The sequence below is a fragment of the Vibrio ponticus genome (genome assembly GCF_009938225.1).
Classification (GTDB): Bacteria; Pseudomonadota; Gammaproteobacteria; order Enterobacterales; family Vibrionaceae; genus Vibrio; species Vibrio ponticus.
Window position 1 is genome coordinate 403700 of record NZ_AP019658.1, and the last position, 57502, is coordinate 461201.

The 57502-nt window shown below is 43.3% G+C and carries 55 protein-coding genes and 2 pseudogenes (2 of these 57 cut by a window edge); 36 read left to right on the forward strand and 21 right to left on the reverse strand.

All coding sequences use genetic code 11. From position 1 onward, the window contains the following. Nucleotides 1-58 carry the end of a hypothetical protein gene (locus GZN30_RS16310; protein ID WP_139312200.1) on the forward strand. Its footprint begins 344 nt before the window's first position, so only the last 58 of its 402 coding nucleotides appear in the window; the start codon falls outside the window, past its left edge; it ends in the stop codon at nt 56-58. A 247-nt stretch (nt 59-305) separates the two neighbouring features. On the opposite strand, the pseudogene GZN30_RS16315 reads toward GZN30_RS16310, so the two are convergent. The 3 genes and pseudogenes from GZN30_RS16315 to GZN30_RS16325 all read right to left on the reverse strand — a co-directional run. Next, nucleotides 306-464, reverse strand: a pseudogene (locus GZN30_RS16315) (IS110 family transposase); the annotation flags it as partial. Beyond that, nucleotides 460-729 (reverse strand): annotated as a pseudogene (locus tag GZN30_RS16320) (type II toxin-antitoxin system RelE/ParE family toxin); the annotation flags it as partial. The pseudogenes GZN30_RS16315 and GZN30_RS16320, both read right to left, overlap by 5 nt. A gap of 5 nt (nt 730-734) precedes the next feature. Beyond that, nucleotides 735-1019, reverse strand: coding sequence for a type II toxin-antitoxin system TacA family antitoxin (locus GZN30_RS16325; RefSeq protein WP_075648300.1), 285 nt, complete (start codon nt 1017-1019; stop codon nt 735-737). 217 nt (nt 1020-1236) lie between these two features. Between GZN30_RS16325 and GZN30_RS16330 the strand changes: the two genes are divergently transcribed. Further along, nucleotides 1237-2013 (forward strand): aminoglycoside phosphotransferase family protein, encoded by a 777-nt coding sequence (locus tag GZN30_RS16330; protein WP_075648297.1) that lies wholly within the window; start codon nt 1237-1239, stop codon nt 2011-2013. An 89-nt stretch (nt 2014-2102) separates the two neighbouring features. Beyond that, a complete protein-coding gene (locus tag GZN30_RS16335) occupies nt 2103-2480 on the forward strand; it encodes a VOC family protein (protein ID WP_075648295.1) in 378 nt (125 codons plus the stop codon). Nucleotides 2481-2625: 145 nt separating this feature from the next. On the opposite strand, the gene GZN30_RS16340 is transcribed toward GZN30_RS16335, so the two are convergent. From GZN30_RS16340 to GZN30_RS16350, 3 genes are all read right to left on the reverse strand, one after another. Then, nucleotides 2626-3042: a hypothetical protein gene (locus GZN30_RS16340; protein ID WP_139312198.1), complete on the reverse strand. Its 417-nt coding sequence runs from the start codon at nt 3040-3042 to the stop codon at nt 2626-2628. Then, nucleotides 3002-3649 carry a winged helix-turn-helix domain-containing protein gene (locus GZN30_RS16345; protein WP_075648291.1) on the reverse strand — a complete coding sequence of 216 codons (648 nt, stop codon included), beginning with the start codon at nt 3647-3649 and terminating at the stop codon, nt 3002-3004. Before GZN30_RS16345 ends, GZN30_RS16340 begins: the two co-directional genes overlap by 41 nt. 266 nt (nt 3650-3915) lie before the next feature. Next, nucleotides 3916-4596 (reverse strand): tRNA (adenine(22)-N(1))-methyltransferase, encoded by a 681-nt coding sequence (locus GZN30_RS16350; RefSeq protein WP_075652530.1) that lies wholly within the window; start codon nt 4594-4596, stop codon nt 3916-3918. An 825-nt stretch (nt 4597-5421) separates the two neighbouring features. On the opposite strand from GZN30_RS16350, the gene GZN30_RS16355 reads away from it, so the two are divergent. Next, nucleotides 5422-6624, forward strand: a complete 1203-nt coding sequence (locus GZN30_RS16355; RefSeq protein ID WP_075652529.1) for an aromatic amino acid transport family protein — start codon at nt 5422-5424, stop codon at nt 6622-6624. Nucleotides 6625-6736: 112 nt separating this feature from the next. Here GZN30_RS16355 and GZN30_RS16360 read toward each other — a convergent pair whose 3' ends face one another. Next, nucleotides 6737-7984, reverse strand: a complete 1248-nt coding sequence (locus GZN30_RS16360) for an Nramp family divalent metal transporter (protein ID WP_075652528.1) — start codon at nt 7982-7984, stop codon at nt 6737-6739. Nucleotides 7985-8329: 345 nt separating this feature from the next. On the opposite strand from GZN30_RS16360, the gene GZN30_RS16365 reads away from it, so the two are divergent. Then, nucleotides 8330-9250, forward strand: coding sequence for an ROK family protein (locus tag GZN30_RS16365; protein ID WP_075652527.1), 921 nt, complete (start codon nt 8330-8332; stop codon nt 9248-9250). 114 nt (nt 9251-9364) lie between these two features. Here GZN30_RS16365 and GZN30_RS16370 read toward each other — a convergent pair whose 3' ends face one another. The 4 genes from GZN30_RS16370 to GZN30_RS16385 are packed head-to-tail and all read right to left on the reverse strand — an operon-like array spanning nt 9365 to nt 17848. Further along, a complete protein-coding gene (locus GZN30_RS16370; RefSeq protein WP_075652526.1) occupies nt 9365-12064 on the reverse strand; it encodes a hypothetical protein in 2700 nt (899 codons plus the stop codon). A gap of 2 nt (nt 12065-12066) precedes the next feature. Continuing rightward, on the reverse strand, nt 12067-14454 hold the full coding sequence (locus tag GZN30_RS16375; RefSeq protein WP_075652525.1) for a polysaccharide lyase 8 family protein: 2388 nt from the start codon (nt 14452-14454) through the stop codon (nt 12067-12069). Next, nucleotides 14454-16874: a polysaccharide lyase 8 family protein gene (locus tag GZN30_RS16380; RefSeq protein WP_075652524.1), complete on the reverse strand. Its 2421-nt coding sequence runs from the start codon at nt 16872-16874 to the stop codon at nt 14454-14456. Before GZN30_RS16380 ends, GZN30_RS16375 begins: the two co-directional genes overlap by 1 nt. 32 nt (nt 16875-16906) lie before the next feature. After that, nucleotides 16907-17848: a hypothetical protein gene (locus tag GZN30_RS16385; protein WP_075652523.1), complete on the reverse strand. Its 942-nt coding sequence runs from the start codon at nt 17846-17848 to the stop codon at nt 16907-16909. A 536-nt stretch (nt 17849-18384) separates the two neighbouring features. On the opposite strand from GZN30_RS16385, the gene GZN30_RS16390 reads away from it, so the two are divergent. The 9 genes from GZN30_RS16390 to GZN30_RS16430 all read left to right on the forward strand — a co-directional run bounded on the left by GZN30_RS16390 (nt 18385) and on the right by GZN30_RS16430 (nt 26076). Beyond that, the gene (locus GZN30_RS16390; RefSeq protein WP_232060517.1) at nt 18385-19170 is read left to right on the forward strand and encodes a DeoR/GlpR family DNA-binding transcription regulator; all 786 of its coding nucleotides are present in this window, start codon (nt 18385-18387) and stop codon (nt 19168-19170) included. 11 nt (nt 19171-19181) lie between these two features. Continuing rightward, complete coding sequence (locus GZN30_RS16395) at nt 19182-19670, forward strand: PTS system mannose/fructose/N-acetylgalactosamine-transporter subunit IIB (RefSeq protein WP_075648783.1); 489 nt, start codon at nt 19182-19184, stop codon at nt 19668-19670. An 18-nt stretch (nt 19671-19688) separates the two neighbouring features. Then, nucleotides 19689-20462 carry a PTS N-acetylgalactosamine transporter subunit IIC gene (gene agaW, locus GZN30_RS16400; RefSeq protein WP_011149451.1) on the forward strand — a complete coding sequence of 258 codons (774 nt, stop codon included), beginning with the start codon at nt 19689-19691 and terminating at the stop codon, nt 20460-20462. Continuing rightward, entirely contained in the window at nt 20452-21336 is an 885-nt protein-coding gene (locus tag GZN30_RS16405; protein ID WP_011149452.1) for a PTS system mannose/fructose/sorbose family transporter subunit IID, read from the forward strand. The genes agaW and GZN30_RS16405 overlap by 11 nt, the downstream gene beginning before the upstream one ends. A 12-nt stretch (nt 21337-21348) precedes the next feature. Beyond that, nucleotides 21349-21789 carry a PTS galactosamine/N-acetylgalactosamine transporter subunit IIA gene (agaF, locus tag GZN30_RS16410; RefSeq protein ID WP_011149453.1) on the forward strand — a complete coding sequence of 147 codons (441 nt, stop codon included), beginning with the start codon at nt 21349-21351 and terminating at the stop codon, nt 21787-21789. A gap of 178 nt (nt 21790-21967) precedes the next feature. After that, entirely contained in the window at nt 21968-23008 is a 1041-nt protein-coding gene (locus GZN30_RS16415; protein ID WP_075648784.1) for a glycoside hydrolase family 88/105 protein, read from the forward strand. 67 nt (nt 23009-23075) lie between these two features. Further along, nucleotides 23076-23798: a CBM9 family sugar-binding protein gene (locus GZN30_RS16420; RefSeq protein ID WP_011149455.1), complete on the forward strand. Its 723-nt coding sequence runs from the start codon at nt 23076-23078 to the stop codon at nt 23796-23798. A 52-nt stretch (nt 23799-23850) separates the two neighbouring features. Continuing rightward, nucleotides 23851-24492 carry an RpiB/LacA/LacB family sugar-phosphate isomerase gene (locus GZN30_RS16425; protein WP_075648785.1) on the forward strand — a complete coding sequence of 214 codons (642 nt, stop codon included), beginning with the start codon at nt 23851-23853 and terminating at the stop codon, nt 24490-24492. 96 nt (nt 24493-24588) lie between these two features. Continuing rightward, nucleotides 24589-26076, forward strand: a complete 1488-nt coding sequence (locus GZN30_RS16430) for a DUF2264 domain-containing protein (RefSeq protein WP_075648786.1) — start codon at nt 24589-24591, stop codon at nt 26074-26076. 92 nt (nt 26077-26168) lie between these two features. On the opposite strand, the gene kdgR is transcribed toward GZN30_RS16430, so the two are convergent. Continuing rightward, on the reverse strand, nt 26169-26951 hold the full coding sequence (gene kdgR / locus GZN30_RS16435; protein ID WP_075648787.1) for a DNA-binding transcriptional regulator KdgR: 783 nt from the start codon (nt 26949-26951) through the stop codon (nt 26169-26171). Nucleotides 26952-27217: 266 nt separating this feature from the next. Here kdgR and kduD point away from each other — a divergent pair, with 266 nt between their 5' ends. Then, nucleotides 27218-27979: a 2-dehydro-3-deoxy-D-gluconate 5-dehydrogenase KduD gene (kduD, locus tag GZN30_RS16440; RefSeq protein ID WP_075648788.1), complete on the forward strand. Its 762-nt coding sequence runs from the start codon at nt 27218-27220 to the stop codon at nt 27977-27979. Nucleotides 27980-28002: 23 nt separating this feature from the next. Continuing rightward, complete coding sequence (locus GZN30_RS16445) at nt 28003-28548, forward strand: YgjV family protein (RefSeq protein ID WP_075648789.1); 546 nt, start codon at nt 28003-28005, stop codon at nt 28546-28548. Between the two features lie 96 nt (nt 28549-28644). Here the strand turns inward: GZN30_RS16445 and GZN30_RS16450 are convergent, their stop codons facing one another. Then, nucleotides 28645-29877: a DEAD/DEAH box helicase gene (locus GZN30_RS16450; protein WP_075648790.1), complete on the reverse strand. Its 1233-nt coding sequence runs from the start codon at nt 29875-29877 to the stop codon at nt 28645-28647. Between the two features lie 670 nt (nt 29878-30547). Here GZN30_RS16450 and GZN30_RS16455 point away from each other — a divergent pair. Continuing rightward, on the forward strand, nt 30548-31633 hold the full coding sequence (locus tag GZN30_RS16455) for an anaerobic sulfatase maturase (RefSeq protein ID WP_075648791.1): 1086 nt from the start codon (nt 30548-30550) through the stop codon (nt 31631-31633). Between the two features lie 122 nt (nt 31634-31755). Next, nucleotides 31756-33255 (forward strand): sulfatase family protein, encoded by a 1500-nt coding sequence (locus GZN30_RS16460; RefSeq protein WP_075648792.1) that lies wholly within the window; start codon nt 31756-31758, stop codon nt 33253-33255. 129 nt (nt 33256-33384) lie between these two features. Here GZN30_RS16460 and GZN30_RS16465 read toward each other — a convergent pair whose 3' ends face one another. Beyond that, nucleotides 33385-34248, reverse strand: coding sequence for a GGDEF domain-containing protein (locus GZN30_RS16465; RefSeq protein ID WP_075648793.1), 864 nt, complete (start codon nt 34246-34248; stop codon nt 33385-33387). An 831-nt stretch (nt 34249-35079) separates the two neighbouring features. On the opposite strand from GZN30_RS16465, the gene GZN30_RS16470 reads away from it, so the two are divergent. The 7 genes from GZN30_RS16470 to GZN30_RS16500 all read left to right on the forward strand — a co-directional run bounded on the left by GZN30_RS16470 (nt 35080) and on the right by GZN30_RS16500 (nt 40505). Then, nucleotides 35080-35784: a DUF969 domain-containing protein gene (locus GZN30_RS16470; RefSeq protein ID WP_075648795.1), complete on the forward strand. Its 705-nt coding sequence runs from the start codon at nt 35080-35082 to the stop codon at nt 35782-35784. Nucleotides 35785-35787: 3 nt separating this feature from the next. Beyond that, complete coding sequence (locus GZN30_RS16475) at nt 35788-36693, forward strand: DUF979 domain-containing protein (protein WP_075648796.1); 906 nt, start codon at nt 35788-35790, stop codon at nt 36691-36693. An 8-nt stretch (nt 36694-36701) separates the two neighbouring features. Then, nucleotides 36702-37340 carry a pyroglutamyl-peptidase I gene (gene pcp / locus GZN30_RS16480; RefSeq protein ID WP_075648797.1) on the forward strand — a complete coding sequence of 213 codons (639 nt, stop codon included), beginning with the start codon at nt 36702-36704 and terminating at the stop codon, nt 37338-37340. Nucleotides 37341-37512: 172 nt separating this feature from the next. Beyond that, nucleotides 37513-38244 (forward strand): SDR family oxidoreductase, encoded by a 732-nt coding sequence (locus GZN30_RS16485; RefSeq protein ID WP_075648798.1) that lies wholly within the window; start codon nt 37513-37515, stop codon nt 38242-38244. Between the two features lie 19 nt (nt 38245-38263). Beyond that, a complete protein-coding gene (locus tag GZN30_RS16490; RefSeq protein ID WP_075648832.1) occupies nt 38264-38773 on the forward strand; it encodes a GNAT family N-acetyltransferase in 510 nt (169 codons plus the stop codon). 130 nt (nt 38774-38903) lie between these two features. Further along, nucleotides 38904-39773, forward strand: a complete 870-nt coding sequence (locus tag GZN30_RS16495; RefSeq protein WP_075648799.1) for a patatin-like phospholipase family protein — start codon at nt 38904-38906, stop codon at nt 39771-39773. 102 nt (nt 39774-39875) lie between these two features. Then, nucleotides 39876-40505, forward strand: coding sequence for a DsbA family protein (locus GZN30_RS16500; RefSeq protein WP_075648800.1), 630 nt, complete (start codon nt 39876-39878; stop codon nt 40503-40505). 37 nt (nt 40506-40542) lie between these two features. On the opposite strand, the gene pdxR is transcribed toward GZN30_RS16500, so the two are convergent. Then, the gene (gene pdxR / locus GZN30_RS16505) at nt 40543-41964 is read right to left on the reverse strand and encodes a MocR-like pyridoxine biosynthesis transcription factor PdxR (RefSeq protein WP_075648801.1); all 1422 of its coding nucleotides are present in this window, start codon (nt 41962-41964) and stop codon (nt 40543-40545) included. 118 nt (nt 41965-42082) lie between these two features. Here pdxR and GZN30_RS16510 point away from each other — a divergent pair, with 118 nt between their 5' ends. Then, entirely contained in the window at nt 42083-42760 is a 678-nt protein-coding gene (locus GZN30_RS16510; protein ID WP_075648802.1) for a pyridoxamine 5'-phosphate oxidase family protein, read from the forward strand. A 36-nt stretch (nt 42761-42796) separates the two neighbouring features. On the opposite strand, the gene GZN30_RS21465 is transcribed toward GZN30_RS16510, so the two are convergent. Next, nucleotides 42797-43330 (reverse strand): type II secretion system protein, encoded by a 534-nt coding sequence (locus GZN30_RS21465; protein ID WP_075648803.1) that lies wholly within the window; start codon nt 43328-43330, stop codon nt 42797-42799. Between the two features lie 575 nt (nt 43331-43905). On the opposite strand from GZN30_RS21465, the gene GZN30_RS16520 reads away from it, so the two are divergent. Further along, complete coding sequence (locus GZN30_RS16520) at nt 43906-44952, forward strand: porin (RefSeq protein ID WP_075648804.1); 1047 nt, start codon at nt 43906-43908, stop codon at nt 44950-44952. A 146-nt stretch (nt 44953-45098) separates the two neighbouring features. After that, nucleotides 45099-45713 (forward strand): fumarylacetoacetate hydrolase family protein, encoded by a 615-nt coding sequence (locus tag GZN30_RS16525; RefSeq protein WP_075648805.1) that lies wholly within the window; start codon nt 45099-45101, stop codon nt 45711-45713. Nucleotides 45714-45812: 99 nt separating this feature from the next. On the opposite strand, the gene GZN30_RS16530 is transcribed toward GZN30_RS16525, so the two are convergent. From GZN30_RS16530 to GZN30_RS16540, 3 genes are all read right to left on the reverse strand, one after another. Further along, nucleotides 45813-46127, reverse strand: a complete 315-nt coding sequence (locus GZN30_RS16530; RefSeq protein WP_075648806.1) for an AzlD domain-containing protein — start codon at nt 46125-46127, stop codon at nt 45813-45815. Nucleotides 46128-46140: 13 nt separating this feature from the next. After that, on the reverse strand, nt 46141-46851 hold the full coding sequence (locus GZN30_RS16535) for an AzlC family ABC transporter permease (protein WP_075648807.1): 711 nt from the start codon (nt 46849-46851) through the stop codon (nt 46141-46143). Between the two features lie 85 nt (nt 46852-46936). Next, the gene (locus GZN30_RS16540) at nt 46937-47770 is read right to left on the reverse strand and encodes an AraC family transcriptional regulator (protein WP_075648808.1); all 834 of its coding nucleotides are present in this window, start codon (nt 47768-47770) and stop codon (nt 46937-46939) included. A 245-nt stretch (nt 47771-48015) separates the two neighbouring features. Between GZN30_RS16540 and GZN30_RS16545 the strand changes: the two genes are divergently transcribed. The 3 genes from GZN30_RS16545 to GZN30_RS16555 all read left to right on the forward strand — a co-directional run bounded on the left by GZN30_RS16545 (nt 48016) and on the right by GZN30_RS16555 (nt 49944). After that, on the forward strand, nt 48016-48651 hold the full coding sequence (locus tag GZN30_RS16545) for a LysE family translocator (RefSeq protein WP_075648809.1): 636 nt from the start codon (nt 48016-48018) through the stop codon (nt 48649-48651). Nucleotides 48652-48756: 105 nt separating this feature from the next. After that, nucleotides 48757-49176 (forward strand): GNAT family N-acetyltransferase, encoded by a 420-nt coding sequence (locus tag GZN30_RS16550; protein ID WP_075648810.1) that lies wholly within the window; start codon nt 48757-48759, stop codon nt 49174-49176. Further along, nucleotides 49177-49944 carry a helix-turn-helix transcriptional regulator gene (locus GZN30_RS16555; RefSeq protein WP_075648811.1) on the forward strand — a complete coding sequence of 256 codons (768 nt, stop codon included), beginning with the start codon at nt 49177-49179 and terminating at the stop codon, nt 49942-49944. A 10-nt stretch (nt 49945-49954) separates the two neighbouring features. On the opposite strand, the gene GZN30_RS16560 is transcribed toward GZN30_RS16555, so the two are convergent. Continuing rightward, complete coding sequence (locus GZN30_RS16560) at nt 49955-50281, reverse strand: hypothetical protein (RefSeq protein WP_075648812.1); 327 nt, start codon at nt 50279-50281, stop codon at nt 49955-49957. A gap of 120 nt (nt 50282-50401) precedes the next feature. Between GZN30_RS16560 and GZN30_RS16565 the strand changes: the two genes are divergently transcribed. After that, nucleotides 50402-51154, forward strand: coding sequence for a transglutaminase-like domain-containing protein (locus GZN30_RS16565; protein WP_075648813.1), 753 nt, complete (start codon nt 50402-50404; stop codon nt 51152-51154). A gap of 59 nt (nt 51155-51213) precedes the next feature. Here GZN30_RS16565 and GZN30_RS16570 read toward each other — a convergent pair whose 3' ends face one another. Continuing rightward, nucleotides 51214-52917 carry a phospho-sugar mutase gene (locus GZN30_RS16570; RefSeq protein WP_075648814.1) on the reverse strand — a complete coding sequence of 568 codons (1704 nt, stop codon included), beginning with the start codon at nt 52915-52917 and terminating at the stop codon, nt 51214-51216. Nucleotides 52918-53303: 386 nt separating this feature from the next. Here GZN30_RS16570 and coxB point away from each other — a divergent pair, with 386 nt between their 5' ends. The 4 genes in view from coxB to GZN30_RS16590 are tightly spaced (at most 12 nt apart) and all read left to right on the forward strand, a layout consistent with a single transcriptional unit that may run on beyond the window. Further along, the gene (gene coxB / locus GZN30_RS16575) at nt 53304-54437 is read left to right on the forward strand and encodes a cytochrome c oxidase subunit II (protein WP_408646842.1); all 1134 of its coding nucleotides are present in this window, start codon (nt 53304-53306) and stop codon (nt 54435-54437) included. After that, nucleotides 54434-56080 carry a cytochrome c oxidase subunit I gene (gene ctaD / locus GZN30_RS16580; RefSeq protein ID WP_075648816.1) on the forward strand — a complete coding sequence of 549 codons (1647 nt, stop codon included), beginning with the start codon at nt 54434-54436 and terminating at the stop codon, nt 56078-56080. The genes coxB and ctaD overlap by 4 nt, the downstream gene beginning before the upstream one ends. Before the next feature lie 12 nt (nt 56081-56092). Continuing rightward, nucleotides 56093-56710 carry a cytochrome c oxidase assembly protein gene (locus GZN30_RS16585; RefSeq protein ID WP_075648817.1) on the forward strand — a complete coding sequence of 206 codons (618 nt, stop codon included), beginning with the start codon at nt 56093-56095 and terminating at the stop codon, nt 56708-56710. After that, nucleotides 56707-57502 carry the 5' portion of a cytochrome c oxidase subunit 3 gene (locus GZN30_RS16590; protein ID WP_075648818.1) on the forward strand. Its footprint extends 89 nt past the window's final position, so only the first 796 of its 885 coding nucleotides appear in the window; it begins with the start codon at nt 56707-56709; the stop codon falls past the right edge of the window. Before GZN30_RS16585 ends, GZN30_RS16590 begins: the two co-directional genes overlap by 4 nt.

A 57502-nucleotide genomic window follows, 5' to 3' on the forward strand; every position in this document is an offset into this window, starting at 1 on the left:
TGAGGGATTTGACGAGGAAATCCTCTTAGATTATGCGCATCAAATCTCAAAGGATTGAAGTCGCTTTTGAGCGTAAAAATACAGCTGTTGGTTAAAAGCCTAACACATATGAGCCTTCTGCCTGTCAATAGGCAATAACATCCTGTTGGCTGCGTAAGCAGCCAATGCTCTTCGAACAACAAAGTTATTTACTTCGCTTTGTCAGTTTGGTCATTAAGCATTGCTTACGGCAAACACATATTGAGGATCTCTTATCGCGGTCTCGCCGCTAGTGGGCATCATACTAAGTTTGCGTAATGTTCTCACCAACAATGTGCACCACCACACGATTCGATACCTATTCGCATAGGAGGTGTATTTGCTATTGTAGTCAGAATTTTAGAGCAAGTGATTGATTTATTGAGTAAAACTTTGCCATGCTGGTCCACGGCATGAATGCTGAAGTGTTTTTTTGCTAAATCAATTCGTAGGGAATTTTTGCTTTTGGTGGAGTACACGCATAACACGGATGATATCGCCCTCGACCCAGTAAGAGACAATCATTGAAATCTCAGGAATAATGACTAATCGTCCGCGGATGCGATCTTGTTGTACACCAATTAAAGGTTGTTCAAGCAAGTTTTCTACTTTTGCTTCAATGAGGTTGTCAGCTTTTTCTGCCGCATCAGGGTTGAAGTCATAGAGAAACTCGAAGATCTTTTCACGATCATTAAGTGACTCTTCTTCCCATTAAATCATTGCTTACCTTGATTACGGATTCTGGCTTTGCGCTCTTCCATTAGAGATTTAGCAATGTCGTGCTCAACGAAATTGGATTTTGCTGAGTCAAACTTCTCAAATGCTAGGTTTACTTGTTCAGTTAGCCATGCATCGTGAGATAATGTTTTTCTTTGTTGTTCAGCGAGTTGCTCAGTAAGCTCACGGCATGCGTCACTTAGAGTCCGACCTTGGCTCTCAGCCATTTGTTGAGCTAGGCGTTTTGTTTCTTCATCAACACGAAATTGAATTCTAGTGTCCATGATGTATTCCTTTATTGGTGTGTGTACAAATGTTAGCGCTAGGCTTTGAGATGGGCAACTAACACATATAAGCCTTCAGCCTGTCAGTTGGCAATCAATCCTACTTAAACGAGAAATATCAGACAGGGTACTTTCTGTATAAATGTGCTCCACTGAATGGTGATCTTTTCTCGGGAGTTGAAAGCTAGATTATTCGTTAGTGGTGCAAGGAGGAACAGTGGAAGAATTAAAAGGTGGAAGAGAATCAGCGATATATCGAGATGGTGAAGTGGTATATCGACCTCTTCAGCCATGGAGCTCTACCATTCATCTTGTTTTAGAGCATCTTGAGCAAACTGGTGTTAATGAAAGTCCAAAATTTCTTGGTGTCAATCAAGACCAAGAAATCCTAAGTTTTGTCGCAGGTAATACCTATAATTATCCTTTGGCTGGCGCAATCGCAACACATGATGCACTCATTTCGGCGGGTAAATTATTACGTAAAATACATGACTCAACGGCTGCATTCTTAGCAAAAATTGATATTAATGCATACCAATGGATGTTAGAGCCGAGAGAGCCCTACGAAGTTATATGCCATGGTGATTTTACCCCATATAATGTCGCGTTATCAGAGAATAGAGTGAGTGGTGTGTTTGACTTCGATACCGCTCATCCAGCACCAAGAATATGGGATTTAGCCTATTCGGTATATTGCTGGGTTCCGTTCAAAACAGACAACAACGACAGACTCGGCACAACCGCAGAGCAGCTAGCTAGGGCGAAGTTGTTCTGTGACAGCTACGGTGCGACTGAATCAGAAAGAGAGCAACTAGCTGATGCAATGGTTCAACGACTGCAGGCTTTAGTCTCTTTTATGTGCCGTGAAGCTGAAAAGGGTAATGAATCCTTTGCTGAAAATATAGAGCAAGGTCATCTTCAAGCATATCTAAACGACATAGAATATATCACTGAAAATAAGCAAAAAATTCAGCTCGTGCTAAGTAATGGATAAGCAATTCAAGTAGGTTCGTAAAGTTTCAAGTTCTTCAAAGGAAAGAGGTATTCAGCTATTCTCTTTCCAAACAATAGCTAGGTTTAAATATGATTGATCACGTTACTATTCCCGTTAGCGATTTAGAGCGCAGCCGAAAGTTTTACGAACAAGCTTTTCGTCCATTGGGGTATTCAATTGCGTTTGGCGAAGAGGGCAAGTTTTGGGCTTTTGACCTTGGAAAGGGCTTCCTATTTGAGATTTGCAGTGCTAATACGACGGGGGTTTTAAGCAGTTTTCACATTGCCTTTCGTGCGGCGAGTCAACAAAAGGTCCGAGATTTTTACGACGCCGCTATTTTAGCAGGAGCACAAGATAATGGTGCGCCGGGTCCAAGACCTCAATATACCGAAAACTATTATGCTTGCTTTGTTCATGACCCAGATGGTCATAATATTGAAGCTGTTTTTGATACATGGAAATCTTGATGTTGTTGCAGATCAAGAAGACTGGTAATTAGTCCAAAGAGTAAGCGAATAAAAAGTGCCTCGCGTCCAAGTTTCTAGTGTGAAACCATTGGCTTTCAGTAACAAGGAGGCAGCTTCTTAGCGTTGGCTAAGAAGCTCTTCAGCTTTAGTTGTACAAACACAAGAGTGATGTATTGTTAATGATCTGTCGATGAGGGCTGCGGAATACAATTACGCACTGATCATCAATGCCAAAATATTGGTGGTAGCCAGTTTTTATCGGCATTTCTTCATTGTGGAGAACGACTTTGCCACGTCCAAGCAATGTGAAGTCGTAGTTATAGTCTTGGCTTTTTCCGTATTGGTTAATCGACTCAGGCACATAGCGTGTCGTGCGTACCATCATATTATTGTGGAACTGCTCTGTATGAGCAAGCACGGTTTGGGTGTCAGAGATATAGTTGCCAACCCAATAGCTTTTTTGCTGTTCGGTTATCATCAGAATGATTGCATTTAATACCAATGCAATAACAACAAACATTCTAAATTTGTCTGCAGTCCATTGTTTGGCTGTCTTTTTCATACTTACACTCCCCGTCGTCAAGTTTGATTGTTGTCGCGCCACCTTCTGTATTCACTTTTAACAATGGATAGGGGGCCCAAAAACGCGTGTTTATAAAATCACGCTTTGACGTGTAGGCATCATAAAAGTTCAAAAGGTTAAAGCTGGTTATAACTACCATCAAAACAACAATAATGAGTTTAACTAGTGTTTTAAAGTTAGTACCAGAGCGTTCACTTGGTGGTAAACTCTCTTTAATCTCTTTCTGGTTTTCTAATTCTGGCGTTTTTGGAGCGTTGACTTGGACGTCAATCGTATATCCAACATTTAGAATGTTTTTTAAGATCGTTTTCTCGGTATCGCCGATCGTTTTTCTTGTCCGATTAATCAACTGAGGTAAACTCTCAGGAGAAATGTACTCATTGCCCCAAACTTGTTTAACGATCTCTGTATGTGTAAGGGGATTTGGGCATGCATTCACAAGGCAAGACAAGAGTGCGATTTGCTTGTTAGTGAGTCTAACTGAGCCTTGTTCTTCGGTAGCATCGTTAGAAGAAAGTGGCTGTAAATGGTGAGTCGTCCTGTCCCAAATATAATTCCCTAATACTAAAGAGTTATTATTGTTCATAACCAACTAATTTTGTGTATAAGGTGAATCGGGGGGCGGATTATAAGAGGATTAGATAGGGAAATCAATTATTCTAGAATTGCGATTGTTATCACGTATCTAGAAGTTTCACCTCGTATTCATTAGATTAATAAGTTCATTAATAATTAATCACATATTGTTTTTCTATGAGGATTGAAGGTCTTTAATCGAACTTGTCACCCCTCAAATATAAATATAATCAATACCGCTTGAGAAAGCCGGCGAAAAGCTAAGTTTTATGTTATTCAACCCCAAATTTTGATCGCTTGATACGCATCAACAATGTGATCAACATTTTTCTTTTTGCCTTGTTGAATTTTTTTGTAGTGCATCAGCGTTTTATCTAGGTACTCTTTCGCAATCTCAACACCTTCTGCGCTTGTCGTTTGCCAAAATTTTTCTCCAACCGTGTTAATTAAAGTTGGCTGTGAATGGCAATTCGCTACATGAATAATCTCATAAAATCGACCATTGTCTTTCACTAACGCTTCATCAACGAATCCCTGCTGCAAAGAACGGAACGTTTCTCTTAGAGCGAACTGATGGTGCACAGGGCAAACAATAAATTCGATGTCTAAGTTAGGGTGCTGCTTTAGGATCGCGTTGACGAACAGACTGATGAGATCGCCCCCAACACCAGCAATGATGACTAGATGTTTGCCATGATAATGAGCAAAAGGGATCGCAGCGGTATCTAAGCAGTGAACTTGCCAATGGGATTGCGTCTTAGAATCAAACTTTTGCAGTTTTGCTTCCACACCAGAGATAAGTTCAGGAACAATATCAACAAAATGAATATAAGGTGCAGCTTGCCTTTCAAGCAAAGCAATGCCGAGTAAGCCATGGTCACAGCAGCAATCCCAAATATGGTCATAGCCATTACCTACCATTTGCTCGATTTGTTTCAGTCTTTTACTTAGTTTCAATTGTCGTCTGCCAGAGGAAAAAAACGGCGCATTGTATACCTTCACTTGGTTTATCCCAAGCTTCTTGATTCATGATTAGCGATGTTGCAAGCACGGGCAAGGAGCGCCTAGTTTAATAGACAAAGATTTAGCAGAGAGATTTAGCTTTCTACAGGCTATAGCTTTGCCAAGTGGTCGCGTTTGGGATGTGTTTCTTATTGTGAGGATAGGAATATTTTCCTGAAGAGAAGAGCCGTCATGTCACTCGTATCTGAACTGAAATCACAGAATGTGCGCTACTTCAAATCATGATTAGTAGACGAATGGTGTTTATTTTATAAAATGCAAACATAACTAAGAGATTCTCGTTTTTATAGCCTGTGAAAATAAAAATTGAATCGATAAGATAAAATTTTCTTACTATATAAAAATGATTTTTGTTGCGTTTTTGTAAATAAAGCTCAAGCTATTGTTTGATTAATTAATATTTTGATTAATAAAATATGTATCTATTTCTGTGCTTTTAGAGCTAAATAAACAAAAAAGACATATCCAGTTGCCTTGTAAATAGTTTTGTACAGGTGGTGTGCAAAGAATGTACATGCCAAAAGTGTTTGCAACCTCCCATTTACTTGCTTTGATGCAAATTTCAACACTGATTTCTAGGTATTGACCTCTTACTTTTCTAATTAAAAGAGATGTGATCTCTCAATTTTTAATTAATCTCTCTGTTGTTTATTATATACAAGTAATCCAATTTCGTTTATTCGTCTGACTCTTTCCTAGTTCTTAAATGGTCTATTTAATAAGTGCCAGTCCCTACTGTTAATAATAAAAAGGCAACATATGGAAATAACCACAACAACATCGACAAACAGCATGTCGAAGGTGATTGGCGGCGGTTTAATTATCGCTGGTACATCTATCGGTGCTGGTATGCTTTCTATCCCGCTGATGTCAGCAGGATTAGGTTTTGGCGTGTCTGTTCTACTACTTTTTGGTTTCTGGGCATTGATGACATATACCTCTATGTTAATGCTAGAAGTTCACCAACATGCTGATAGTTCAGCGACGCTACACACTCTTTCTACCAAGTTTTTGGGTAACCCTGGCAAAATTGCGGCAACCATCGCGACATTTATGCTTCTATATGCACTATGTGCAGCATACGTAGCGGGTGGCGGTAGCAACATGGCGACTCGTCTAGACCAGCTAACGGGTATTCAGATCCCTGCTTGGATGAGCTCTCTGATCTTCGTTACTATCGTAGCGGCGCTTGTAGCAGCTGGTACAGCGGTGGTTGATAAAGTAAACCGTGTTCTGTTTGGCGCTATGATGTTAGCAATGGCAGGTGTACTGGTTTTCTTGAGCCCTAATATTTCAGGTACGCTGCTAGCAGCTTCTCCAAAAGGTTGGGGTCTGTTCTTCGCAGCTCTACCGGTAATCTTTACATCGTTTGGTTTCCACGGTTCTATCCCATCAATCGTTACTTATTTCGATGGCGAGACTAAGAGCCTACGTACAGCGATGCTTATTGGTTCTTGTATCCCTCTAGTCGTTTACTTGTTCTGGTTGGCTTGTACTCTTGGTGTTGTTCAGCAAGACATCCTAATGGAGAACGGTGAACTAGGCGCGATGATTGCCATTCTAGGTGAAACTCTAGGTAGCTCGAACATTGCGGTGATGATCGGTCTATTTGCTGACTTGGCACTTGTGACGTCTTTCTTGGGTGTTTCCCTAGGTCTATTCGATTACCTACGTGATACTACGAAAGACAAGTTGAAAGGTAACCGTGTATCAGTGGCACTTGTTACATTCCTGCCACCACTAGCGTTTGCTTTGTTCTACCCACAAGGCTTTATCATGGCTCTAGGTTACGCAGCGATCGCTCTGGTTGTGATTGCTATCTTCCTACCAGTTGCTATGACTATCGCTTCGCGTAAAGTGCACAAAGAAGCTCACCTATACCGTGTTAAAGGTGGTCCAATCGCAATGGGTCTAGCAACACTTTGTGGTGTGGTTATTATCCTAGCTCAATTTATCGCTTAACTTAGTACGGCTTTAAACAGCAAATACTTAGCAGATAACAAAGCTAAATCCTTAATTCGAATGCCGTTCACCTAGGTGAGCGGCATTTTTGATCGCCTAGTCTCCCATTGGCTTACGCCACCAAACTCCATAAGAGGTAGCCATTTAAACCTAGAACAAAGCTGACAATAATCGCACCCAGTAGAGAAATGACCCGATTATTACTATAGCTCCCCATAATGGTACTGCGACTGGTGAAAACAAGCAGCGGAATAATCGCTAGAGCCACACCAAAGCTGAGGACGACTTGACTCGCGACCAAGATATCTGTGGTACTGACGCCCATTGCGATAAAGCCAAACGCCGGTAGCATAGTGATGGTTCTACGTAGCCATAGTGGAATGGAAAAATGCACAAAACCTTGCATAACTACTTGCCCTGCGAGTGTGCCTACCACAGTTGATGATAGTCCAGAGGCTATCAATGATAAGCCAAATAGTAGTGCAGCGCCTTTGCCTAATAATGGCGTCAGTGTTTGGTAAGCGGTTTCGATGCTGGCAATGTCACTGCGACCTGTATGATGAAAGACCGCCGCCGCCATGGCAATGATCGCAATATTGACGAAACCCGCGATAGTCATTGCTATTAATACATCAACACGCGTCATTTTTAGCCTTTGTTTCGTGCTGTGCTCGTTTTTTCCGCTGAATAGCGCTGAGTGCAAATACACCACATGAGGCATCACGGTTGCACCTAAGATCGCTGCAGCCAGATAGACTTGTTTTGGCTCAGTAAGAGTAGGCACAAATAAGCCTGTTGCCATTGGGGCAAGCTCAGGTTTGGCTAACATCAATTCGACGATATAAATAACCGCGACGATAATCAGCAAAGCACCGATAAACATCTCAAGTGGTTTTTGGCTACGACGACCGAGAGTGAGAATCGCGAGGCTAAACAGTGCTGTGATCGCCGCCCCTTCAAATAAGCTCACTCCAAGGAGCAATTGGAAGCCAACTGCAGCGCCAATGAACTCGGCAAGGTCGGTTGCCATCGCGATGATTTCAGCTTGAATCCAGTAGGGAACCACCGCCCATTTCGGTAAGTTGTCGCGTAAGTGCTCGGCTAGGTTTTTGCCAGTCACAATACCTAATTTAGCCGAAAGGTATTGGATAAGCATTGCCATGAGGTTAGCCCAGAGCACAACCCAAAGCAGTTGATAGCCGTAAGCCGAACCAGATTCAATATTAGTAGCAAAGTTACCAGGATCGATATAGCCAATGGCAGCGATAAATGCAGGACCAATAAGACGTTTGCTACTGCTCTTAAGTTTGTTTGAATTGCCAAAGGCAACACTAGAAGGAGTGGATGTCAGCGCAGTCATTCTTTTGCTCTCATAATTTCGATGGAGCGAATTTACGCCTGTTAGTTACAAGGGGCTAATTTGTCCTAACTATTATTTTGATAAGTAATAGCGATGAAAGAAGCGAAGCTACGATCGAGAGTTTTCTCGCGTGACTTTCTTACGTGAATTTCTTATGTGACTAGTATGGCTCCGTCAATATAGAAACCATATATGTAGCTCGGTAAACGAAGAAATTAGTGCTCAGAGTCATGAGATTGAGTCGTAACAGGTGACGTTATTTGTAATAGCGGACAGACTATTTTCAATATTGGTTTAAAACGTTTACTTGTTTAAGCGAAAAGAGCAGATGGTGAGGGCAGTGCAATGCTGATTGGGTTAGATATTGGCGGAACTAAAATTGAAGGTGTGATTGTATCGCCTTCCAGTGGAGACGTCGTTAAACGTATTCGTGTTGATACTCCCAAGTCGGGTTATCAAGCATTTTTGTCTGCAGTAAAGTCAGTGATTGATAGTTTGATGGAGACAACCGAAGTGCAGTCTATTGGTGTGGGTTGCTGCGGTTCAATCAACCGTACTACAGGCAAGATACAAGGCGCCAATATACTTTATCTCAATGGAGAAGACTTTCTCGGTGATTTGCGTGCGCATTATAGCCTTCCGGTCGCGTTAACCAATGATGCCAACTGTTTGGCGATATCTGAGTTTGAAACCGGTGCAGCAAAAGAGGCACTTAATTCATGTTTGGCAGTGATCATTGGCACTGGTTGTGGTGGCGGGATCGTTATTCATGGCAACATCGTTGATGGTCAACATGGCTTGGGCGGTGAGATAGGGCATAACCCTTTACCGGGTTATGAGCCTGAAAAGGATGGTCCGACTACTCAGTGTTACTGTGGCTCTTACAACTGCAATGAACTGTTTGTTTCTGGTACAGGCTTTGAGCGTACTTGGGCGCAGAAATATGACAAATTGTCAGCTAAAGCGATCTTTAATCGATACGCTGATGGCGACAAAGATGCCGTTGAACACGTTGAATATTACGCTGATTGTCTCGCAAGGGTTTTAGGTTCGATCGTCAACGTAATTGATCCTGAAGTGATCGTATTAGGGGGCGGCGTTTCTAACCAATCTGCAATCTACCCATTGGTGGAGCAAAAGCTGAAACATTATACCTTTAGTAAAAATGTCACAACTCCAGTTAAACAAGCACTGCATGGCGATTCAAGCGGCGTGCTAGGTGCCGCTTACCTGCCCGTTATGAGTGGTTTGGTTCAGTTAGGGTAATTTCTCCATCACCTTTAAAATCGAGCGCAAGTCAGTTTTCTAGATGATAAAAACCGCCTTAGTTAAGTAAGGCGGTTTTACTTTCAAATTGCAGTGTTAATTGGATATTGAAAATTAATTTGCAGTGTTCCAACCAATCGCGATGTTTTTGTATTGGATCGTTTGCAATTTATCTCCACCAGCATCGTGACGATAAGTATCGAAGTTAGCTGTAAATTGAACATGGTCGACGTCAGATGCGTCCACTAATTGGTGGTTTACATTCTCAAATGCTTCTCCGTCAAATTTACCCGCATTAGGTTTAAAGTAAGTGACATCGTTCATTTGAAAATCGAGGGTTCCTGTACCATTGTCGCCAAACTGAAGATGTTGATTCATCTTGTACCAAGTGTTTGCATTGACATAGTTATTGCCACCGTAGTCTAACCATGACAGATCGGCGTGTGGAGGGTTAATAAATTTTGCTGAAAAACGTTTATACTTATTCGTTGCATAGCGATGATCAGATAGTAAGGTATTACCTGAATTTAGCAGAATACTCGGCAACAAAATAACATCTTTGTTTTCGTTCGTTGCGATAGCAACGTTGAGATCGTAAGCAAAGCAAGCCCCACGTAACTTACTGTTTCCAGTAGGGAATGGAACAGCAAAGTCAGTACCATTAGCGGTAGCCATTTGACCTGTCTCAGCCGCAGCATATGTTACCTCAAGAGCGAATTCTCCGGCATTCTCGACGACGCGAATATTATCGCGACTGTTGCCAAAGGTCAGTGTTCCAGCAGGTAAGTCACCAAGTTGCTGACCGATTTTATCTAGCAAGTCTTGCCCAGTTAATCCATTAATTGATGCTAAGTCTAGCGCGCGAGATTGAGTGAATCCTTTAGTACTACAGTAATTAGCTGCTGGTGGAGTCGTTGGTTCATTGATATCATCATTCTTCCACGCAAAAGTAATGTTTTTAATTTGGACTACTTGCTCTTTCAAATCAGACTCTTTGTCCGCCGAGTGTTTCCAATGACGGTAAACTTCCATCAAAGCTGCAAGTTTGTAGTCGTGGTGAGCATCGACTTGAGTACGAGCCGTTACTGCACCGGCTTTAGCGGTCATAGCGCCTGTTTTGTAGATCATGTCTAATGAACCATCTGCAGTAGATGCACTCCCTACGAAGTCATTTGTTTGCAGCTTTTGCTGCACCAAATGCCACAGGTTTGCGTCGATACGGATGTCTGCGCCATTTTGCTGTAGAACAGAGTTATAAAACTTGTTGTCAGTCGCATCCGTAAATCGAGTACTTAATTTGCCGTAGCGGTCAGTATTTAATTTGTAGGTAAAGCCTTCACCTGGTTGACTTGCAGAGTCTGCCACTAATGGATCGCCACTGGTAAAGCCCGGTAAGAATATATAGTCAGGTGACTTACTTGGATCGCCGTTACCAAGCGGAGTCGATAAGCGGTACAAGTAGGACATCGTTGCTTCTTTCACTTTGCCATTTGGTAGTTCAATGAGGAAGCTAAAGCCATTTTGCATTGGCTTACTTGACGAAGGTTGACCAACTGCTTGTGCGGCGATAGTGGTTTGTAATACATACTGACCTTGAATCATTTCGACGGTAAGGTTTTCTGAATCCCAATTCGAAGCGCCGTCGAATCCCCATTTTGGTGTCACTTTGAATGTGCCAGTCGTTCCTTTCGGTAGACTTTCATTAAGCTGTTGCTGAATACCTGCGACTAAGTCGCTGCCTTGCATGCCTGCTAGTGGTTCTAAATCAATTGCTTTAATATTTGGGTAACCAGCAAGATCCGGTTGATCATCCACCGGTGGTGGTAGAGCAACTTCATCGTTGTTCCAAGCGAAGCTAAGATTTTTGATTCGAACTTTTTGTTCTTGCACGGCACTTATATCATCTGCACCATGCTTGTAGTAACGGTAGACTTCGACTAGAGCTTGCAGATTGTACGGGTGAGTATCATCAACCAAAATACGATCGGTTGTGCTGCCTGATTTAGGCGCAACCACTTCGCGATTAAAGTAGGTGGTCACAGAGCCATTGGCTTGTGCCGTATCCTGGTTAAAATCGTTTACAGTGATGTTTTGCTGAATTAAATCCCACTGACCTTGAGTTGGTTTGATGCCTTTTTCTGCATACTGCAATTGTGCATTGGTTAAGTCACCGTTTGTTGGGTCAGCATATTTTGCATTGAGGTAGCCATAGCGATCGGTTGAGAATTTATAGGTAAATCCCGTTCCTGCGGCGGTCGGTTTATTATTCTGTACTTCAGGTGCGCCACTGGTTAAGCCTGGTAAATAGATGTAATCAGGAGACTTAGCCGCTTCACCAAAACCGAGTGGTTTCGCTAAGCTTAGCTGATAGCTCAATGTAGCTTGTTTAACTACGCCATTAGGCAGTGAGATTTTGAAACTGAATCCATTTAATTCGCTTGCAGAAGGTTTACCCACTTTGCCTGCGGCTAAAGTGGTTTCTAATGCGTAGTAGCCATTGACGTCAACCACGCGAAGGTTGGTGTCATAACCCCACTGCGGAATGATCTCGAATTGTGCAGTTGACGAGCGTGTTAGTAAGCTATCGTTTAGTTGCTTTTCTAAACCATCAATAAGAGCTTGTCCTGTTAGTTCTTTTAGCTCCCCAAGATCAATATTTGCGACAGTTTCGAAGTCACTAAAATCCGGTTCATAGCCACCAGCTGGTGGCGGTGGAATTTGTGGTAGAGCGTCAGGTTTGTCGCTGCTTTCGTTACCACAAGCCATTAATGATAAGCTGATGCTTACCGCTAAAAAACATCTCACAATATTCATTATTATTCCTTTATAAGCGCAAATTGGTAGCTACGACCTTGAAGATCAGTGAGGTCGATGGTGAACGAACCATCGTTATTGGTGGTGATACGGTTTTCGAGATCGCCTTTGGTGATATAGGTATCATCAAATTTGAACTTCACTGAGAGTGAGCTACGAGTAGGGTCTGAAATAGAAACGGTTAAACTTTGATCCGAGTTGGTACGGTAGAGCATCGACATTGGGCTGAATGCTTCAACTGCGCCAGCTTGCCCAGGTTGCCAAAAATTTAAGCCAACTAATTTAAGTTGAGTGTGCTCAACTGCATGGACATTTTCACTATTGCTCAACACATGAATTGATGGTGCAATCGCTTCGCGATCCACAACCGATTTAGTACTATTTGGAAACAGTACATATTGGTATTGATCGCTTGAGTCGTGCTTAAGCTCAGCTTGAGTAAAGCAAGCATTGACTGCCGCATTATTGGTGCCGATCGTATTGTAGTTTCCGCTACGACACGCTTTGGTTACAGTGGCAGTCTGCGGGTTAAGTAGTAAATAACTGATTGGGTTATTTTGTCCATCCACGGTAATGTCTAAACGCTCGAGCTCACCTTCAAATGAGGCTGCCGGCTCAACGCTAATACCGTTTGCTTTCACCTGTGCAGAAGCGATAATTTTTCTGTTTTCAAGGTTAGTCAATGCCGCTGGGTTAGTGACATTACTGCCGAGAGCGACAATTTGTTCGTCAAACATAAACCAAGACTTTTTCGCCGACAGCGTATCGTCCCAGTTGGTGAAATCGAAGCCAGCAATCCCATATTGATCAAGAGAGGTCCCGCCAGACCATTGGATTAGATCTTGACGCTTGCCATCGCCTCTTAATTGACCAGAGCAATTCTCTCTGCTTGAGTCAATCGTCGTGGTGCCAGCTAAGTGATACGGATCAACCACTGGCCAGTAATTGGTGTAATGATCCAATTGCTGGTTGTATAGATAGGTCACACCATCAGCGCTGTACCAACCCTTTAGGTTTTCACCATTGATACACTCATAGTTGCCGACGCGGTTAGAGTGCATAGCAATCGCAAAACTCCAATCCGGGCGATGGTGAACGATACGATCCATCGCCGGAAACTGTTTATGCTGACGACGATCCGTAAGCACGTTAACCGTCGTGTCATCTGCTAGTTGTCGCGCTAACTGTTGGTTACGGAAAAATCGAGGGTTGGCATAAAAGTCAAGAAATGTATCGTTTTCAATATTGGTTTTAATTACTGATTGAAGCTGTTTTTTTACATTGCTCGGTGCCGATTCAATGAAAAATAGCATTGAGTTAAGCACTGCGTGACCAATCTTATGATTTTGCCCAGATAAGCGAGAAACAGCACGTCCGTTGACCATATCCATCATTCGACCATCCACCAGAAATGGTGCATAGGCTTCGAGTAAGAGTGAATAGATCGCTGAGTATTGTTCTGTCTGTTCGTTCCAAGGTGCACTTGCAATTGTCCCTAGTAACAAACCTAACCCTTCTAATAGCTCATTACCGTAACTGCCGTTGTATGGAATGTCAGTGTGTTGGATGAAGGAACCATCAGAGTAGAATCCATCCCCACTTTCTACAAAAGTTATCACGGGTTCAAGGGCATCAACCGCGGTTTGAAAAGCGTCTTGATCATTGGCGAGCAATGCACGAACTAAGACCACCTGCACATTTTGAACGCGGTTAGCACCTGTGGATTCAAAAGGTCGAGGCATAGAAGATGCTGACGCGCCAGCGCCCTCGCTAAGGTGCGTTGGGTTTGGAACGAAGTACTCAATGGCATCAATGTAATTTGTAACCAAAGATGCTGGGAGTTCTTGATACATCAGCACAAGAATGTTGTTTGCTACACGGCTAATACCTAATTGCCAGTGCCACCAATTGCCCCATTCTTCTACGCCAACTTTATAGAAATGTTGATTTAAGATTGCCAAGCCTTCAGTGATAACATCCAGCAGCTCAACACTCTGATATAAGTCGCTTTTCGGTAACTGGTAAGCTTGAGCCATGGTAAATAGACGCTGATAGCTCTTATAGAGCTGGTCTCCAAGTTGCTTTTTGTCTTGTTCTGTTGCTGTCGCTAGGGGTAAATCTAACCAAAGTCCCGCATTGACATTAGTGCGAGATGATTGAAATTGTTGCATCCATTGCGCAGCGTTACGGCTAATATTGGCTGTCGCTTGAGTGAGTTGATCGTCAAACGGGAGACTAGCGTCGCCAATATAGTTTGCTGCCCAATGAGCTCGAACTTCGGTGAACTTAGAGTCAGGAGCAGTGACATCCGAAGATGTCCCTGCTGAATCAGAGTTACAACCGAGCAGGGCACTGGTAATGGTCAGTGCCAATAGCGATTGTCTGACCATTATTTTGCCTCACCAGAATGAATTTTCTGAATTTGGAATGAGTAGCTTGAGCCGTCTAATCCGGAGAGATCAACAGAGAAGTGACGCGAGTCTTTGAGTGATACGCGGTTTTCACCATCGACAACAATTTTGTACTGCCCTTCGAGTGAAAAATCACGATCCCACCAGCTTCGGCTAGGATCCGATACCGATACCGCAATGCTATTTTCAGTCGATTTCAAAATAATCGACATTGAGTTATCCGCAGTGATGATGCCAGCTTGAGAATCATCCCAGAAATTCGCTGCGAATAAACCGAGTCGATTGTGAGCGACAGCTTGTACCTGTGAGTTATTTGCGACAACATCGATTGGCAACTGTTTCGCCGAATCAAAGTTGTTACTTAGACTAGGCACAATAGCGTAAGCGTAACTTCCATTAGTCTCTGCAGAATGCTGAAGTGTCGCTTCGATAAAACAGCCAGTTAACTCACCTTTGTTCGTGCCGATGTCAGCCCAGTTACCTTGGCGACAAACTTTAGATACTTTAATTGGTTGCTCATCTAGAGATAGGTATTGAACACTTGGTTTTGAGCTATCGAACTCAATACTTAGCGAAGTCAAAGGTTGTTCTACAGAGCGATTGTCTGCCAATAACTTACCATTAAACGTCACCTTTGAGTTTTCCGGAATTTTTCGGTTTTCCAATGTGGTTACGGCATCATTTGCACTCTTGTTGCGGATATCAGCACCAAGTGCAATGATCTCATCGTCAAACATAAACCAAGACTTTTTAGCTTCTAGGTCTTGGTTCCAACTAACGAATTGCATACCAGCAATACCATATTGCTCAAGGCTTGCACCGCCTGTCCAATCCATTGAACCTTGGCGACCATCTCGCTGTGCTGAAAGCTGACCACTGCATAAAGAACGTTCAACTTGCAGTGTGGTTGTGCCAGGTAATTTGAACGAGTCAACTAACGGCCAGTAATTATTGTAGTGAGCCGAACCTTGATTATAGAGGTACCCCATGCCATCAGCGGTATGCCAGCCTTTTAGGTTTTCGCCATTAATACATTCATAGTTACCAACGCGATCTGAGTGCATCGCAATACCGAAGCTCCAAGTTGGGCGGTGGTGAACAATACGATCCATTTCGGCAAATTGCGTATGAGTGCTGCGTGGTGCTTGTGGTTTGATTTGATTATCTGCAAGTAACTGCTGAGCAAGCTGATAGCTACTAAAAATAGTAGGTTGAGCAATGCCATTTTCACTGCGTTGTAGCTGACTCTTTAGGAATTCTCCGAGTTGTTGCTTATAGTTTTCTGGTGCGCCAGGTAGATATAGCAACATTGAACTCAACATGGCTTGCCCGACTTTTTGGTTTTGACCTGATATCCTTGAAATCGCTCGGCCGTTTACCATGTCCATCATCTTGCCATCGACCAATAAAGGCGCGAAAGCCTCTAAAAGTAATGGATAGATTTTTTGCAGATTAGGGTCATTGGCTTGCCAAGGCGTGTTTGCAACTAGCCCCATTAGCATGCCTAGACCTTCAACCATTACTTGTCCATATGTACCGCTGTATGGCAAATCTTTATGCTGAATAAATGAGCCGTCTTGGTAAAAACCATCACCTTCAGTTACAAATGGGATAATGCTAGATAGGGATTCAACCGCCGATTTAATTTCGTTCTCATTATTGTCGAGAATGCCTCGAATAAGTACTACCTGAGCATTATCTGTGCGGTTACCACCTGTAGATTCAAACATCAATGGAGCAGAAGAGTAAGGTGCACCATATCCTTCACTTAAGTGTGTAGGTCGAGGAACAAAGTAGCGAGATGCATCAACGTAATTGCTAATGATTTCTTGAGGCAGCTCATCATATAGTACTACTAACGTGTTGTTAGCTACGCGTCCAATGCCAAGTTGCCAATGCCACCAGTTGCCCCATTCAGCTGTACCAACATGGTAAAAATTGTCATGAAGAAATGCTAGTGACTCGACGAGCATCGCAAGTAGCTGGGGATCATTTTCAAGTTCACCGCCAGGGAGTTTATACGCACGAGCTAGCGTGAAAATACGTTGGTATGTGGCGTAAAGTTGAATACCTAGCTTTCTTTTTTGCTCGGCATTGTCGGTTTGGAGAGGAAGATCTGCCCACAATCCATTTTCATCAATGGTCAGTTGATCCAGCCACTGTTTTGCTTGGTGGTTAATTTTGGTAATTTCGTTAGTCAATTGCTGATCAAAAGCCATTGTTTGATCACCGAGGAAATAACTTGCCCAGCGATGACGAACAATAGAGTAAAAATCTTGGGTTGATACACGCACTGGCGCTGCATCAACATCAGTTGTTGTGTTTGCAAAAACGGGCTCAGCATGCAGTCCCGTACATCCGATCACAGCGATCAGAGCAGATAGAGATGTAGTTTTCAAAACAGTACCCTTTTTAGATGTCAGAGATGCAATTAGAAAATGCGTTGGATGCCAAATTTAGCGAAGAACTTATCGCGGTCAGGCAGCTCTTCACCCCAAGTGCCATGTTGGTCTTCGACTTGGTAGTAGGTTTCGTAAATAAGGTTCCATTTACCAGAAATGCCCACATTGCCGAATACGCCTGCACGTGAGTAATTGTTATCTCTTTTCAGTCCCCAACGTTCAGGATCACTATGAGAACGATCGGTAATCTCTCGCCCTAAGCCATAGCGAATAAAAGGATTGATAGTGGCGCGTCCGATTTTTTGGCTATAAACCAAGCGGAATTGCCAATAGTCGATATCAAAGTTGTTTTCGTAGCTATCGTATTCGGTATAGAAGTGGGGCTTGATCGATGAGCCATTCGCGAATCGATATAGCCAACCAAATTCGGCTTCATAACCCCAATCGGTATAGTTTTGTGGCTGGGTATCACCCATGCGAATGCCTTTTGCATCTCCGATATACCAGTGTCCACTCAAAAATGCTTGGCTGTTCGAATTGAAGAAATAGTCGAATTGAGGGTAAAGACGATACTCAGTTTCGTATCTATCTATGTCATATCCGTTATATCGGACGCCGACACCTGGGCGAAAACGCCAAGCACCCTTGCGGTTCATTTGAGTGTAATGCAATTCTAAGCGATCAACTTGAGCGTTCACTTCTCCATTAGGGAAGAGCTCTTCATTGGTGTAATACTTCTTAAATGCTCTGCCCCAAATATTCCATTCGTTGCTGGTTGGGGAATGCGAGAAGCGCACATAAGGGGTATAGGCGTTTAAACGCTCATAGTTATATGTCGCTCCCTGATCGGTTTCATCGAAGTATTGTTCATATTCGGTACCCACTTCAACCCAAGTTCGAGCGAGTGCGGGTGAGCAAAGTATGGTGGCTGATGCACTCAGCAATGCCGCCAAACGAGTCGTGTTTTTCATATCCGTCCCTCAAATAAGGAATGAACAGGAAGAGGCTGGGAGGCCTGAACACCGCGCTGGGATTAGCGATTTTTCATTCTCTTATTTTTATTTGTTTTCATTTTCACTAGGTGGCGGATTATCTATGACAAAATTTTCACGAGCAATAGCACATAAAAAGCGGATTTAATTATTGATAATATAATCACATATATTTATCAGAATAGGTTGTCTTGGTGTGACCTGGATAACAAAAATAGACTTGCTCGATATGCAATCTGATCTGTAAAAATGACGCTCTCATTGTAAGTTATTGATTTATATTGGTTTGATGTCTGTTTCTCTAGTCGGGCAAATATTCGCTAAATAGCTCGGATTGAATGGGGTCTTACATGCGCTATAATGCAGAAACTTTAATTACGGAAAATTGTGAGTTTAGTCATGCTTAGGATAAAAAGTAATTGCTCAATAAAAAATCTTGAAAGAGAATTACTGCAAATGAAAACAAATGAAAAATCTGATTTATGTGCGTCGAAAAAGCTAGAGGGGACGCAGTAATGAAAACCGCCATAGAACGAAGACTCGAAATCGCGAATATGGTTGGTGTACGTGGAAAGATGCACGTTGATGAGCTTGCCGAGTATTTCAATGTTACGGGAGCAACAATTCGTGCAGACCTACGTTTTCTAGATGAGAACGGGTATATCGTACGCTCGCATGGTTTTGCATTAGTGAATCGAGATGTGCTGTCAAAACTTGCAATGTCAGCAACGTCGAAAAATCAGAGTGGAAGTACAGATTTTTATGAATATGTTGCTCATGCGTTTTACGGGGCATTAGAAGAGAAAAGTACGATTTTTGTTGATAGTAGTCCATTGATCAGAAAATCGTTGAAGTATCTTAAAGATATTAAAGGAGCGACTGTCGTTACCCGAGATCTTAATTTGATTCAAAAGGTTCCCCACATAACGGATTGCAAATTTTTCGTTACAGGTGGTCGTGTGAATACAGAGTATATGAAAATGACTGGTTCACACATGATAAATAGTTTAAGACAGTATCGTTTTAACAATGCGCTTATTCATGTAGAGAGTTTTAACACCAAGTTAGGGGTGTTCTCTAAAAGTGAGTTTGATGCTGACATGATTAGATTACTTTGCGATTTGTCTGAGAAAATCACTATTGTAGTAGAGTCATCAGCCTTTAGTAATAACGACTCATTTTGGACATGTGAGCCAAATAAAATAGATACTGTCATCACGGATTACAATTTGGATGACGAAACGAAAAAGTCATTGGAATTGAATAATGTAAAAATATTAAAGTTAAATATTAATAAATAAAGGAAATTTACATGGCTAATATCGTTTTAGCACGTATTGATGAACGTCTAATTCACGGTCAAATTCGTCTTCAGTGGGGCAAGCATTCTGGTGCAAATACAATTCTAGTTGCTAACGATGAAATTGCACAAATGGAACCACTTCAAGCACCTTTCAAAGCCTCTGCGGGTAGTGATTTTGCAGTGTTATTCCGTACTATTGACCAAACTATTGCCAACCTACCTAAAGCAGGTATGGACCGTAAGATATTATTGTTGTGTAAAAATCCAACTGATTTTGCAAAAATCGTTCAAGGTGGAATTAAATTACCAGAAATTAACATTGGTAATATGCATTTTCATGAAGGGCGAGTAGTTGTTAATAAATATATTAACGTTGATAAACATGATATGGCTGCGTTTAATGTTTTGCGTGACCATGGAAGTGTAAGCACTATTCAGCATATGCCTGAAAGTGACAAAGAGTGCATTTTTGAAATGACAAAAGATTTACAAATCTAATATCCAAGGTGAACCAAAATGTTAATGGAAGCTATATTAGTCGCAGTATGGGCGGCATTATGTGGCATCGATAAATTCGATGTATTCACAGGTATCCACCGACCTCTGGTAACAGGTACGGTTGTGGGTTTAATTCTCGGTGACCTGCAAATGGGTCTCATTGCGGGTGCAACATTTGAGTTAGCATGGCTAGGTCTTGTTGCGAACGCAGGTGTTCAGCCACCAGATACAACAGTTGGTGCGATCGTTGGTACTATGTTTGCGATCAAACTAGATATGACGCCAGAAGCCGCTATTGGTATGGCAATTCCTTTCGCTCTAGCAATGCAAACATGTGTTCTTTTCCTATTTACTTCTTGTGCACCAATGATGCAGAAAGCGGACGAATATGCAGAAAGTCTGAACCTGAAAGGGATTGATAAGCTTATCTACATCGGTCTAAGTGCTCGTGCATTGCTATACGGTGTGGTTGGTTTCTGTGCAATCTACTTTGGTGTTACAGGTGCTGAATTCATTCAAGAATATCTTCCACAAAGTATCGTGAAAGGTATGGCGATTGCTGGTGGTATGATGCCTGCAGTAGGTTTCGCAATGTTACTACGTACTATGTTTAACGTTGCTATCTTGCCTTACTTCTTCTTAGGTTTCGTGTGTTCAACATACTTTAATATGCCAATTCTAGGTACAGCACTTGTGTTTACGTGTGTAGCTATCTTGGATTACATGAACAATAAAAAGTCTGACACTCCTCAAGCAACGACTCAAACGCAGGTATTTGACGATGAACTCTAATGCAGAAATGACAATGAACCCTGATCAGTACCATGAAGATGCGGTATCTTCAGTAATCAGCAATACTGATAGTTACAGTGATCAGGCAGTAAAGAAAGTAATTACGAAGCAAGACCTGTGGAAAATTGGCTTCCGTGGTCTTTTGATGGAAGGTAACTTTAACTTTAACCGTATGCAGGCGGGTGGTTTCTGTTACTCAATCAGCCCAGCATTGAAAAAGATCCACCAAAATCCAGAAGACCTTAAGAAGGCGTTAAAGAACAATTTACAGTTCTACAATGCAAACCCTAAGATGTTTACCTTGCCTCTAGGTCTAGCGATTGCGATGGAAGAGAGCAAAGAAAAACCATCAACAATTGCGTCGGTAAAAGCGGCGACAATGGGTTCAGTATCGGGTGTGGGTGATGCACTAGACCACTCGGTGATGTTACCGCTAACACTTGCTATTGGTAGTTCGATTGCTTTGCAGGGCAACCCACTAGGTGTTTTGGTCTTCTTTGTCCTTTACCAAGCATACCGTATTCCAATGTACTTCTGGTTGCTATTCCTTGGTTACAACGCAGGTGTATCTGCGCTTGAGAAACTGTCTGACCAAGCGGAAAAACTAGGTCGCGCTGCAAACATCGTCGGTCTTGGCGTTATTGGTTCGATGGTTGCAAAATATGTAAAAGTTTCAACGGTGATTGAGCTTGAAGCGGGCGCTGCTGATATTAGTTTACAAACAGGCATGCTAGATAAATTAATGCCTAACCTACTGCCAATGGCACTTGTATGGTTGATGTACTACCTAGTGAAAAAAGGTAAATCTCCAACAGCACTTATTTTCGGTATCCTATTTGCTGGTGTAAGTGGTCATTTGGTCGGTATTTTCTAATAAAGGTTTATTATGATTGGTATTATTGTTTCCGGGCATATTAATTTCGCAACCGGCATGCAATCTGCTGTTGAAGCAATTGTTGGTGAGCAAGATTCTTTAGAATTTATTGATTTTGTGCCAACAATGACAACAGAACAATTAGAAGAACAAATGCTGTCTTCAATTGAAAAAATGAACGATGGGTCAGGGGTTCTTATTCTGACAGACGTTCCTGGTGGTTCTCCTTGTAACCGTGGTGTAGCTATTATGCTCAATCGCAGTGATGTCAAAGTCGTTGCGGGTTGTAACTTGCCAATGATTACAAACGCTTGTTTTGAGCGTGACGGTGTTTCACTAGCAGAGTTAACTGAGATTGTTTGCGAGATTGGCGCTCAGTCAATGAAAGATATGGCGAAAGAAATCGCCATGTTAGAGAATAACAATTCAGATTCATTCGAAGACGAATTATAAATAATATTTAGCTCCTAATTTAGATTAACGGCACTACTAAATTTAATTCAATATAACTCCCCCTTTTATTGGATTTGTTTAGTCAGGTTAGTAGTGCCTTTTTTTATAAGAATTATATTTCCTCACGAATTTTTACATCTATTTCCTACAAGGTAATTAGATGTAATAAGGCTAATACATGAATAATGGTCAAATCTTAGAACAAATGAAGCGAGTATACAGCTGGCAGCGAGATAATCGCACCCGCTTTGTTACTCGTAGTACTGGCAAAAAACGCTTTTTAAAAGCGACTGATTGGGAACGTGGTGTATTTTGGTTATCGGTTGCGCAGGCATGGCAAGCGACTAAAGATAATGAGTACTTGGACGGTTTACTCGATTTTACGCTGAATACGGGCTTCCGCCCTGGTCCTCTACCACGCTTTGCTGATGATCATGTTTGTATGCAAGCGTACTTACCGCTCTATCCTCTGTTTGATATGCCAGAAGCAGTCGAATACGCAACAAAAGCTTTGGATATTATGGTCGATGAACCAAAGCCGGGTCGCGAAGATTGGTGGTGGTGTGATTCATTGTTTATGGCACCGCCAGTTTTTGCCGGTCTGACGGTTGCAACCGGTGATGACAAGTACCTTAACTATATGGATAAAGCATGGTGGGATGCGGTTGACAATCTATTTGATGCCGAAACCAATCTTTACTACCGCGACAAACGTTATATCCCAAATGCAGAAGGGACAGAACTACGAGAAGCGAATGGCGAAAAAGTATTTTGGAGCCGCGGTATTGGTTGGGTTTTAGCTGCTGTGCCACGAATTTTAGCTCACATGCCATCGGATTATCCAACGCGTCAACGTTACCTTGACATGTACTGTGCTTTGGCTGCTGAAGTAATTAAGTATCAGCAAGCGGATGGTTTCTGGCGTACTAGTCTACTTGACCCAGAAAGTTTCCCTGCTCCGGAGAGTAGTGCGACATCACTGTTCTGCTACGGCTTAGCATGGGGTATTGAACAAGGGCACCTAGACCGAGAGACTTACTTGCCAGTAGTAAATAAAGCATGGGCTGCGTTGGAAGGTTGTATTCATGAAAATGGCATGATTGGTTGGGTTCAGCTACCGGCCTTTAACCCTCGTGATGTTGAGTTTGAACACAATATTGATTATGGCGCAGGTGCTTTCTTACTTGCCGCAACAGCTATGTTAGCGCTGACAGAATAATCGCTCCTCAACTTTGGCTGGCCGCCACGAAGTTAATGGATATAGCAAAAAATTAGGATGGTTATATATGAGTAAATTAGTTTACGTAACAGCACTTTTACTAGGTAGCAGCCTAGCAACAAATGTTTATGCTTCTGCAGACAGTGAGTATCTAATTGAGTATTCTGCTCAGTCACCAGTTATCGACGGGAACCCAACGGATACCGCTTGGGATGATGCAAATACCTTAACCCAGTTTAGCTTTCCGTGGCGCAGTCAACTTGCACCTGCAACAGAGTTTAAAGCGCTGTGGAACGCAGATGGTCTGTTTTTTCGCTACCGTGTAAGTGACGAAAATATTGCGATTGGTACAGACCCAAAGCGCGCCATTTTAGATTCTGACCGTGTCGAGATGTTTTTAGCTAAAGATAAGCAGCTAACGACTTATTACACGATGGAAATTGATCCGAAGGCTAGGGTGTTTAGTGCGAAGGCTTCTTATGATTCAGAAAACAAAAAAATTGGTCAATTAGATAGCACTTGGACATGGCCAGGATTAGAAACTCAAGCAACAATCGTTGACGGTGGATATATCGTTGAAACCAAGATTCCATTTATGACATTGACCTCACTTGGGCTTTGGCAAGACGAGCAGCAAACCGAACTAAATTGTGCATTGATGCGCGCCGAATTCACGCAACAAGCAGACGGTAAGTTGGATATGGGCTGGATGACTTGGATAGATCCAAATACACCTAAGCCGAACTTCCATAACCCTTATACTTTTGGACTGTGTAAATTAGTGAAATAGAATAGTCCCTGCTTATTTAAAGACACATAAAACAAATTAATCGAGAACAAAAATGAAAATTGCTCTAACTATGGAAAATAGCCAAGCGGCTAAAAATGAAATTATTCTAAAAGAACTTCAATATGTAGCTGCGCAAAGTGGCGACGAAGTATTTAACGTTGGTATGTGTGACGCAGAAGACCATCACCTAACTTACATCCACTTAGGTATTCAAACTTCTATCTTGTTGGCGGCTAAGGCGGTTGATTTTGTATTCACAGGTTGTGGTACAGGTCAGGGTGCTTTGATTGCATGTAACGCTCATTCAAACGTGGTTTGTGGTTACGCGATAGAGCCTTCTGATGCATTCCTATTTACACAAATCAATAACGGCAACGCATTGTCATTAGCGTATGCGAAAAACTTCGGTTGGGCAGCAGAACTGAATGTGCGTGGAATTTTTGAAAAAGTCATGATGTCTGGTTGCGAACGTGGCCAAGGCTACCCAGTTGAACGTGCGGTACCTCAACAACAAAACGTTGCGATCCTGAATGATGTTAAACGTGCGGTTGCTAAAGATTACCTAGCAAGTTTAAAAGCGATCGATGTTGAATTAGTACGCACAGCTTGTCGCGGTGAACGTTTCCAGAAATGTCTATTTGAAAATAGCCAAGTAGATGAAATCTCGGATTTCGTTCGTGAAATCTTGAACTAATCAGCGTCAGTACTTTAAAAGACAAGACCAATCAATTTGATTGGTCTTTGTGTTTCTATACGGTGTGCTTTTTTAGGCGCGCTATCCGGAGGCGAAATGACAAAATTTATTCAAGCATCAGAACGCCCATATATCCCATGTGAGCATCCTGATTTAAACCAGTATTTACAGCTTTTCAAACAGAACCTTATTCGTTGTAAGCTCAAGCGTCGCGATTTTGTTGATTTGGATGAGCAGATTATTGCTGTTTTTAAACAAAACACAGAGCTAAAAGTACAATGTGAATCTCTGGTTGATTATGTCGCCGAAGCTTTTGAACATTATGCGGTATGGGATTACAGTCATGCCTATTATCCTGGGGTATCAAGTCAGCAGACCGCTCGATTAGACGCTATGGAGGGCAGCAGTCGTGTGCTCCCAACGCTTGCTGCGTGGTTGCATGCCAATCCCAATACTGCTTTGAAAAGTTCGACACTAAGTGAAGCACAATTCAATTTGGTTGATTGGATTAAGTGCGCGTTTCTTGCGGGCACCAACCCTCATCATTCTGGTTATTGGGGAAATATCGAAGACTATGATCAAAGGATCTGTGAAAGTGCTGACTTGGCATTAGCATTATGGCTAAGTAAAGAGCAAGTATGGCAAACATTGGCTTCGGATGAGCAACAACAGATCGTTACTTGGTTTACTCAAGTCAATCATGTTGAAACCGTGGACAATAATTGGCACCTTTTTCCACTAACGGTTCAATTGGTAATGAAAGATTTGACCGGTGAAGATCATGTTGAGCATCATCGTTACGCACGCGTGAAAGAGTTTTTTGTTGGTGATGGTTGGTTTCGCGATGGGGCAAAAGGCAATTATGATTATTACAATGCTTGGGGTTTTCACTATTCACTTTATTGGTTAGCGCAAGTTGACCCTGAGTTTGATCCACATTTTATTCGCCATAGCTTAAGAACGTTTAGCGACAAATATCGTTACTTTTTTACCCCGCAAGGCTTCCCTTTATTTGGGCGCAGTGCGTGTTATCGTTTATCTGCTACCGCCCCTTTAATTGCCACTCTTGATGTGTGTGGCGCCAATGTACCCAACGAATATCTCGGGCAGTTTAAACGCGCGTTCAAAACCAACCTCAGCTACTTTATCTCCAATGGGGCACTACAAAAAGGACGTCCGACTCAAGGCTTGTTTGCCGATGATATTCGTCTTACAGACAACTATAGTGGTCCGGCAAGCAGCTTTTGGTCTTTAAGAGCACTAAACATCGCCTTATTCTGTGGTGACAGAATTGGCTTATGGGAAGCGAAGGAGCAGCCGTTAGAAATCGAAAAAGAGAGTTTTATGTTCTCTTTAAATGGTCCCAATATGTTGGTGGTTGGGATTCAAGAAACGCAAGAAGTGAATGTGATCTTTAAGAATGATTATATTAAGGAGCAAACGCCGCAATCGAGAAAACTTGCGTCACAATCGAGACTTAAAAAGTGGCAGGAGAGGTTGGTTGGTCGTGCAGAGCGACCGAAAAACAATCTATTACGCAAAGGTGTCACAAGCTATAGTTCGAAGCTATTTCATTTCTTCTAGCTATTGATTAGATGCTCGGTTGTTTTGCAACTAGATACTCCATTTTGGCTTCTAAACAGTAATGGAGATCTAGTTGCTCGACTCGCGCTAATCTACTGGTTTTCTGAGTGATAGCCTAATTGCTCTGATATCCGATTTGCGGCGGTTTGCAGTAGCTCAACATAGTAAGAAAGGCGTTCTTCATCGAAACGAATGGTTGGAAAAGAGATTGAAAGACCAGCAATCACCTGTCCAAATCGATCATAGACAGGGGCAGCAATGCAGCGCAAGCCAGGCTCTTGTTCTTCATTATCCTGTCCATATCCCTGTTCTCTGACAAGGATCAACTCTTCGATCAGTTGGTCGACGTTCTCCAGCGTTTTATCCGTGTGTTTGACAAAAGTAACATCGGCGAGCGCTTGCTTCACAAAATCAGTTTCACGCTCTGCCAGCAATACCTTGCCAATCGCTGTGCTGTATAGCGGATTGCGGCGTCCAATTCGAGATTGCATGCTTAGGTTATAGCCTGAATCGATTTTGTGGATATAGATAATACCATCTTCATCCAACGCACCAAGGTGAAGAGCTTCATTGGTTTGCTCAGCGATAATGCGCATCTGTTTATCGGCAATAGCAATGAGATCGACGTATTCCAGCGATTTCGCACCAAGCTCAAACAGTTTCAAGGTTAAGCTGTATTTATCCGCTTCACCTTCTTGAGCGACATAGCCCAACATTTTCATTGTTTGTAGGAAGCGGTATGTGGTTGCTTTAGACATCATCAAGCGTTGAGAAAGCTCAGAGACACCGATGTCTTTTTGCTCCCCAAGAGCTTGAAGAATGCTGAATACCTTCATTACCGAAGAGACGGCTTCTGGCTGAGTGGCCTTTTCCATTGTTCACCTTGTGCATGTTGGGACATGTTGAATTGGGTTCATTATACATAGCACGCTTAGTGCCGCTACTAATTTAAATTGCGACTCAATAAAATTGAAACGATGTTTTGTTTTTGTTAGGTGGTTTTGTGATGCGTACAGTTATTTTTGAAACGATGTTTTAAAAATAACTGTACGGCTTTTCATATTGTTGTTATTTTGCCTGAACAGAGTGAAATTTGTGCTGAAAACCTTTCAGCACTTAATGCAGTTTTTAAGGAATAGATATGATTCTTAATTCGTTCAATCTTCAAGGTAAAGTGGCTATCGTAACTGGTTGTGATACTGGTTTAGGTCAAGGTATGGCGCTGGGTTTGGCTAATGCTGGCTGTGATATTGTTGGTGTAAACATCGTTGAGCCAACGGAGACGATTGCACTTATCGAGCAAACTGGACGTAAGTTTGTTGATGTTCGTGCTAACTTGATGAAGCTTGATGATATCCCTGCAATTGTTGATCGTGCAGTGACAGAGTTTGGACGTATCGATATTCTGGTGAACAATGCAGGTATCATTCGTCGCAACGATGCGATTGATTTCTCAGAGCAAGATTGGGATGACGTAATGAACATCAACGTTAAGTCGGTGTTCTTCCTATCTCAAGCAGTGGCAAAACAGTTTATTGCTCAAGGTCAGGGCGGTAAGATCATTAACATCGCATCAATGTTATCGTTCCAAGGTGGTATTCGCGTTCCTTCATACACCACATCAAAGAGCGGTGTGATGGGTGTTACACGTCTAATGGCGAACGAGTGGGCTAAGCACAACATTAATGTTAATGCGATTGCACCTGGCTACATGGCAACCAATAACACGGCTGCACTGCGCGCTGATGAAACTCGCAACAAGGAAATCCTTGACCGTATTCCTGCAGGTCGCTGGGGCGAGCCTTCTGACTTGGCTGGTCCTTGTGTATTCCTAGCATCTAATGCTTCTGATTACATTAATGGTTACACCATTGCAGTGGATGGCGGTTGGTTGTCTCGTTAATCGAGTAGCAATCACGAAGGTCCATAAAGGTGGGTATTTTCTCTGAGCCGTTTTCGATAGCACAATTATTTGGCTTGTTAAGCTTTGCTCTAGGCTTATCCACCTTTTACCAAAAAGATGACCGCCGCTTAAAAATTGTAATGCTGACTCTCAATCTTAATCATTTGATTCATTACTTATTGATGGGGTCATCAGTTTCAGCATTAAGCTCACTTCTTTCGGCTTTTCGAACAGCGACGGCAATCTATCTCACTCCTCAATGGCTCTCACCGAAATGGGCTGCTGCCTTTTTTGTTATTGCTAGCACGCTTTTTGGTCTTAGTATTGCCGACTCGATATGGGATTTATGGCCGATACTTGGCACAGCAATTGGTTCCTATGCGGTATTTATGCTGCAAGGTATCAAGATGCGTTTGGCGTTTTTGGTCGGTGCCAGTTGTTGGCTCATCAACAATATTATGCTGGGATCGATAGGAGGGACGTTGCTGGAGTTAAGTGCGATATCAGTCAATTTGTTTACCATTACTCGTTTGATTCGAGATCAGAAACGAATGATGGTGGAGAGTTGAATTTGAACAGTTGTCTGTCACTTTTTCGAGTTCGAAGCGTGTTAAGAAACAAGCCCATCTAAGCAAGATACTTGTATGGGCTTGTGTTTAATACTGTTATGCTTTTCTTGGTTTCTTCGCTTGGAACTGTTTAATACTCTTCTTACTATTGGTGCGACGGTTGGCTTTTTTATCGCGAGGTGCGCGTTTGCTTGCGCCACTTGACGGTTTATCGGTCACCGGAAATTCTGCCATCTCCACCAGTGGTAAAGCTCGCTGGGTCAACTCTCTTATCGCATTGAGCGCCGCGGTTTCCCCGTGACACACTAAAGAAATTGCCACGCCTTGTTTACCAGCACGAGCAGTACGACCGACACGGTGAACATACACTTCGGCATAACTTGGTAGCTCAAAGTTGATCACCGCTGGCAACTCATCAATATGAATGCCACGTGCAAGTAAATCGGTGGCAATCAGTACGCGCGCTTTGCCAGATTTGAACTGCTCCAACGCTTCTTCGCGCTCTTGTTGCGTTTTGTTGCCATGCAAACACGTTGTTTGAATGCCCGCCTTAGTCAACTTCTTACTAAGGCTATCAGCATTCTCTTTAGCGCCGATGAACACCAATACCTGTGACCAATGGTTTTGTTCAAGAAGGTGAATTAGAGCCTTAGTCTTGCTGCCTTTGTTAACCAGATAAAGGGTTTCTGCGATGTCTTGGTTAGTGCTGTTTGCTTGGTGCGCGGCAACTTCGATAGGTTGGAACATCAATTGCGAGGCTTTCTGTTTTAGCTCGGTTGAGAAAGTGGCAGAAAACATAGCGGTTTGACGTTTGGCAGAAATTTGACCAACAATATTTTGTACATCATGCCAAAAGCCCATATCAAGTAGGCGGTCTGCTTCATCCAGAACTAAACGAGTAATACGTGCTGCGTTTAGTGCTTCGTCTGCCAATAGATCAATCATGCGCCCAGTTGTGGCAACGATAATCTGCGGATTACTAGCGAGCGCTTGTTTCTGTTGTTCTTTATCAACGCCACCTGTTAGGCATACAGTGTTTAGCTGAAGTTTACTCGCGATAGCGTCAATCGCACTGGCTACTTGGGTGGCGAGTTCTCGAGTTGGCACCAGAACAAGGGATTGCTGCTGCAGGTTATCTTCTAAAAGCTGCTGAATCAGCGGTAAACCATAAGCCAGTGTTTTTCCGCTGCCTGTATTGGCTAAGGCGAGCAAATCTTTACCCGCAACAAGTTGAGGGATGGCGAGTGTTTGAATCTCGGTTGGACTCTTAATGTCATTAGGCAGTGCAGTAATAATATCAGCACTAAGAGTAAGAGATGAAAATGACATAATAGGTTTACCTTTAGGTTGAAAGCAGTCGTGCAGCATTGAGCAGGCGCGCACTTTAGCATAGAGGGTATATCTATCTGAACAAGTATTTATTCGTTGTTGGGTAACTTACTGAACAACGATTTATCCCGATGGAGACTCATTGAGTGACTTGGTGTTTTAGAGCGGCTGTGATTGGGGATGCGATCGACATGAGTAAACAAGTTGTTAGTAACCAGAGATGATCTCAGTGGCTTTTACACAGTAATTAAAATGAGGGATTTGTTTTCTGTTTGTGGTTATATTCTGACAAACGAACAAAATTTGTGATATTTTGCTCATTAATTGATTGTTTAAACGTTTGCATAAGTTGTAATTGCGACAAAGATCGCTTTTAGACACTAGCAATGTGTGTACTATCCGCGCCGCGTCGGATTGGGCTAATGGATGCTCGGCTCAATTTGGTAAAGTGAATAAAATGTAACTAAATCGGATGGTTACCTATTCTTTGCTATTCCAGACCACTCTCTACACAGCAATACCCAACAGAAATCGAGCTATGAGACTGTCTTGGGTGGTTTTTTGCTATCCAAAATCCGCTGCTGTGTTAAGCATTATTACGCCGCCGTGCATTGAGTTAAGGCGGTATGCATCGAGACTTATTGCTTGATGCATTTTTGTGGTTTTAAAGATGGTTAATAATACATTTACGGTTATGGCAAAGCCGGTTAGTGATAGATGCAATTTGAAGTGTGAGTATTGCTTCTATTTGGGTACCAAAGATTCTTTGAGTGATAAACCGTTGGATACTATGAGCGATGAGACGCTCGAGTTATTCGTTGAAAAATACATTCAAGAATCGCCAACCCCGCAAATCAATTTCGTTTGGCAAGGTGGCGAGCCCACTTTGGCTGGACTAGAGTTTTTCCAAAAAGCCGTCGCGTTACAAAAAAAATACGCCAATGGCAAAACCATCACTAATGCGCTGCAAACCAACGGCATGACCCTCAACAAATCGTGGGCTGAATTCTTAAAGCAACATCAATTCTTGGTCGGTATCTCTTTAGATGGTACCCAAGCTGCGCACGACCATTATCGTATTACTACCTCAGGCAAAGGTACTTACCAAACGGTTAAAGAGAGCATCAAACTGCTCAATCAATATGGGGTTGAGTACAACGTATTGTGCACAGTGAATAGCGCCAACTGGAATAAGGGTAAATCGGTCTACAACAACTTAAAAGAGATCGGCGTTCGCTACATTCAGTTTATTCCGATTGTCACGTACAAGAAAAACACGCCGGTGAACTTCACCGTGCCAGAGAAAGGTTTTGGTAAGTTCTTACTTGATGTATTTAAAGAATGGGTCGAGCAAGACATCGGCTTTATGTTTGTGATGAACTTTGAAAGCACACTTTCTTACTATGCCAATGGGCACCCACTGATCTGTTTTAACCAAAAGCAGTGCGGAGCACCGTTAGTGATTGAGTCAAATGGTGATCTTTATTCCTGCGATCACTTTGTTGAAGACAAGTATCGAGTAGGCAATATCGCGACAGACTCGTTTGCAGAGTCGATTCAAACCCCCGCTCACACCAAGTTCCTCACATTACGTAACACGACGAAATGCCAGAAGTGTGAATTTTTGCCGATGTGTAATGGCGGCTGTCCTAATCATGCCAAGCCAAATGGTGAAAATCACCTTTGCCAATCCTACAAGATGTTCTTCAAAAATACCCAAGGTGCGATGAATTACATCGTGCGCAATATCCTCTGAGTTAGAGGGTGTCACAAGGAAAGAATAAACAGAATTCTCTACAGCTTGCTTTCGCTGCGGTGGGAGCGAGGTGTGGTGGGTAACGGATCCAAGTATTGGATTTTCTATTCGAAGGAAAAATAATGAAAAAGACATTACTAGCAAGCACCATTGCAATGACTGTGATGGCCACATCAGCTTGTGCAAGCAATGCAACAACGGAAACAAAATCGGCAGACAAGCCAAACGTGGTACTTTTCTATGTCGATGACCTTGGCTATGGAGATTTGGCATCTTACGGTCACCAAATTGTTAAGACGCCAAACATTGATGCGCTTGCCGCACAAGGGATTAAATTCACCCAGTACTACGCGCCAGCACCGCTGTGTTCACCTTCACGTGCGGGTATGCTGACAGGTCGTACTCCATACCGTACAGGTATTCGTTCTTGGATCCCAGATAGCCAAAACGTACACATTGGTTGGGGTGAGCGTACGCTTGCTCACATGTTGCAAGACGAAGGCTACAACACGGCGCTGATGGGTAAAGTGCACCTAAATGGTGGCGCGCACATGGATGATCACCCACAAGCGAAAGACCTAGGTTTTGACTACTCATTTGCGATGTACGCGGGTTGGCAAAAGAATGCCAAAGTAGAAAAGCCTCGTGAAGATGGTAGCCTACGTCATGGTAAAATTTACCCTGATAACTTTATCCGCAATGGTAAACCTGTCGGTGAAACCAATGACTTCGCTGGCGGTGTGGTTGCCGATGAATCTATTCAATGGCTAAACAGCATCAACAAAGAAGAGCCGTTCTTCTTGTATGTACCATTCCCTGAAGTTCACACGCCAATCGCGTCACCAAAAGAATATTTGGACATGTACAGCGATTACATCACGGATTTCGCGAAACAGAATCCAGATCTTTACCACTGGGACTGGAAAGGTCAGCCATATCGTGGTCAAGGTGAGTACTACGCCAACATTACTTACATGGATGCACAACTTGGTCGTATCGTTGACGAGTTGAAAAAGCTGGGTGAATACGACAACACGATTTTCCTATTCTCATCAGATAACGGACCGGTAACCCGTGAAGCGCGTAAGCCATGGGAACTGAACATGGCAGGTGAAACAGGTGGTTTACGTGGTCGTAAAGATAACTTGTTTGAAGGTGGTATTCGCGTACCGCTAATTATGGCAGGTACTGGCATCAAACAGGGCAGTGCATCCCATGAGCCAGTTTATGGTCTAGATATTGTGCCAACACTGTCAGAAATGATTGGTTTTGAATTGCCAACTGACCGCGCAATTGATGGTGTGTCATTTACTACCGCATTCAAAGGTGGCGAAGTTGAACGTAGCAAACCAATGGTTTGGACCATCGACATGCCTTACCAAGATGACCCAATCAACGAATACGCAGTGCGTATTGATGATTACAAGTTGATCATTGACCGCGACGGTAAAGGTAAATACCTGTTCAACATCGAGGAAGACCCATATGAGGTGTTTAACCTAATTGGTAAACCTGAGATGAAGTCGAAAATTGATGAGCTAACGAAGGCGTACCAAGAATACCGCAAAGAGATTGAAAGTGATGAGATTCTACTAAACCATCACAGCAAACCTAAAGCGTAAAGTGATTACCCCCTGCCAAATGCAGGGGGTATTTTTTATCAGCCCTAAACCACTACTTCAAGCGGTAGTAATTATTTAGTGTTGGTAGTAGGGAAAGCATTATAGACAGTAGTAGTTCTGTATAGGATGCTATAGCTTCATTTTGGTAACTTTTGAGTTTTTATATTCATACATTTGCTGATCGGCAGATTCGAAGGCATTGGTAAGTGAATTGCCAATTTTTTCAAATCCATAGCTCCAACCAAGGAAGGGATACTTGTCATGAAAAGCTGTTTTAAAATAGACTTCTAGTTTATCAAGGCGTTTAGTCAGCGTTGATGTCGAAGTTAAAGACTCTAACACCAGTACAAATTCGTCTCCGCCACTGCGTGATAAAAAGTCTTTATTGCGAAAACAGCAAGCGAGCAAGTGGGCAAAGTCGGTCAGTACATCATCACCTTCGTTGTGCCCGAAGCGATCATTGACTAGCTTGAAGTTATCTAGGTCGATTACCACCACAAAACTATTAGGCTTAATAGGTTCATTCGCACGTGCGCTATATGCTCTTCGATTATATAACCCGGTTAAAGGGTCTATTAAAGATTCAGTGCGATATTTTTCTATATCTCGTTTGAGTTCAGTTATATCTGTTGAATTTGTGAAAATATAAGTTTTACCATCGATGATATGTTTGAATTTAATTACTTCAAAATAACGAATTTCATCTGAATTTTTGAAGCTTAACTCTTTAGAAACACTCACTTGAGATTTTGAAAATTTGACACTTTCCCAATAGCTAGAACGTATAAAATCAGCAATATATGTCGGTAGATGCTCAGCATATTCTAAACCTGTTAAACCTATTGGTAAAATAGTGTTGTCGCCTAATGCTATAGATAATGCATCTATCAAATTTTTATTCAAGTATACATAACGATGCTCTTCATCGCATATAGATAAGAAGCCAGGGAATGATTCGAAGAATCCTTGCTGCAATTTAGGGTCGAGTTCCATGTTGACCTTTATTTCATTATTCTTTTATATAACCTTAAGTTAAAAGTGGGCTTGCTTCGTTGATTTGCGTCGCACTAATTAACTATTGTTAGTGAATTTTATTGTGTTTTTGGTTTGTTTTCATTCCGGTTGTAGTTGGTTTGTGTTATTTGCAAGTTTTTTCCTACAAGGATGCGGTAAAAAACAAAAAGCGGACTTGTCGTATTCTTTAATAATGCAGATTACATTAATTAAAGAGCGTCATATATATGATATTTTTATATAAGAAGGTTGGCTTTTATTAGCCTAATAATAGTAATTGGTGGATTTTACATATAACTAGTTCTTCGTCAAAATGAATTACTTGGAAGAGATAAATGTCTTCCTTGATAGAGGGTAATGATTCTAACTAATTTTGCGTTGGTCTTTTTTGGTAGTGAGCAAAGCACTTATTGCTCACTGTGTTAATATTGGCAGTGTAGCTATCTCCACTTATTGTCATAGCATTACCCTCGACCAGCTTGTCGTTAGTTGCAAGCGCATAGTGGGGTAGCAGTGTTGTAATGGCTATTGTGCAGAGTGCTTTACGGTACATAGCGGGTTCCTTTTGCTCTTATTGACAGGTGTCTTTACGAATATAGCGAACAAATGGATTTTTGCGTCACTTGCTATACCAGCCTTTTGTGTGAAACAGATCCGATCTCATGGTGGATTTCGACAAAATAACCTGTTGGATATCACAAAAAATCCCGATTGAAGCACGTGTTTTTTGTTCCTTATACTCGAAGCGTCAATACGAATTTCTAACGTATTGATTGAAAATAATAATTACGGGAAGTTTAGGGAAAACCTATGATCGATTTATGGCCATTAATTGGCATTGTGATAATCACTGTAGGGTTGGCTCTAAAGCAAAATACTCTATTGGTAATTTTAATTGCTGGTGTTGCTACTGGTTTGGTGGCAGACATTGCGGTGATGGATATTCTATCTGCTCTTGGTCAATCTTTTACCCAGAACCGTTACATGTCGCTGTTTATTTTGGTACTGCCAATGATTGGTATTCTGGAGCGTTACGGTTTGCGTCAACGTGCAGAAGATCTGATTGGTTCAATGAAAAAAGCCTCAGTGGGTAAGATTTTAATGACTTACTTACTGCTGCGTAAGATCACCAATGGTATGGGATTAAACATTGGTGGTCACCCGTCTATGATTCGTCCACTGATTGCACCTATGTCAGAAGCGGCAGCTGAGAAAGCATCACCGAATCTCGCTGATGAGAAACGTCAAACGATTCGCGCGCTGTCTGCGGCAAGTGAGAACTTTGGCAACTTCTTCAGCCAATTGCTGTTTATTGGTACTGGTGGTCTACTACTGATTAAAGGCGTAATGGGCGATAACCAACTTGATGTGAAATTGGAAACAATGGCGCTTTGGGCGCTGCCAACAGCTATCGCATCGTTTGTGGTATTTGGAATTTACACTAAGTACATCAGTGCGCGTCTAAATAAAGCGACAACCACAGAAGCGACCAACGCGTCGCAACAGGAGCAATAATCCATGCTTGAATATGTATACCAAGCTACCGGCTTACTGCTACTAGCTTTTTCACTGCAAAGTTTTCTTGATAAACAGAACCCTAAACGTATTGGTAGTGGTCTATTTTGGCTAATCTATGGCATTACGTTTATTTTTGGTGCGATGATACCTCACTGGGTAACCGGTGTGATGGTTTTAGCACTGACAGCTTTAGCGGCTGGTGGCTTTATGGGCACAGGCAACTACGGCACAACCAATGATCAAGAGCGTAAGCAAAGTGCTTCCGTTCTAAAAAACAAACTGTTTATTCCAGCGATTGTCGTTCCTGCTGGTACAGTTTTGATCAGCCAGCTAACTTCTCTAGGTGCGCTAGTTGGTCTAGGCATTAGCTCTATTGCGGCGATTATCGTAGCTTTGGTGATCACTAAGAGTCAGCCAATGCACAGTCTGAATGAAGGTCGTCGTTTGATTGACTCGATAGGCTGGGCGGCGATTCTGTCTCAATTCCTTGCCGCGCTAGGTTACTTGTTTAACCAAGCAGGAGTGGGCGATACCGTAGCTTCAATTGTGAAGCTTATGATCCCAGAAAACATGCTGTTAGTGAAAGTGATTGCTTACTGTGTTGGCATGACGCTATTTACTATCGTTATGGGTAACGCGTTCGCGGCGTTTGCTGTTATCACCACAGGTATCGGTATTCCACTACTTATCCTAGATCATAGCGGTAACGCAGCAATTATTGGTGTGTTAGGTATGCTGTCTGGCTACTGCGGTACACTGATGACGCCAATGGCTGCCAACTTTAACGTTGTACCTGCAGCGCTCCTTGAACTGAAGAATAAACATCATGTTATTATGATGCAGGTGATCCCAGGTTTGGCGATTCTAACGTTTAATATCTTCCTTATGTATAGCTTTGCGTTTTGAGAATAATGATGAAAAAAGTACTAATTACTGGTTTTGAACCATTTGGTGGCGCGTCAATTAACCCTGCGCTAGAAGCGGTGAATAAACTGGCTCAAGCAAAGCTTGATGGTGGTGAGATTGTCGTATGTGAAGTGCCAGTCACTCGTTATGAGTCGGTAGATACGGTTATCGCAGCAATTGAACAACATCAACCAGATTTTGTTATCACGGTTGGTCAAGCAGCAGGTCGTGCTGGTATTACGCCTGAACGTGTCGCGATTAACGTGGATGATTTCCGTATTCCTGACAATGGGGGTAATCAACCAGTTGATGAGCCGGTTGTAGCCGACGGTCCAGATGCTTACTTTACGACTTTGCCAATCAAAGCAATCACACGCACGCTACAAGAAAACGGTATTCCATGCCAAGTATCGAACACGGCGGGTACTTTTGTGTGTAACCACTTATTCTATGGCGTACAGCATTACTTAAGTGGTAAGAATATTGCTCATGGTTTCGTGCATATTCCTCTATTGCCATCGCAAGATACCACCGGTAACCAAGCAACCATGTCGTTGGATGTGATTGTTGAAGGTTTACGTTTGGTTGCTCAGGCAACGATCGATAACAAACAAGATATTGCGATTACCGCAGGTCAAATCTGCTAAGTTCGACAACATCTATCTTGAGCCCGCCTTGTGCGGGCTTTTTCGTTTCTGAGAGTGATATCAATAGTAAAAAAGCAATTGTAAAAGAAGGTATCCAACTGGTTGAAACTTAACCATTGATGTAGAACACTAGTTCGATAGTTGTAAGGAAGCGAAAGGGTTAGGAGATAGGATGGCAAAAGTAGTGATTGTCACTGGAGGTGGTCGAGGCATTGGTGCGGCAACGTGCAAACTGTTGGCGAATCAAGGCTATTGGGTATGTGTGAACTACGTTAATGATGCTGAGTCCGCAGAAAGCGTAGTAACGGAAATACAACTGCAAGGTGGTGAAGCTTTTGCATTTCAAGCGAATGTCGCAGATGAACAGCAAGTGAAAGCGATGTTCAAAGCAGTAACCAGTCGATATGGTCGCGTCACTCACTTGGTCAATAATGCCGGTGTTCTTTCCTTACAATCCACTTTGGAAAACATCAGTTCAGAGCGTTTTCGCACTATTCTAGATACCAACGTCATGAGTTGTTTTCTTTGTAGTAAAGAGTTTATCAAACAGCTTCCAAGCGACGGTTCAATCGTCAATGTTTCTTCGGCGGCATCAAGAACAGGCGCGCCGTTTGAATATATTGATTATGCCGCATCTAAAGGCGCGATGGATTCGCTAACCAAAGGATTGTCTCTTGAGTTGGCAGAACGCAATATTCGGGTCAATGGTGTTCGACCTGGCTGCATTTATACGGAGATGCATGCCGATGGGGGCGAGCATGCAAGAGTTGACCGTTTAGCAAGTAAGATACCGCTCAAGCGAGGCGGGCGAGTTGAAGAAGTGGCTAGCGCGATAGCCTGGTTGCTAAGTGACGAAGCTTCATTTGTGACCGGATCATTTATTGATATTGCGGGCGGCAATTAACCTCAAGGAGTAGTACATGTTGGAATATAAGGAAATATCAAGCATTGCTGGTTATGAAATTGACCTACGTGATTTATTGATTGATAGCGTGGAACAGGGGGCGTCGATTGGTTTTGTATTACCTATTGAAAGCTCGCAAGCCGATGATTACTGGCTCAATGTGGAAGCGGATTTGAGAGAAGGTGAGCGAAAACTGTATATCGTGCTAGAACAGCAACACGTTATTGGCGCAGTGCAGTTGGGCTTATGCTCCAAAGCAAATGGTCGACATCGTGGCGAAGTAGAGAAGTTGATGGTCAAAACTCAGCACAGAGGCAAAGGGATCAGTAAACCGTTGATGAGCATGATGGAGCATTCGGCGCAAGAGTTGGGCGTTTCGCTGTTAGTGCTTGATACGCGTAAAGGAGACATGGCGTCATTGCTTTATCAACGCATTGGTTATCAACAAGTGGGTGAAATTCCGCAATTTGCCTTGAGCTCTAATGGTGAACTAGATGCGACCGTCTATTTTTACAAGCAATTGAGCTAACTACTACTGGGGTTGCGCCATATTGATAGAAATTGCTGATTAGTCCGATAACTTTAAGCAATTAGAGTTGTGGCACATGTTTCGCTAATCTTCTCATACTCAAAACAATAATGAATATGCAGAGTTAGTAATGACAAACAAAGCCTTGGTAGTGGAAGGTGGCGCAATGCGTGGCATTTTTGCCTGCGGCGTATTAGATGCTTTTATGGAGCAAGAGTTTAAACCCTATGATTTTGTAATAGGTGTTTCAGCTGGGGCATCTAACTTACTAGGCTACTTGTCTCACGCGCCGGGTCGAAGCTATCAAGTGATTACCGAGTTGGCGACCGATAAGCGCTTTTTTAACCGCGCTCGCTTTGCGCGTGGTGGTGATTTAGTCGATGTACGTTGGTTGATTGAAGAGTCTAATCATCGTTTTCCATTGGATGAAAATGCACTTTATCAAATCCCGATGTATGCGGCAGTGACGAACATTGAAACTGGCAATGCCGACTATTTTCAATTGAAACCCTGTAACCTAGAAAATGTGTTAGAGGCGACAACCGCACTGCCGATTGCCTACCGCACAACACCGTGTTTTTCAGGTGGCTGCTATACCGATGGTGGGGTAGCGGATTCTATTCCCGTTAAAGAAGCGTATCGTCGCGGTGCGCGTGATATTACCGTGGTGCTATCGCAACCGCTGAATTACAAGATGCGTCCAGCTCGCGCTCCTTGGCTAATGAAACGCTTGCTGGCTCGTTATCCAACGGTAGCGGAATCTATGTTAGTTCGAGCGGACAACTACAACCAATCGCTAGAGTTTATTCGTAATCCACCAAGTGATGCGACTATCCGTGTGATAGCCCCGCCCGATGAATTTGCCGTAAAACGTCTGACCATGAATCGAGCAGTGCTTGACCAAGGCTACCAGATGGGCTTAGATGCAGGTCAGCAACATATCGCAAGTCGCAATGGTACGCATGGTCTGGATGATCAGAATTGTCATTTTTGCTTGTAGAGTGAGAGGCGAGAGTTTAGATCTTAGAATTTAGAGTCGAGATCAAAGAGCTTAGAGTCGAGAACTGAGACAAAAGAATCGAGAAAGAACAAGGACGGTGAGATGAGTAAAGCGAAACTCTATTATGTTCATGATCCAATGTGTTCATGGTGTTGGGGTTATCAACCAACGTGGAAACAAATTGAGCAAACACTGGCTCATGATTTTGCGACCAGCTTGGAGATTCAATATTTGGTTGGCGGATTAGCCCCAGATAGTGATGAGCCAATGCCAGAAGAAATGCAGCGTCAAATCGCTTCCTATTGGCGTAAGATTGCTGATTATCTCGGTACGGAGTTTAACTATCAGTTCTGGACGGACAACACGCCACGTCGATCCACTTATCCCGCTTGTCGCGCAGTGCTCGCTGCGAGAAAACAAGGGGCAGAGCGAGCAATGATCAGTGCTATTCAAAAAGCGTATTACTTACGTGCTTTAAACCCAAGTGATACCCCAGTATTAGAACAGCTTGCTGCAGAGCTTCAACTCGATTGTGAAAAGTTTAGCCAAGATCTGCACAGTGAAAGCCTTAATCAAGCTATGCTGCGTGAAATCGCCTTCGCTCGCTCGATAGGTGGCAACAGCTTCCCTTCACTGTTTTTTGAGCGCGAAGGACAACTGGTTGAACTGGCGATTGACTATCAAAACGCCCAGCAAACGATCGAACAGATTCGACAACTTATGGCGAGTTAATGTTAACGGGTGAAGCTAGAGTAACGAGCTATTTAGCCTAGCCTGCAAAACATGCTGCGAGCTTGGCTATTTTCGGCTCGATGTCACTCAGAGACGTGTTGCCGTAACCCAGCACAACGCCACGCCAATCACGTCCATTGCTACCATCAGGTTCATAGTAGTTCAGCGTTCGCACTACGATATCTTGTTGCTCAGCTTTCATTCGCAGGGTTTCTTCATCAATGCCACCATGCCAACGCAGAGTGACGTGAAGACCGCTTGCTTGACTGATGATCTCGATATTAGCGCCGAAGTGCTTTTCAATCGCTTCGGTGATCGTTTGATGCTTCTGTTTATATAGACGTCGCATTTTGCGGATATGTCGCAATAGTTCCCCATCGGCAATAAAATCGGCTAAGGCATATTGCATATGTACAGGTGAATCTCCGGTTAGAGCATCTTTGATTTCATTGCATCTTGCCACTAAGTGCTCAGGCACCACCATATAGCCCAAACGTAAACCATTAAACATGACCTTGCTGAGTGAGCCAATATAGATAACGTGATCGTCTAGACCAATTTGCCCAGCTAAGCCTTGCATACTGGTATAGGGGCGGTGGGCAAATTGAAACTCGCTGTCATAATCATCCTCAATGATCCACCCTTTGTTCTGCTGAGCCCATTTAATGATCTTAAGCCGTTGTTCAGTATTAATGGTTGTCCCCATTGGATACTGGTTGCTAGGTGTGACATAGAGCGCTTTTGCTTTGGTAGCCAATAGTGCATTTATATCGAGTCCAGTAACAGGATGAACCGCAATAGGGTGTTTATTTAATTTAAACAGGCGGGCAACTTTATCCATTTGCACGTAACCTGGATATTCCAGTAATAGAGTATCTTGACTATTTAGTGTCGCCATTGCGGCGATAGAAAGGGCTTGCTGCGCGCCGCTGGTAATAATAATCCGCTCAGCATTGCACATTACCGAGCGACTAGCGGACAAGTAATCACTTAGCGCTTGGCGTAACTCATGACATCCTTGCACGTCATCATTACCTAATATTGACGGGCGTGAGGCGTGTATTTGCACATAACGCTGCCACTTTTTTAATGGGAACTGGCACAGGTCAGGTACTCCAGGAGCAAAAGCACGGTTTTTATTCAGGCTAACCGAGCTGATTAGCGCAGTTGGCTGAGAGTGATGTTCTGGAAGGTAATCATCTGGCAGTTCCAGTGAGACGTAGAACCCACTGCCTTTGCGGCTTTCAATATAGCCTTCAAATACCAATTGTTCATAGGTAGCTGAGACCGTATTGCGGCTAATTTTTAGTTCTTCGGCGAGCTTGCGTGTCGAAGGGATTTGACTCGCGGTAGCCCAGTATCCTTGTACGATTTTGCTTCGAATCGCGTCGAATAAACCTTGCTGCAGCGTTGTGCAGTTATCGGGCAGTTTTAGATCTCCAGTATCAATATGCGGCATGGCTGACTCTCGTAATTGGCTTTTATAACTGGATCTATATTTTAGCTAAAATTGGCTCTCCTGATAATGCCAGTTTGCGATTATATTGACTCTAAAGCAATGTTTATTAGGGAAGTTTATGTTATCCAATACGCCGCGTAGCACAGTCAAAAAAGCTGCTCATAAAGCGCAAGACAATGTCGAAACCTTGTATCAAGTGATTGATCACTCTTTGGTTGCGCATATCGCTATCAATCAAGAATCTGGTCCTGTTGTCATTCCTATGCTGGCATGGCGAGTTGACGACAAGGTCTATATTCATGGTGCTAACAATAGCCGTCTAATGCGTAACCTCGCGCAAGGTGAACAAACTTGTTTAACCTTTACCTTGTTTGACGGTTGGGTTCTGGCGCGTTCCGCATTTCATCACAGTGCGCATTACCGCTCAGCGGTTGTTTTTGGCAGTTTTGAGCGAGTTGAAGATCGTGGTGAGAAAGACCGCTTACTCAATCACTTTATTGAGCAGATTGCTCCAGGACGCTGTGAGGATATTCGCTTAAGTAGCGATAAAGAGCTTGATGCCACTATGCTGCTTGAGATTCCTTTAACCGAAGCTTCGGTTAAAATCAGTGGTGGAGAAGTGAATGACGATAACGCTGATTTAGATATACCAGCATGGGCGGGCTTCATCCCGTATAAGACCGTTGTTGGTCCACTAAAACCAAGCGCTACGTTGGCGCAGGGAATAAGCGAACCGAACTATTCAGATGCTTATGGGAATCGGTGGTTTGACAACATTGATACTCAAATATCTTAAGTATCAAGAGTGGTTGAAATAAATGTCAGTGATAGGTTAACACTTGTCGCTGACTACTCCATATCTAACATCACCCGAGGCATCTTGGGGGTAGTAGATTTCGACATGACATTTAGTGCTTGTAGTCGGTTTGTTCGGACCAAATCCAATAATAAATATTGGGTTAGCAGGGTTGCCACGGGATGGGCTGCTAATGGTAAAGTCATCGCCTAATATCAACCATTTCTCAAGCTGTAGAACATAATAAATACGCCCATAATATCCTCTAATATCGTTATTACCATCACCGTCGAGATCGATGTTACTCATGCTGGCTACTGTGTTTTCTTCTCCTTGAAGTACTGCTTTGGCATACACCTGCGTGTTTAAAGTAGCAAACGCATCCTTCGCCCCATGTAGTGCGGAGATTTTGGCATCTTTACGAAATGATTGAAAAGTACTTAAGGCAGTAACAGCGAGAATACCTAATATAGTAATGACGACCACTAACTCAACTAGGGTGAATCCTTTAACGCGAGAGCGAATGCGGGCAGCAGTGCGGTTACGTTTCTGACGGCTTAATAGAGACATAATGACTTCTTCCTATAACTTGCCCGTAGCATAACTATGAAACTGGTTGAGTCTACTTTTTCATCGATAAAACACGACGTATTGCTCACTATTGGCAGTGGTGAGTAATAAAATTCCAATATTTCTCTAGACGCCATTTGGCTTAAATTAATTAGTCAGTTAAGCCAAATGACTTCACTGCCTTTGATCAAAATTGATCATTTTCAGGTTGGATATTGCATCTAAGTAACTTAGTTGACTCAAGGAAAATAACGGAGTCAATACAATCAAGAATTTATATTTCTGAAATTGATAACTAGCGCACTCAAATAGGGTGATTTTCTGTAAATATTACAAAGTGTGATGTCGGTCGCAAAGTTTATTGTTTTGGTGGGTGGTAGTTATTATTGCTTCATGATTAATAACTTACATAAATAGAAATATAAACTAGACGATAGTTTGCTGTGACTTTCGGAAACTTATTTCATTTTCAATTTGAAAGTTACAGTTCTATTACTAGCTTTTAAGTGGGAACAGCGGATTGTGGTAGTACCGTTGCTTCGGCTTGCTATCAAATAGAATATGGAAATACAAAGATGAAAATGACAAATATTGCCATGGCAGTGGCGACTACTCTTCTGGCATCGACCAGTGCATTTGCAGCGGAAGTTTATAGTGGAAGTGGCACATCTTTAGCTATCGGTGGCTACGTAGATGTTGGTGTGGGTGAATATGGCGGATCTGAAGATTTCAAGGTACATCAGGTTTCTCCACGTCTTAATGTTGAAGGTAAAAAAGAGATTGGCAATGGCGTAACAATTGATGCCAAAGGTGAATGGAGAATTAACTACCTAGAAGGAAGTGAAACAACATTTTCCACACGTCTTGGCTATATCGGTGCTACTCATGAACAAGCTGGTCGCTTAGTTGTAGGGACTCAATGGGCACCTTATTACGACGTTGCAGGTGTGGCAGATAAACCTATCGCGTTTGCTAATGATTTTTTATATGGAAAAAACTTCAATCAATTGGGCTCAGCGCGTGCTGAAAAAATGGTCAGTTACCGTAATACCCTAAGAGCTTCAGATGATGTTGCATTTAATATTGGCTTAGGCTGGCAAGGTGAAAATACTGAGACTTCAAGTTCACAGGTAGCAAACCTAGTAACAGGCGAAGTGACTTCCGTCACTACTGGAGTTGATTATGATGCTCGTGGTCAAATTGCAGTTAGTACGGTGTTTGCAGGCTTTGGACTAGGTTATGTCTACAACCAAGGTGATGTTGACTCAGAGAAAGCTCGTTCGCACGTGTTTGCTGCCAATTATGGTAATTACGGCAAAGGGCTATATGTTGCCTTAGTGTATGGTGATAACGACAACTTTTACAATGGATTAGACGATACTAAGCAATACGAAGCGATTGCAGCATTTGGACTGGATAATGGTGTAAACGTAATACTTAACTATGAATCAGTTGAAGATGATAAGACTGATAAGACGCAATATAGTGAAACGGCTATTCAAGTAGAATACACCGTGACTTCTGGCTTAGTTGCTTTCGCTGGTTACCAAATCGACCTAGGCAATGATATCAACAAAGAAGAAAACGACGAGTACACAGTCGGTGCTCGCTACTTCTTCTAAACCCAAACCTAATTAAGTTCTGCCTTTCTTCTCAGAGTTTGCTTTTGAGCGCAAGCTCTGAGTTTTTTACTTTAGTTAGCGAATATTGTTTGCCTGAAACAATCTTTGGCTAGAATGTGCCTTCACGAAAATTCAGGGACGATGGCATGCACTCTATTATTGTTGAAGACAACCCAATTCAGCCGACGAAGGTGCTGTGTGTTGGGCGTAATTATCTCGATCATATTGCGGAGCTGAACAATGCTGTGCCTGAACAGATGGTGGTCTTCAATAAGCCCTCAACTGCGATAACCAACCAATTAACCGCCTATCACCAAGAAAGATTACACTACGAAGGTGAAATCTGTTTCGTGGTTAACAATGGGCAGTTATCGGCTGTAGGGATAGGGTTAGATCTTACTAAGCGAGAATTACAAGCCACACTTAAACAGCAAGGCTTGCCTTGGGAACGAGCCAAAGCATTTGATGGCTCGGCGGTATTTAGTCGTTTTATCTCGTTGCAAGGTTTAACTATCGACGAGTTAGAAATCGAGTTGTTTATTAACTGCGTACGTGTTCAGCGAGGCGGCGTCAAACAGATGATCTATCCTCCGCAAGTGATTGTCGATGAGCTTAAAAGTTACACCACGTTGTGTGACGGTGATGTGATCATGACAGGCACACCAAAAGGGGTAGGAGAAGTCCAAGCTGGAGATATCTTCTTAGGTCGTTTAATTCATGCTGGTAAAACATTGATTGAAATTGAGTGGCTCGCCAGTTAAATGCCTAAATCAGCGAATGCCAAAGCGCCAGCACTATGCTGGCGTTTTACGTATCTGGAGTGAGTATCGACAGTTTGAATCTATTGTGATTTCTACTCACTAAAACACTAAATTATTGAGGACCAAAAATACCAGCATGCTAATTACGGTCGTCAATAATACGTTGCCTGTTTTGTAGATGATCAAGCAGGCTAGAATAGATGCGAGCAAATAGGGGTTAGTCGGTGCTAACCACAAATCACCCTCTGGCGCGAATACAATCGGCGCGAGGATGGCTGTCAAAACAGCTGGTCCTGAGTAACTCAACATGCTTTGTAGTTGAGGGGCTAAGCGCAGTGGTAACTTAGGCTCAAGAAACACATAACGGCTGAAGAAAACCAATGCTGCCATTGCCAAAATTGATAACATAATCATCGCTGTTTCCTCTCTAGCTCGACTTTTTAACCATCGTTTCCACTAAATAACCCGCTAACATGCCACCAAGGCTGGCGACCATTAACGCTCCTTCGATCTGTAATAGATTTAATGTCACCGAAAGCACTAAAGCGACCACCACCGCGACAAAGGTGGGGGAGTTTTTGATGTTGGGAATGACCAGCGCAATAAAGGTTGCGGCAACAGCGAATTCCAAACCGAGTTCATTGAGTGCAGGTATATAACTGCCTGCGACAATGCCAACAAAAGTTGCCAGATTCCAGCAGATATAGAAGCTCAAACCCGCACCTAGCGCATACCAAGGTTCAAAACGCTTGTCTGATTGATTGCCACAAATTGCAAACAGCTCATCGGTGAGTAGGTAGCCTAAAGCCAAACGCCAACGCAGCGGCAAGGGACCTATTTTGTCACGCATTGAAACGCTATACAGAAAATGACGGGAGGTGATAAATAAGGTCGTGAGCAACATCGTTGTTAGCCCAACGCCTGCTTTAATCATACCGGTGGCAACCAGTTGAGCGGAACCGGCAAACAAGATCGCTGATAACGCTTGGCTCTCAATGGGAGTTAACCCGGATTCAATGGCATAGGAGCCGGCGAGTAATCCCCATGGAATGACTGCCACACTAAGCGGGATCATCGCCACGGTTCCTTGCATAAATAATGAGTATCTACTTGGCATAACTTGTACGTCTGTATTCATTGGTTCTCCTCAGTTGTGCGCTTGTTATAGTTCTATTTCGCCATGAGAAGAGAACAAGAAATTGTATAAAATTGCGCTTCTTAATTTATATGTTTATCGATTTCATATATTGCTTCGGTGTAACGCCCATTGCGCGCTTAAAGTGGCGGTGCAAATGGCTTTGATCATGAAAGCCGGACTCTTGAGCAATATCCGATAGCGTATGACCTTGTTTCATCAAGCGGATGGCATAACGCAGCCGAGATTGCACCTGATAGGCATGGGGTGGAAACCCGAATTCTTTTTGAAAAGAGCGAGCAAAATGATACGGGCTGAGATTCGCTAGTTTGGCGAGCTCTTCTAAAGAGACATCCGCTTGAGGGAAATCATCAAGAAACTCTTTCGCTACCAGTAATTGTTGCTTACTACGAGTGTTTGGCTCATATTCGCGGCGTTTTTTGCCATGCCGACTCATGAGTTTAACCAGCGTTCCGTAAACCAAGGTTTCGCGTAACAGACGGTTGTCAGAATTTTCAAGGGTATCGAAAACTAGCCTGAGTTGCTGTGCCATTTCGGGATCATAAACCACAGGCTCAGGGAAGTAAGGGATGACAGTCTCTGAGTTGAGCCCCTGGGTTAAAGTCGCGAACTGCTCTGGAAGCGGGTACATGGCTTTGTATTCCCAGCCATCTTCCGTCGCGCTTTGACCATTATGCACTTGGTCGGCATTCACTAAAATGATGCTATCTTGCGGGGCGATATGATTGCCCCCTGTACGGAAGAAGCGTTGCGCACCTTTCTCAATCACACCGATGGTATAGCCTTCATGGCTATGACGGGAGAAGTTGTGGGTTTTATACTTAGCTTCAATAAATTCTAGCCCTCCCAACTCCCCAGCGGTTTGAAAGGTTGCGCCTTCAGTAAAATCCTTTTTTTCCATCACTGCACTCCTTGCAAGATCGCCTGTACGCATAGAGTAATTCAAACTCATTGAGAGTTTTTGTACAAAATTGCTGTTTGCAACATAGCACAGTTTGAACCCACATCCTTGTTTATCAGGCTAAAGTGCAAATGCTAGTGGTGGCATATAGTCTAAATCTGACTTTAATCTTGGTGTTATGGGCTAGATATCGATCTTAATGCAATATAAAATGCGCGCCGTCCTGTTCCTAATAATTAATAATTATGATCGATATGTCTATTCTGCCGCTCTATTTAACGGCAGTGGTGGCTCTTTTGTTGCTGCCAGGTCCAGATATGTTGCTGATCGCCAGTTCAAGTATGAGCTATGGGCGACGAGTTGGCGTTTTTGCTAGCCTAGGTAACGCAACCTCTGGAATTATTCTGACTTTACTTGCTGCCCTGGGTGTTTCTGCGCTAATTGCTATGAGCCCAATGGCGCTTAAAGCTTTACATCTACTAGGCGGTGCTTATCTGCTAAAAATGGGTTGGGATTGTGTTCGCTCTCAAGCGGCAGATGCCCCAGAACTTGATCAGCAGAACAAGATGGCGACGACCTTCTATCAGCGTGCTTTAATTAGTAATCTGCTTAACCCTAAAGCGCTGGTCTTCTTTGTGATGTTCTTGCCACAATTTGTCTCAAGTAACATCGCGGCAAGCTCTGGCGAACAGATGCTTGCACTTGGTCTACTGCTTAACGTACTCGGTCTACTATTTAACTTAGTGCTGGTTGCGTTGGTCGGAACACTCGGTAAGGGTTTGTTAGAAAACGCTAAGTTCAGAAACTACCAGCATAAATTTATGGGAGCTATCTTCCTAATTTTAGCTATCTGGATGCTAAGCTCGTTTTTTACTGCGTAATTGACGTTATAATCGATTGAGCCAGCATTAAGCTGGCTTTTTTATATTTGTTATTCACTACCCTGACCATTGATCGGCATATTAAGTGTGCAAAGGAGTTGTACGATGCAAATGGAGTTTTTATTAAACCCACCTGAATCGGCAAGAAGCGATATTTTAGCGGGATTACGCAGTTATAACGTTCGGTTTTTTCCAGATCAAGATAGCCAAACTGTTGCCTGTATTGTTAAAGATCAATTCGATCACTTTGCTGGTGGGCTGTTTGGTGAGGTGTTTACCAACACGCTTTTTATCGAGTATTTCTGGATTGATGAGAGTCAGAGAAAAACTGGATTAGGGACTCAAGTATTCGAGCGTGTTGAACGTGAAGTGAAGCTGCTTGGGGTTGAAACCATCTGCCTGGATACTTTTACTTTCCAAGCTCGTGAGTTCTACCTAAAAATGGGTTTCAAAGAGGTGGGGCGATTCACAGGGTTCCCAATGCCGAATGTCGATAAAATCTTTCTGCAAAAGAGTATCGGCTAGATGGCGGTTGCTCCTCAAGTTTGGGTGATACCTGGCATGCTCGTCAGCTATGGTGAGATGGTGGATACTCAGCAGCACAATCATCCGTTGCTACAGTTAACCATGTTTTGTGGTACGGGCTCGTTATTGTTGAGTGACAATCAAACATCAGATGATAGGGAAGTGCGTTGCTCGCTGCTTAACAGCAACGTTCCTCATATTCTCAATATGCAAAAAGGTTGGGTAGTGCTGATTGAGCCTCAGTCAGAAATAGGTCGTCAGCTTTTAAAGCTACTGAGTAATGCCGATGTTCTGCCATTTGATGGTACTCGCGAAGCATTGACACAACTCGATATCGATTTTCCTTATCAGCAGATCATAAGTTTTCTCAATCAGTTAGACGACCAAGTTCACTGGGAGCACTATTTGGGTGAGGTGAGTGTGAATGACAACAGGATTAACCAACTCATTTCAAAACTGAATCTTTGCTTTACTAACGAGTGTTTGAAGCCAGAAAATTGGCGTGCAGAACAAGTTGCCAAGGAGCTTGCTTTATCAGAGAGCCGCTTTTTACATCTGTTTAAACAGCAGATGGGGATCGCTTGGCGCCCGTATTTATTATGGCGCCGATTAATTTGCGCGGTGAAGCTTATCATTGCAGGAGAAACGGCGACAGATGCCGCCTATCGAGCAGGTTTTTCCGATAGTGCCCACTTAAGCCGCACGTTCAAAGCGATCTTTGGTATATCGATACGACAATCGAAAGCGATGTTTAAACTCGACAATTAAGGTATTGAGTTTAATAGACTATATCGCGAAATAGTGGCTTGAGTGACTCTAGTTTTTCTTCTTCACTAATGGGCTCGACTTCAACTTTAACAAGTGGTCCAACGCAGTCAACAAACGGTTGAACTTGTTTCTCAAACTGACTGTCTGTGTCGGCATTTACTGATATTTGACCCGCAACGGTACTCGGTTGGCGGGTTTTGTCGACGTTTACTTGAATTGAAACGGCGTATTGGTGCCCTTCCGGTAGCAACTTGGCGCAATTCTCGATATTTTCTATCTTTCCATAACCATGCGCATTTGCGGCAATTCCTAGCGTAACGATTAATAAATAACGCATATTCCCTGTCATATTTTTACTCGCATTTATTGATGTACCGATTAATAGAGCATAGCAAGTTTATTCAATTTTTCTTTCCAGTTACTGGCTATCCTACTGTTAATCAATGAGGAGGGCAGTATGAAGCAATACTTACAAAAAACTGAGATGTTGGATTTTGAAGATCAAGCAATCCAGCAGCTGATAAAAGCTCGTACTTGGCACAAACACGATGAATATGATGCAATTGATGAGATCTATGCATTTGTCCGCGATGAGATCGTATTTGGCTATAATGCCGATGACACAATACCAGCCAGTCAGGTCTTAAAAGATGGTTACGGGCAGTGTAATACCAAAGGCACTCTGTTAATGGCTCTGCTTAGAGCAGTTGGTATTCCTACTCGGTTGCATGGTTTTACTATTTATAACCAGTTGCAGGTTGGTGCGATTCCTAAATACCTTTTCAAGCTCGCACCGGAAAAGATTATTCACAGTTGGGTCGAGGTCTATTTCAATGGCAAATGGGTGAACTTAGAAGGTTATATTTTAGATAAACCTTACCTCTCTCAGGTTCAACAGCATTTTAGCTCAGGATGTGCGGCATTTTCTGGCTATGGTGTCGCAGTCAATTGTTTGAGAGATACTCAGATAGATTGGTTTGGCGAAGATACCTACATACAGAAAGAAGGAATAGCGGATGACTTTGGTATTTACGCCCAGCCAGATACCTTTTATTTAACGCGAGGTAGTAACTTGAGAGGGGCGAAAAAGTTTCTCTACCGTTATGTACTGCGTCATTTGATTAACAGCAATGTTAAACGGATAAGAAAGCATGGCATTGCGCAATCTCTGCGAGATCCAAGTGATATTGGTGCGTTTGTAAAGAGTTGATATGTAGATAAATGAAAAAAAGCGGGCATTAAATACCCGCTTAAAATCAATGAGTTAAATTAAATCATATGTTGATGTTCAGCTATCAACATATCCATTGCGAGTTGCGCTTTCTCTTGTGCAACTTGGAAGTCTTCCTCAGCGGCAAACGGCTCAATCACTTCGTAGTAGCACTTCAGTTTTGGCTCCGTACCGGAAGGGCGAACAATAACGCGCGCACCGCCTGACAAATGGTAAATCAGCACATCACTCGGTGGTAAATCAATGTTTTGCGTATTCCCGTCGGCGTAGATCTTTTGCAGTGATTTTAGATCTTCAGTGGATTCAACAGCTCGCCCTGCGATGGCAGTTGGTGGGTTGGCGCGAAGTTTTTCACCGACAGGTGGCGTATTAGGTGCTAGCGCGATACTGCGCTGTGCATTGACATACATGCCGTGCTGACGATACAGGCTTTCCAATTGATCCCAGATGGTTTTACCTTGGTTATGTAATTCCGCAGTAAGTTGTGCAAATGCCACTAGGGCAGATAAACCATCCTTATCCCAGACTTTATTGCCAACGGTGTAACCTAGTGCTTCTTCATAAGCAAACAAGAATTGGCTGTCTGCAGTTTGCTTTTGCATCGCAACGTTTGTCAGCCACTTAAAGCCAGTCAAGGTTTGGTAGTAAGTCGCTCCGTGAGATTTGGCAATTTTATCCAGTAGCGTCGATGAAACAATGGTGTTCCCGACTAACTGTTTGCTGGCATCGGTTTGGCTCAATAGATAGTGTCCAAATAGCGACCCGACTTGATCACCGGTAAGCATTTGGTAGTCACCGTCTGGTTTTCTCACAGCAACAGCAAAACGATCCGCGTCAGGATCATTAGCACAGGCAATATCAGCATTGTGTTGTTTGGCGAGCGCAACCACCATATCCATCGCGCCCGCTTCCTCTGGGTTAGGGAAGTTAACGGTTGGGAAGCGACCGTCTGGTTCGCGTTGTTCTTTTACACTGTAAACTTGATTGAAACCTGCATCGGCAAGCAAGGTTTCAGCCATACGCGCACCAACACCATGCATGGCAGTATATGCGATAGCAATACCGTCAGGGTTGTGATGATTTTTGAGTAGCGGGTTACCATTCATTGCGTCTCTATAGGCTTGATAATATTCGTCTTTTAGCCAAACTAAGCGGTCGAGAGCAACCGCTTCTTCAACGCACAACAGCTCTAATGGTGATTCGGCGGCGACATCGATATGGTGGGCGATTCCGGAATCGTGCGGTGGAATGATCTGCGCACCATTTTCCCAGTAGACTTTAAAGCCATTGTATTCTGGCGGATTGTGGCTTGCGGTTACGACGACTGCCGCAACGGTATTGAGGTATTTTACACCAAAAGCAACGATTGGCGTTGCGGCAACATCATGAGTTAAATAGACTTTTATGCCCAGCGCGGTTAAAACTGCAGCTGTGTCGTGCGCGAATTGTTTTGAGTCTGGACGACCGTCATAACCAATCACGACACCACGTTGTTTTGCATCATCAAATTGATGAATCAGGTATTGTCCGAGCCCAGTGGCAGTTTGCTGGATAACCAAACGGTTCATACGGTTCGGTCCTGCTCCCACTTTGCCACGTAATCCAGCTGTACCAAATTCTAGACGGCTGCGAAAACGATCCTCCAGCTCTTGAGTTTGCTGCTCATCCACTAGACGTTGAAGTTCCTCACGAGTACGAGGATCTGGATCGATAGCTAACCATTGGGTGATTTGTTCATTCATCTCTTTTCCCTTTCTTCTGGAGTAACCTTCAGGTGTTATAACGAAATAGTAAGTGATAGTAGTTATCATTTACGAGAGCGCAATCGCTAAACTAATTTGTCATTCATCAGCTTGCACATTTTTAAATCGCTAACTAGCCTTAATTAACATAAATATAACATTTTGCGTTAGTTTTAGGTTAGCCCAAACAAGTCGTTACTTGCTAGTCGACTTGAAAAATCCAGATACGAAGCGCAAGGATTGCACGATATCACTAGGGATGTGACTCGGTATCGGGTGTTCTGCGTAAAAGTGATTGAACCCTTGTTTTATAGCACCGCAATAAGAGTGCAAAGACAAAGAGGAGAGGTCTTTTGAAAAGAATACCACTAACGGTTTGGCTAACATTGGAAGTTTTCGCCATTACTTGGTCGACGCAAGCGCTTGCCGAAGAGAGTGCGCTTAACATGACGCAGGGTGTGACTCAGATAAGCTCTGAGGTCTATCACCTGCACATGCTGATTTTCTACATCTGCTGTGCGATTGCCTTTGTTGTGTTTGGCGCGATGTTCTATTCCATCTATAAGCACCGTAAATCGAAAGGGGCGGTTGCTGCTCATTTCCATGAGAGTACCAAAGTCGAAGTTATTTGGACTGTCATTCCCATCATCATTCTTATCGCGATGGCGATTCCTGCCACTAAAACCTTGGTGGCAATGGAAGATACCTCCCAATCAGACCTAACCGTTAAAATCACCGGTTCGCAATGGAAGTGGCATTACAGCTACTTTGGCGAAGATGTGGAGTTTTTCAGCTTGCTGGCAACCTCTCAAAACCAAATTGATGGTGTTGAAGAAAAAGGTGCCCATTATTTGTTAGAAGTGGATAACCCTTTGGTGCTGCCTATCAACCGCAAAGTCCGTTTTCTTATGACCTCCGATGACGTAATCCATTCATGGTGGGTGCCAGATTTTGCTGTCAAGAAAGACACAATCCCCGGCTTTATTAACGAAGCATGGACAAAAATCGACAAGCCGGGCGTTTATCGTGGGCAGTGTGCAGAGCTTTGTGGTCGAGCTCATGGTTTTATGCCGATAGTGGTCCATGCGATGACCGAAGCAGATTACGACACTTGGCTGGCAGACAAGAAAGCAGAGTTAGCGCTTGCTCAGCAAGAAGCCGCCGCAGCCCTTACCAGTGAATTGAGTCTCGATGAGCTAATGCCAATCGGTGAGAAGGTTTACGTTGATCGTTGTGCGGTCTGTCATCAGGCAAATGGACAAGGTATTCCTGGCGCCTTTCCGGCAATCAAAGGCAGTGCTGTCGCGACAGGCGACGTTGATCAACATATTGACATCATCGTCAACGGTCGCTCAGGAACGGCAATGCAGGCGTTTGCGAGTCAGCTAACCGAGCAAGAGATCGCTGCCGTAATCACTTATCAACGTAACGCGTTTGATAACAATACCGGTGACGTTGTGCAAGCGTCAGACATTAATAACTTTACCATGCAAGGTCAGAGTAGTAAGGAGGAATTATGAAACCATCGACTACTCAAAACGAAAAGTCATCACCGGTTGCTGATGCAGAGTTAAGCCGCGCCAATTCAACCATTGCGATTGATCATGACGAACACGAGCATCATGCCCCCAAAGGTTTAGCGCGTTGGATCTATTCGACTAACCATAAAGACATCGGGACGCTTTATTTATGGTTTAGTTTCATCATGTTCTTAACTGGCGGCGCAATGGCGATGATTATTCGCGCCGAGCTGTTCCAGCCAGGTTTGCAATTGGTTGACCCTCAATTTTTCAATCAGATGACAACGGTACATGGTTTGATCATGGTGTTTGGTGCAGTTATGCCTGCCTTTACCGGGCTAGCAAACTGGATGATCCCGATGATGATTGGCGCGCCAGATATGGCATTGCCACGGATGAATAACCTAAGTTTCTGGATTCTTCCTTTTGCCTTCGCCATTTTGCTTGCCTCACTCTTTACCGAAGGTGGTGGTCCTGATTTTGGTTGGACTTTCTACGCACCATTATCGACAACCTATGGTCCTGACAGTACTGCCCTGTTTGTCTTCTCAGTACATATCATGGGGATCAGTTCAATTATGGGCGCGATCAACGTTATCGTGACGATCGTGAATATGCGTGCGCCAGGTATGACATGGTTCAAAATGCCATTGTTTGTTTGGACTTGGTTAATCACGGCATTTCTACTTATCGCGGTGATGCCAGTGCTTGCTGGAGCGGTGACCATGGTCTTAACTGATAAGTACTTTGGCACTTCGTTCTTTGATGCCGCAGGGGGCGGCGATCCAGTGATGTTCCAGCATATATTCTGGTTCTTTGGTCACCCTGAAGTTTACATTATGATTTTGCCTTCTTTCGGCATTATATCGGCGATTATTCCAGCATTTAGCGGCAAGAAACTCTTTGGTTACCATTCGATGGTCTACGCGACCTGTAGTATTGCGCTGTTGTCGTTCCTGGTATGGGCGCACCATATGTTTACCACCGGTATGCCAGTGTTCGCTGAACTCTTTTTTATGTATTGCACCATGCTGATCGCCGTACCGACCGGGGTGAAGGTGTTTAACTGGGTTGCGACCATGTGGCGAGGGGCGATGACATTTGAAACGCCGATGCTGTTCGCGATCGCCTTTATCGTGTTATTCACTATTGGCGGTTTCTCTGGGCTTATGCTCGCGATTGTACCAGCAGATTTCCAATATCATGACACCTACTTCGTAGTGGCTCATTTCCATTATGTGTTGGTATCGGGTGCGGTTTTCTCGATTATGGCTGCTGCCTACTATTGGCTACCGAAGTGGACTGGTCATATGTATGACCATAAGCTGAGTCTGTGGCACTTCTGGTGCTCAATTATTTCCGTTAATGTGCTGTTCTTCCCAATGCATTTCCTTGGCTTAGCTGGCATGCCAAGACGAATTCCAGACTACGCAATTCAGTTTGCCGATATTAACCAGATAGTTTCGATTGGCGGTTTTGCCTTTGGTCTGTCTCAATTGATCTTCCTCTGGCTGGTGATTAAGTGCATTAAAGGTGGGGAAAAAGCTCAAGCTAAACCATGGGACCGAGCAGAAGGTCTTGAGTGGACGGTACCAAGCCCTGCGCCGCATCATACGTTTTCAACTCCACCGAAAGTGGATTAAAGGTGGTGATGTATGCAGGATCGAAATCCAACAGAGAGCAATGCAGCTAATCGCAAGTTAACGCTTAAGCTGCTCGCTGCGACGGTCGCTATGTTTGGCTTCGGTTTCGCGTTGGTGCCACTTTACGACATCATGTGTGACGCGCTCGGTATTAATGGTAAGACAAACTCCCAAGCCGTCGAACAGCCGACGGCATTAACACCTGATATCTCGCGCACCATTAAAGTTGAGTTTATTGCTCATCCCAATCCGGCAATGAAATGGGACTTTGAACCTCAAGTCACATCGATGGATGTGCATCCTGGCGAGGTTATTCAAACGGCTTATCTTGCCTTTAACCGGGCAAATTACACCATTGTTGGACAGGCGGTGCCCTCAGTCTCACCAGGTCTAGGGGCGAGTTACTTTAACAAGGTGGAGTGTTTCTGTTTTAACAAACAACCTTTAGAGGGGCAAACTAGCGTTGAAATGCCCTTAATATTCTATATTGAGCGCGATATACCGGAATCGATTCATACATTGACACTCTCTTACACCCTTTACGATATTACCGATACCGTTTCTGAGCCGACCACAACCGCACAGGTGAAGCCTGTGGTATCAGCCAAACAGAAAGGAGTCACACCATGAGTTCTAAGCATCAATCCTACTATGTGCCAGCGCAAAGCAGTTGGCCTATCGTCGGCGCGATCGCTCTGTTTCTTGTTGCGCTTGGCGCGGGGTTAACTGTGCAGACGATGGCGGAAGGGGGGAGTGCAAGTGTGTTCTCTAAACTCGTGTTGGGTTTAGGCTTCTTGTTCTTACTCTACATGTTAGCGGGCTGGTTAACTAACGTGGTGAGCGAGTCGATGAGTGGGCTCTATTCTGATCAAATTGCTCGCTCTTTTCGCCAAGGAATGAGTTGGTTTATTTTTTCTGAGGTGATGTTCTTCGGCGCGTTTTTCGGTGCACTTTTTTACGCCAGAATGATTTCGGTACCTTGGCTGGGCGGCGCGGATAACAATGTGATGACCCATGAGGTGTTGTGGCCCGCATTTGAAGCGATGTGGCCATTAACGACCACGCCAGATGGGACAACGACCACAGCGATGAGCTGGCAGGGCATCCCTTTGAACAACACGATTATTCTTTTGTTGTCTTCAATTACTCTGCATATGGCGCACATTAGCCTTGAACAAAATAAACGCATGGCATTGATCGTTTGGCTTGAGGTCACCATTGTTTTGGCAGGCTTTTTCCTCTATTACCAAGGGGTTGAGTACATTCATGCCTACCAGGATTTAGACTTAACGCTTCAATCGGGCGTGTATGGCAACACCTTCTTTATGCTGACTGGCTTTCATGGATTGCATGTCCTGCTGGGCTCGATTTTCTTGATTGTGTTACTGGCACGTATTGCCAAAGATCACTTTACACCGAAAG

Excerpts from the sequence above, each read along its gene's own strand:
- GZN30_RS16460 (WP_075648792.1), top strand. The coding sequence starts at position 31,756 with ATGAAAAAGACATTACTAGCAAGCACCATTGCAATGACTGTGATGGCC.
- GZN30_RS16545 (WP_075648809.1), top strand. The coding sequence starts at position 48,016 with ATGATCGATATGTCTATTCTGCCGCTCTATTTAACGGCAGTGGTGGCT.
- GZN30_RS16360 (WP_075652528.1), bottom strand. The coding sequence starts at position 7,984 with ATGACTGCGCTGACATCCACTCCTTCTAGTGTTGCCTTTGGCAATTCA.
- GZN30_RS16430 (WP_075648786.1), top strand. The coding sequence starts at position 24,589 with ATGACAAAATTTATTCAAGCATCAGAACGCCCATATATCCCATGTGAG.
- GZN30_RS16365 (WP_075652527.1), top strand. The coding sequence starts at position 8,330 with ATGCTGATTGGGTTAGATATTGGCGGAACTAAAATTGAAGGTGTGATT.
- pcp (WP_075648797.1), top strand. The coding sequence starts at position 36,702 with ATGAAAAAAGTACTAATTACTGGTTTTGAACCATTTGGTGGCGCGTCA.
- GZN30_RS16325 (WP_075648300.1), bottom strand. The coding sequence starts at position 1,019 with ATGGACACTAGAATTCAATTTCGTGTTGATGAAGAAACAAAACGCCTA.
- GZN30_RS16535 (WP_075648807.1), bottom strand. The coding sequence starts at position 46,851 with ATGAATACAGACGTACAAGTTATGCCAAGTAGATACTCATTATTTATG.
- GZN30_RS16390 (WP_232060517.1), top strand. The coding sequence starts at position 18,385 with ATGAAAACCGCCATAGAACGAAGACTCGAAATCGCGAATATGGTTGGT.
- GZN30_RS16565 (WP_075648813.1), top strand. The coding sequence starts at position 50,402 with ATGAAGCAATACTTACAAAAAACTGAGATGTTGGATTTTGAAGATCAA.
- kdgR (WP_075648787.1), bottom strand. The coding sequence starts at position 26,951 with ATGGAAAAGGCCACTCAGCCAGAAGCCGTCTCTTCGGTAATGAAGGTA.
- GZN30_RS16500 (WP_075648800.1), top strand. The coding sequence starts at position 39,876 with ATGAGTAAAGCGAAACTCTATTATGTTCATGATCCAATGTGTTCATGG.
- GZN30_RS16540 (WP_075648808.1), bottom strand. The coding sequence starts at position 47,770 with ATGGAAAAAAAGGATTTTACTGAAGGCGCAACCTTTCAAACCGCTGGG.
- GZN30_RS16340 (WP_139312198.1), bottom strand. The coding sequence starts at position 3,042 with ATGAAAAAGACAGCCAAACAATGGACTGCAGACAAATTTAGAATGTTT.
- GZN30_RS16385 (WP_075652523.1), bottom strand. The coding sequence starts at position 17,848 with ATGAAAAACACGACTCGTTTGGCGGCATTGCTGAGTGCATCAGCCACC.
- agaW (WP_011149451.1), top strand. The coding sequence starts at position 19,689 with ATGTTAATGGAAGCTATATTAGTCGCAGTATGGGCGGCATTATGTGGC.
- agaF (WP_011149453.1), top strand. The coding sequence starts at position 21,349 with ATGATTGGTATTATTGTTTCCGGGCATATTAATTTCGCAACCGGCATG.
- GZN30_RS16470 (WP_075648795.1), top strand. The coding sequence starts at position 35,080 with ATGATCGATTTATGGCCATTAATTGGCATTGTGATAATCACTGTAGGG.
- GZN30_RS16455 (WP_075648791.1), top strand. The coding sequence starts at position 30,548 with ATGGTTAATAATACATTTACGGTTATGGCAAAGCCGGTTAGTGATAGA.
- GZN30_RS16485 (WP_075648798.1), top strand. The coding sequence starts at position 37,513 with ATGGCAAAAGTAGTGATTGTCACTGGAGGTGGTCGAGGCATTGGTGCG.
- GZN30_RS21465 (WP_075648803.1), bottom strand. The coding sequence starts at position 43,330 with ATGTCTCTATTAAGCCGTCAGAAACGTAACCGCACTGCTGCCCGCATT.
- GZN30_RS16520 (WP_075648804.1), top strand. The coding sequence starts at position 43,906 with ATGAAAATGACAAATATTGCCATGGCAGTGGCGACTACTCTTCTGGCA.
- GZN30_RS16335 (WP_075648295.1), top strand. The coding sequence starts at position 2,103 with ATGATTGATCACGTTACTATTCCCGTTAGCGATTTAGAGCGCAGCCGA.
- GZN30_RS16415 (WP_075648784.1), top strand. The coding sequence starts at position 21,968 with ATGAATAATGGTCAAATCTTAGAACAAATGAAGCGAGTATACAGCTGG.
- GZN30_RS16345 (WP_075648291.1), bottom strand. The coding sequence starts at position 3,649 with ATGAACAATAATAACTCTTTAGTATTAGGGAATTATATTTGGGACAGG.
- GZN30_RS16560 (WP_075648812.1), bottom strand. The coding sequence starts at position 50,281 with ATGCGTTATTTATTAATCGTTACGCTAGGAATTGCCGCAAATGCGCAT.
- GZN30_RS16450 (WP_075648790.1), bottom strand. The coding sequence starts at position 29,877 with ATGTCATTTTCATCTCTTACTCTTAGTGCTGATATTATTACTGCACTG.
- pdxR (WP_075648801.1), bottom strand. The coding sequence starts at position 41,964 with ATGCCGCATATTGATACTGGAGATCTAAAACTGCCCGATAACTGCACA.
- GZN30_RS16370 (WP_075652526.1), bottom strand. The coding sequence starts at position 12,064 with ATGAATATTGTGAGATGTTTTTTAGCGGTAAGCATCAGCTTATCATTA.
- GZN30_RS16555 (WP_075648811.1), top strand. The coding sequence starts at position 49,177 with ATGGCGGTTGCTCCTCAAGTTTGGGTGATACCTGGCATGCTCGTCAGC.
- GZN30_RS16475 (WP_075648796.1), top strand. The coding sequence starts at position 35,788 with ATGCTTGAATATGTATACCAAGCTACCGGCTTACTGCTACTAGCTTTT.
- GZN30_RS16550 (WP_075648810.1), top strand. The coding sequence starts at position 48,757 with ATGCAAATGGAGTTTTTATTAAACCCACCTGAATCGGCAAGAAGCGAT.
- GZN30_RS16525 (WP_075648805.1), top strand. The coding sequence starts at position 45,099 with ATGCACTCTATTATTGTTGAAGACAACCCAATTCAGCCGACGAAGGTG.
- ctaD (WP_075648816.1), top strand. The coding sequence starts at position 54,434 with ATGAAACCATCGACTACTCAAAACGAAAAGTCATCACCGGTTGCTGAT.
- GZN30_RS16375 (WP_075652525.1), bottom strand. The coding sequence starts at position 14,454 with ATGGTCAGACAATCGCTATTGGCACTGACCATTACCAGTGCCCTGCTC.
- GZN30_RS16405 (WP_011149452.1), top strand. The coding sequence starts at position 20,452 with ATGAACTCTAATGCAGAAATGACAATGAACCCTGATCAGTACCATGAA.
- GZN30_RS16395 (WP_075648783.1), top strand. The coding sequence starts at position 19,182 with ATGGCTAATATCGTTTTAGCACGTATTGATGAACGTCTAATTCACGGT.
- GZN30_RS16465 (WP_075648793.1), bottom strand. The coding sequence starts at position 34,248 with ATGGAACTCGACCCTAAATTGCAGCAAGGATTCTTCGAATCATTCCCT.
- GZN30_RS16585 (WP_075648817.1), top strand. The coding sequence starts at position 56,093 with ATGCAGGATCGAAATCCAACAGAGAGCAATGCAGCTAATCGCAAGTTA.
- GZN30_RS16425 (WP_075648785.1), top strand. The coding sequence starts at position 23,851 with ATGAAAATTGCTCTAACTATGGAAAATAGCCAAGCGGCTAAAAATGAA.
- GZN30_RS16355 (WP_075652529.1), top strand. The coding sequence starts at position 5,422 with ATGGAAATAACCACAACAACATCGACAAACAGCATGTCGAAGGTGATT.
- GZN30_RS16510 (WP_075648802.1), top strand. The coding sequence starts at position 42,083 with ATGTTATCCAATACGCCGCGTAGCACAGTCAAAAAAGCTGCTCATAAA.
- GZN30_RS16495 (WP_075648799.1), top strand. The coding sequence starts at position 38,904 with ATGACAAACAAAGCCTTGGTAGTGGAAGGTGGCGCAATGCGTGGCATT.
- GZN30_RS16530 (WP_075648806.1), bottom strand. The coding sequence starts at position 46,127 with ATGATTATGTTATCAATTTTGGCAATGGCAGCATTGGTTTTCTTCAGC.
- kduD (WP_075648788.1), top strand. The coding sequence starts at position 27,218 with ATGATTCTTAATTCGTTCAATCTTCAAGGTAAAGTGGCTATCGTAACT.
- GZN30_RS16570 (WP_075648814.1), bottom strand. The coding sequence starts at position 52,917 with ATGAATGAACAAATCACCCAATGGTTAGCTATCGATCCAGATCCTCGT.
- GZN30_RS16420 (WP_011149455.1), top strand. The coding sequence starts at position 23,076 with ATGAGTAAATTAGTTTACGTAACAGCACTTTTACTAGGTAGCAGCCTA.